Source organism: Catenulispora sp. EB89 (assembly GCF_041261445.1).
In the GTDB taxonomy this organism is placed as follows: domain Bacteria; phylum Actinomycetota; class Actinomycetes; order Streptomycetales; family Catenulisporaceae; genus Catenulispora.
This window is the reverse complement of record NZ_JBGCCU010000008.1, coordinates 173,014-230,684: the sequence shown is the minus strand read 5'-3', so window position 1 is coordinate 230,684 and position 57,671 is coordinate 173,014. Positions and strand designations below refer to the sequence as shown.

Below are 57,671 nucleotides of genomic sequence, written 5' to 3'. Positions count from 1 at the left end.
CTCCCCGCCGCTGCGGGCCGGATCCGGATCCGGGTCCTCGGCCGGCTCACCATCCTGCGCGGCGACGTGGCCGTCGAGATGAGTTCGCCCCTGCAGCAGGCGGTGCTGGGCCTGCTCGCGGTACGGCACGGGCGCGTCGTCACGGTGCAGGATCTCGTGGACGCGTTGTGGTACGAGGATCCTCCCCGCACCTGCCGGGAGCTGGTCCACACCTACATCGGCCAGGTGCGCCGGGCCCTGGAGCCCGAATCGCGGGCCGGCGAACGCGGCCGGCTGCTGCGCAGCACCGGCGGCGGATACCTGCTCACGGTGGATCCGGAACAGCTCGACCTGGCGGCCTTCGACCGCTTGGCCGAGCAGGGCCGGCGCGCCTGGGAACGCGGCGCGGCGGCCTCGGCGTGCCAGTTGTTCGGCGAGTCGTGGGCGTGTTGGCAGGGATCACAGGTCCTGGAGGGCGACACCCGGCTCGGCGGGCATCCGGCCGTCGCCGGGGTGCAGGCGCGCCGGACGTCGCTGCTGCTCGACTGGTCCGACGCGGCGTTCTCGGTGGGCCGCTACGCGCAGGTCGCCGAACCGCTGCGGGACGTCCACGGCTCCGAGCCGCTGCACGAGGATGTGGCCGCGCGGCTGATGCTGGCCCTGGCGGGCACCGGACGGCAGGCCGCGGCCCTGGCGCTGTTCGAGGAGGTCCGTGCCCTGCTGGACGCCGAACTCGGAGTGTCGCCGGGCGCCGGGCTGCGGGCCGCGCATCTCAGGATCCTGCGCGACCGGCTCCCGGCCCCGGTCGAACGTCCGGCCCCCGCGATACCGACTCCAGCCCAGCTGCCCGCCGAACCGGTCGGGTTCGTCGGCCGCCGCGAGCACCTGGACCGGCTCGACGCGATCATGGCCGAGCACCGGTCCGGACCGGCGGCGACCGGACTGATCGTGCTGACCGGGATGGGCGGACTCGGCAAGACGATGCTGGCGCTGCGCTGGGCGCACCGCGTGCTCGACCGGTTCCCCGACGGGCAGCTCCATGTCGATCTGCGCGGCCACAGCGGCTCCGAACCGGTCCGGCCGCACGCCGCCCTGACCGGCTTCCTGACCGCTCTCGGCATCCCGCCGGCCCAGGTGCCCGAAGGCGTGGAACAGGCCGCGGCGCTGTATCGCAGCCTCCTGGCGGGAAAGCGCGTCCTGGTCCTGCTGGACAACGCCGGGCGGGCCGATCAGATCCGGCCGCTGGTGCCCGCGGGCGGATCGCTCGTGCTCGTCACGTCGCGACATCGCATGACCGGCCTGGTCGCGCGGGACGGCGCGCGGATGATCTCGCTCGACGCACTCGCGCCCCGGGAAGCCCTGGCTCTGCTGGACGGCATGATCGGCACGCCGCGTATCGCGCGGGAGCCCCAGGCCGCCGCGGAACTGGTCCAGCTGTGCGCCAGACTGCCGCTGGCCCTGAGCATCGCCGCGGCGAACCTGGCCGCCAGGCCGCATCTGGGTCTGGCCGATTACGCCAAGACGTTGCAGACGGACAACCGGCTCGACGCCCTGGAGACGGCCGGCGACCCGGACGCCGCCGTGCGAGCCGCGTTCGCACTGTCCGTGGACACCCTGCCGCCCGAGGAGGGCCGCATGTTCCGCCTGCTCGGCGCCGTCCCGGGATTCGACGTGGCGACCGGGACGGCGGCGGCGGTCGCGGGCGTCAGCCACCGCTCGGCGGCCCGGTCGCTCATCGGGCTGGCCGACCGGCACTTGGTGCAGGAGCGCGGTGCCGACCGCTTCGGCATGCACGACCTCGTCCGGCTGTTCGCCTCGGAACTGGCCGACGGCGACGCCGAGAGCGGCGAGGCCGTCGCGCGGCTGGCGCGGCATCACCTGGCCCGCCTGGAATCGGTCGCGGACATCGTCTACCCGCATCTGCTTCATCTGCCCGGCCGCGGCGGCTCGACGGGACGGAAAGGACAGACCGGCCCGGGCGGGCAGGGCAGCCCGGGCAGCGCGAACGGCCTGGGCGACCCGTGCGACGCGGGCGGCCCGAGCAGCGCGGACGGCGCGGACGGCCCGAACGGCCAGGGCGGCCCGGACGGCCCGGACGGCGCGGGCAGCGCGGGCAGCGCGGGCAGCGCGGGCAGCGCGGACGGCCCGAGCGGGCAGGGAAGCGCGGGCGGCCCGAGCGGGCAGGGAAGCGCGGGCGGCCCGGGCGACGCGACCGACGCGACCGACGCGACCGACGCGACCGACCCGAGCATCCCAGCCGCCGACAACGTGCCCGCCTTCCCCGATCCGGCCGCGGCGCTGGCCTGGATCGACACCGAGCGGGCCAATCTCGTCGCGCTGATCCCGCACCTGGTCGGCCAGGGCGGCGCCGCGTCCGCGTCGGCCATGGCCGACCTGATGACCGGCTACTTCATGATGCGTTCGGGGACGGCCGACTGGGCCGCGGTGGCCCAGGCCGCGCGCGCCGCGGCGCCTCTGGGCGACGACCCCCGGGCCGTGGCCGCGGCGGAGTTGTCCACCGCGATGGTGGACGTGGCCCAGGGACGCCACGCTTCGGCGGCGAGGCGCTTCGGCCGGACCGCGGCGCTGGCCGAACGAGCCGGCTGGACGGAATGCCAAGCGGTCGCGCTGAACAACCTCGGCAGCGCGTTGTGGACGGCCGGGCGCATCGAGGAAGCGCTGGCCGCCCTCGAACAGGCTCTGCACCTGCACCGCGCCTGCGGCAGAGCGGCCGGCGAGGCCGTGAGCCTGGCGAACCTCGGCGCGGCCCACCTGGACCGCGGCGCCCTGCTCGACGCGGCCGAGCCCGATGAGCCCGATGACGCCCGAGCGGCGCGGCTGGCCACCGCCGAGTCCCTGCTCACCGCGGCCCTGACGATGCACCGGCAGATCGGCGACCACCGCAACGAAGCAGACACACTGACGAGGCTCGCCCAAGCCCGCCGCGAGCACGGCGATCTCTCCACGGCACTGGAGCTGGCCCAAGCGGCGATCGACACGGCCCGCTCCGCAGGCGATCTGCGTTTCGAGGCAGCGGCCGAAGGCACCGCGGCCACCGTGTCATCCCGCTTGGGAGACGCCCGATCCGCCCTGGAGCACATCGCACGCGCGACCGCGCTGGTGGACTCGATCGACCACCCCCCGCTGGCCGCGCGGATCCATCTCCTCGGCGCCGACGCCTGCCTCGCGCTCGGCCGGTGGGAGGACGCCGCTTTGTACGTCGAGGACGCGCAGCGCGTGGCCCGCCTGGTCGCCTCGCCGATGCTGGAGCGGCAGTGCCTGATATGGACGAGCCGCATCCAGCGCCACCAAGGATGAGGTGCCTGGTGATCCACGCTCACGAGGCCTACGTGAACTGGGGAGTGTCCAACGACGGGTTCTCGTAGTCGTAGATCGCGGCTGCCTTGGAGTAGTGCCATTCGATGTCGAGGAACTTGGTCTTGAGCTGCTCGGCCGCCGCGGCGTCCTCGATGATGAAGCCGTGGTCCTGGGTCGTGTCCGGGTAGAGGTTCCTGGAGCCGATGTAGAACGCCTTGTCGTCGACGAGAACCACCTTGCTGTGGAGGCGGTACTTGACCCGATTCAGCCAGAGCGGCTCGTCCGATACCCGCAGTGGCGCCAGCTGCAGGTTCTCCCTCATCGCCCGGTTCGCATCTGTGGCGAAGCCGGTCTGGAGCTTGACGCGGTCGAAGAGCGGCTGAACGACTTCCGTGCGGACATCGCCGATGTTGGAGTAGTCCGGATAGCCGGGGTTGCTGATGACGATCCTGACCTTGATTCCGAGGAGCATCTTGGCGGCGAGGATGTCGAACAGCCTGACGTCGAACAGGGCGTGGTAGAGGGGGAAGCGGGCGAAACCGTTGATGTCCTGCTGCGAGAGCACGACGTTCGTGTCGGCGCAGGCGATCAGCGTCCGCAAGGCGTTCGCATCGGGGTTGACCGTCATGTAGTCACGGTCAATGTTCGTCTCGTTGTTCGACTTCAGTGGCGGCATCCAGCTCTCGCTGGTCGACAGGTAGGTGCAGGCGGCGTCCTCCACGCGATCCACGTCCGGCAGCCTGTATTCCGATGTGGAGTCGTTCTTCAGGATGCCGAATCCGAGGCTGCCGACGGCGATGACGTCCAGCTGCCCGTCGGGCTCGGCCTTGAACTCAGCGCCCTGATAGAGCTTGCTGATGCCCTCATCGAGGCGATCGTTGGTGGTCGCGAGCCGGACCATGGTCCCTTCCCCGTCGGGGATCGCCGCGTTCGCGCAGGTCCAGGTCCACAGCTCGTCCACGAATTGGCCGGCTGACAGGGCAGCCGGGCCGCGCAGCGCCAGGTCCAGGTCGGTGACCGGAGCCCAGTCGCCCCAGCCGTATCCAGGGAAGCCGACGCGGACTCCGGAGCGCGACGGGTACGCGTCCTGGTAGTAGAAGTTGGCCATCCAGTTGATGCCGCCGTGAATGACGTGCCGGCCGTCCACGATGATGAACTTCGTGTGGTTGTAGGAGGTCACGCCGCGCGTGACCATCAAGGCCACGTTGATGTCGACGGCCGAGTAGAAGTCGCCGATCATCTCCTTCAGCTGGTCGCGGAAGGCCTTCGGATCAGCCGACGTTCCCCGGCCGAGTACGCCGGACAGGACTCGCACCTGCAGCCTGCGCTTCTTCTCGGACGCCTTCCTGGCCGCCTCCCTGAGACCGGCACCCATGGCCTTGGCGAACTCGCCGTCGGGAAAAGGTCCCGCCGGCGAGAACACGCCTTCCAGCACCCCGACGCCGGTGATGTCCACGCCGAATCCCGTGATGTCCACACAGCGTTCCGCGCGCGAGATGGTGGAGCTGATCCTTTCCAGCAGGTTCTTGACGCCGCGCTTGGCCGCCCCTTGCGGCATGAGGCCGCCCGATCGACCCGACCACCCCCAGGCGTCGGGAACCTGCAGGATCCACGAGGCCGGATCGCCGTCCGCCGTGTCGAGCGCGTTTCCAGAGGTGCGTTTCCACACCTTCCCTTCAAGGCCCGGCGAGACATCCAACAGTTCCCTCTGGACTGCGTCCAGGTACGGGGTTTCGCCGGGCCGCCGCGAACGTTCCTCCGCGATCTCCCAGATATGCCCGCCCGGGTCAGCGAAACGGGCCCTGCGCGTGCCCAGCCGGCCGAGCGGCTCTTTGATCGCCGTCACGCCCTGGCCGGCGAGTTCCCTGCACGCCTTGTCCGCGTCGTCGACCCAGATCGTGAACACGACACGCGATCCGGCGTCCTGCGCGGCCGAATCCTTTTCCAGGTTGATGACGGTATTGGCGAATTGGAACTTGGCCGAATCCGCATCGACGGAGTCCGGAGGCTTGCCGAACACCTTCGCGTAGAACTCCACGGCTCGCTCGAGGTCCCCCTGGGACAGGGTTATCACCCCGACATTGGGGCGGATCTCACCCATATGCCAATCCCTTCATTCGCCTCAGTGACATCTTTCATTTCTGGTCAGAATTACCATTGTGTCAGCGAGCCCTGACATATGCAACAGTGTCACACGAATTACCCCGATCAGGGCATGAGTGTGCAGGTGGGGCATCGCGCGGTGGAAACCGGTTGCGATAAGACGGTCGAAGAATTCCCCGTCAAGCCGGGCTGGTTCCGCGGCTGCTGAGGATCGCTGACGTTTCAGGGTGGTTCGAGGCCGGGGCCGGGGCCGGTCTCGACGTCGGCGCCGTGCGAGGCGAGGCCGGCGCCCTTGACGCGACGTCCGCCGTTTCCTACGCTGTGCCAGAATCCTGATACTGAAACGATTCAATTCTCATCAGAGGTAACGGCCATGCCGAATTGTCGCCGCAGCACGGCCCGGGTTCTCATCTCGCGCATGGTGTGGCTGCTCGCGGCCTTCGCGCTGGCGGTCGGAACCGCGCTGATACCCGCGGCCGCCTCGGCAAGCCCGAGCCTGGGCGATGTATCGGTTTCCGGCATGCGGGTCGACGACACCACGAATCCGCTGGGCATCGATGATCCGCACCCGAGCCTCAGCTGGCAGCTGACCTCACAAATCAATGGCGAATATCAGAGTCATTACCGGATTTTGGTCGCCACCAGCGCGAGTGATGTGAGTGCGGGGATCGGGAACATCTGGGATACCGGAGAAGTCGCCTCAGGCAATTCCGTGGGCATCCTGTACGGCGGCCCGGCGTTGGCGTCGGGACAGATCTATTACTGGGCGGTCCAAGCGTGGGACGAGCACGGCACGGCCTCGGCCTGGAGTTCCCCAGCCCAGTGGGAGATGGGGCTCCTGAATTCGGCCGACTGGCAGAGTGCGCAATGGATCAGCCCGAACTCCACTAGCGCGGACGCGCCGCTGTTGCGCAAAGACTTCACACTGGCCAAGCCGATCGCGAAGGCGCGCGCCTACGTGAGCGGCCTCGGCTTCTACGAGCTGCACCTGAACGGCGGAAAAGTAGGTGATCAGGTACTGGCCGGGCCCAGCACCCCCTACGCTCAGCGCGACCTCTACTCCACCTACGACGTGACCGCCGAACTACAGCAGGGTACGAACACGGTGGGTCTGTGGCTCGGCAACGGCTACGACGCGGCCTTCAGCCCGTACGGCTTCCGCTGGCTCGGCCCGAAGCAGGCCGTCGTGCTCATCGAGGTCACCTTCACCGACGGGACCCGGCAGGCGGTCACCAGCGACAACAGCTGGAAGTGGACGACAAGCCCGATCACCGGCAACGACATCTACAACGGCGAGTCCTACGACGCCCGGCTCAACCAGCCCGGCTGGGACACGTCCGGCCTCAACGACTCGGCCTGGCAACCCGTTCAGAGCGTCGCGGCCCCTGGCGGATCGCTGGAGGCGGAGACGATGCCGCCGATCACGGTGGCGCAGACCCTCAACGCGGTGAAACTCACCGAGCCGCAGCCGGGCACCTACGTCTACGACTTCGGACAGAACATCGCCGGCTGGGAGGTCCTGAGCACCCAGGGCCCGACCGGCTCCACCGTGAAGATGCAGACCGCCGAGGAACTGCTCGGCAACGGAACGATCGACACGACCACGAACCGGAACGCCCAGTCCACCGACACCTACACCCTCGCGGGAACCGGCTCGCCGGAGACCTACGAGCCGCGCTTCACGTACCACGGCTTCCGCTATGTGCAGGTCACCGGCGACCCGCAGACCCCGACCCCGGGCAGCCTCCAGGCCCGCGTCGTGCACGCGGATCTGACCGCCACCAGCACGTTCAGCTCCTCCGACGCGCTGCTCGACCAGATCTGGCAGAACAACCAGCAGACGATGATCAACAACCAGATGAGCACGCCGACCGACAATCCGGTCCGTGACGAGCGCACCCCGCCGGGCATGGACGTGCAGGCCTATCACGACGCCTCAACCGTCGAGTTCGACATGGACACCTACTACGCCAACTACCTCCGGGACATGCCGCCCGGCACCGCGCTGCCCAACGACTCCGGCAACGCCCAGCAGCCCGACATGGGCGGCGACCAGGTCACACTCGCCTGGACCCTGTACCAGCAGTACGGAGACCTCGCCACGCTCGCGGCGAACTATCCGCTGATGAAGAAGTTCGTCGACACCAACGCGGCCAACGTACCCGGATACGTCTGGTCCACCGGCTTCGGCGACTGGTGCCCGCCGGATCACAGCGCGAACGCCAACGGCGGCCTGGGGAATCCGAACGCCGGCAACTGCACCAGCGAGGTACCGATCGTCAACACCGCGTTGTCCTACATCCAGGCGCTGGACGTGGCCAGAGCCGCCACAGCCCTGGGCCAGAGCGCCGACTCGGCGCACTACGGGCAACTGGCCGGCGCCATCAAGCAGGCGTTCAACGCGGCCTTCATCAACGCCGACAACGCCAGCTACGGCGACGGCCGCGAGACCACCAGCATCCTGCCCCTCGCCTTCGGCATGGTGCCGGCCGCCGACGTCCCGGCTGTCGGCGCGCGCCTCGTCGACACCGTCCTCACCGGCAACGGCGGCCACCTCGACACCGGGATCTTCGGCACGCGCTATCTCCTGGACGCCCTGGCCGCCGTCGGCCGCACCGATCTGGCGATGACGGCGCTGGACCAGACCTCGTATCCGAGCTTCGGATACGAGATCGGCAAGGGCGCGACCACGGACTGGGAGCAGTGGACGTACGCGTCGAACATGGAGTCCCACGATCACGCGATGTTCGCCGGCGTCAACGCCTCCTTGTACACCCAGCTCGCCGGCATCCAACCCACCGGTCCCGGCTACAGCACCGTGAACGTCGCACCGCAGATCCCCGCCGGCCTGCAGCACGTCGCCGCCGCCATCGACACCGTCCGCGGCACGATCGCCTCGTCCTGGACCGTGACCGGGAACCAGGTCGTCATGAGTGTCACCGTGCCAGTCGGTACGAACGCAAGCGTCCGGGTGCCGAACTTCGGGCAGGGCAACACGACCACCGCCACCCCGGCGAGCGGCGCGAGCCAACAGTCCGTCACCGGCACCGGGACGACCTACAGCGTCGGTTCCGGCACCTGGCAGTTCACCGGCACGCTCGTGCCCGCCTCCAGCACGTCGCTGTCGGGCACCTGGACCCCATGCGCCACCGAGACGAACACTTGCTCGTTCACCGGCACGCAGACCGTCGCTTTCGGTGCCCAGGGCAAGTATCACTACGCCACCGAGACCGGCGGCGTCGCCTGCAGCAACAGCGTCTTCGGCGACCCGGACAGCGGAGTATCCAAAGCCTGCTACATCGAGCCCGCCCCGACGACGAGCGGCGCATGGCAGCAGTGCGCGGCCGAGACGGGCACGTGCTCGTTCGCCGGCACCGAGACAGTGGCCTTCGGCGCTCAAAGCGACTACAACTACGCCACCGCGACCGGCGGAGCGGCCTGCAACGACGCGACCTTCGGCGACCCGGACCAAGGCGTATCAAAAGCCTGCTCCTTGCAGGCCCCGCCACCGGTGGCGACAACCTGGACCCCGTGCTCGGCCGAAACCATCGCCTGCACATTCACCGGAACCCACGACGTCGCCTTCGGCGCCGACGGCCACTACGCCTACGGCACCTTCACCGGCGCGACCCCTTGCGATGACGCGGTGTTCGGGGATCCCGCACCCGGGCAGGTCAAGGCCTGCTACGTGCAATAGCGAGCCCTGACTTCGGCCCGCGACGACTTCGTGTGCATACTTCGCCGCCGCGGGCCACGGCCCGGTCGTCGGTGCCGCAGTGGTCAGTCGCTCCAGTTGCGCCTGACGAACGCAGCGGCCGCGTTCAGGGCGTCATCGGCGTCGTCGAGGATTGCCGCGAAGGACTGGAAGACGTGCGGCACCTCGGGCCAGACCTGCAGTTCGACGGGGACGTCGGCGGAGGCGGCGCGGGCGGCGAGGCGGATGGCGTCGTCGAGCAGGATCTCGTGGGAGCCGGCTTGGATGAGCAGCGGGGGCAGGCCGGTGAGGTCGGCGTTGATCGGGCTGGCCAGCGGGGCGGCCGGGTCCTGGGCGCCGAGGTAGTCCCGTGCTCTGGTGCGCAGGGCTTCGGGGGTGAGGGCCGGGTCGAGCTTCTCCTTGCCGGTGATGCTGTCGCCGGACACGGTCAGATCGGCCCACGGGGAGAAGACCGCCGCCGAGGCGGGCTGCGGCAGGGCACCGTCCTTGAGGGCGACGAGCGTCGCCGCGACCAGGCCGCCGCCGGCGGATTCACCGACGAAGGCGACGCGCGAAGCGGGAACGCCCTGATCGAGCAGCGCACGGTAAGCGGCGACGGCGTCGTCGACGGCTGCGGGGAAGGGGTGCTCGGGGGCGAGGCGGTAGTCGACGGATATCGCTCGTGCGCCGGCACGACGGGCCACGTCGGCAGCCAGGCCGACGGAGTCCGGCGCGGAGCCGAGAGCGTAGGCGCCACCGTGGAAGTAGAGGATCGCTCTCGACGGGTCGAGGCCGGGCGTCTCGACGACCACGACAGGTACGCCGCCGAGTTCGTCCTGCCGGGCCGAGACGTCCTCAGGCAGAGGCGTGGCGGCGATCATCTCGTGGAAGATCGCCCGCTGTTCGGTGACGTCGCCGCCGACGTCGAGCGGGCCGTGCCGCAGGAGTTCGTCGAGCTCCTGGCGTTGTTGCCGGGTCATACAAGGGCCTTTCCAAGGTTGCGGTTCACGGAAGGGAGATCGAACACAAGGACGCGGCTCAGCGCGGCGGCCCGATGATGACGTTCCCGTACTTGTCGGCGATCGCCGGGTTGGGCGTGATCTGGAAGCCGTCCGGGCGCGGCGTCGACTTGTCGCGGCCGGTCTCCCGGAACATCCCCTCGATGCCGGCGGGGGTGTTGATCATCAGCAGGTCCGCCTTCGCGGAGGTGATGCGGTAGCCGTGCGGGATGTTCCGGGGCAGGTAGACGACGCCGCCCTCGGCGAGTTCGTACTCCTGGTCGTCGCACCACACCAGCGCGGTGCCCTTGATCAGCAGGAAGACCTCGTCCTCGCGGGTGTGCTGGTGATACGGCGGCGCTTCGCCCCGGGCGACGTCGAAGCGTCCCATCATCAGCTGTCCGTCCGTGGCTTTGCCGTCGAGCAGCATCGCCAGCGTGCCGCCGTCGAGCCATTCGAGGTGTTGTTGCTGGTCGGGCTGTGCGAGATAGGCCATGCTCATGGAGATCTCTTCCGTTCAGTCGTTGGAGCGGGGACGCTCGTGCAGGCGGAGCATCGAGGGATGCGCGCGGTCGTGGTGGTAGGTGTCGGTACCGACCTTGGTCCCGTAGAAGTGGGTCATCGGCGCGTCGGCGATCAGCGAGTCCTGATTCGTGATCTCCAGCCGGATCCGGTCCCCGGCGCGGGCGAGGAAGGACATCGGCAGCAGTTCCACCCGCAGTTCGTAGACCTCGCCCGGAGTGAGCGGCTCGATCTGCGAGTGCCGGTGGAACGGGCGCATGTCGGAGGTCAGCTCGGGATCCTCGGCGCGGTGCGAGGCCCGCAGCCAGCCCTGGGTGACCTTGATCGGCCGGCCCGCCTCGGCGCCCGCCTCGGTGTCGGCGGGGATCAGTGAGACTTTGACAAACAGGTCGAGGTCCGTCTGGTCGGTCGAGGCGTACAGCGTCAGTACCCCGTGGCCGGTGAACTCGCGGTCCCGGTTCATCGGCGGGGTGGTGAAGGTGTTGACGCGGGCGACGTGGTCCGGCACCCCGCGTTCGTCGAAGACGGTGACTCCGGCCGCCCACAGCGGGTCCGGGTAGGACCACGAGGTCTGGTCCTGATCGGCGTGGGGCGCGGCTTCGCTGAGCGAGCCGTCGTTGAGCGAGGTGACCGCGCCGCTGTGCCGTCCGGCGAGGAAGAACGCCGTCGGGCTCGCGTCCGGCGGCGGCCAGGCTTCGGCCGAGCGGTAGGCGTCTTCCCCGTTGACGTAGAAGCGCGCCGCGGGCTGCTTCATGACGTCGTTCTCAAGGCCCTTGAGATGGTGGTCGTACCACGGCAGGAGCTCGTCGCGGTGGAACTGTTCGTCGAAGTAGTACTCCTGGGCCGCCGCGAATCCAGACGGATGCGCGACCAAGAGCTTCTTCGGTCCTCTGACGCGTTCGTACCCGTAGAAGTTGCCGCGCAGGTGCAGCGCGGCCTTGCCCCACACACCGATGGAGAACACCGGGATCTCGACGGAATCGAGTTCCCAGAACGGTGACCGGCGGCGCTGCCACTCGTCGTCGAGCGGGTGCGAGAGCACATCGTAGATGTACTCGTGCTTGTCGCCGACGTGGAAGTCGATCCCGTTGAGTTCGTGCTGGTAGAGAACCGAGCCGAACAGCCAGGTGCTGAGGAAGCCCTGGATCGGGATGCCGCCGTGGTACATCCAGTCGCGGTACATGTCGGTCGCGCCGTCGTAGGCGACGATCGTCTTCAGGTGCGGCGGACGGGTGCGAGCGGCGTTCCACTGGCTCCAGCAGTAGTGCGACATGCCGATCATGCCGACCGCGCCGGTCGACCACGGCTGCACCGCGACGTGCTCGATCATGTCGTGGATGGCCTCGCCCTCGCCGCGCGACACCGGGTCCCAGGTTCCCTCGGAGCGGCCGGTGCCTGGCAGGTCCATCGCCACGTAGGCGTAGCCGTTGTCGAGGTAGAGCTGGATCGGCCCGTATTCGGTGAAGGGGAACACCCCGTTGGGCGGAAGGTAGCGAAGCGCCTTCTGATACGGCGAGGCCCCCAGCACGATCGGGTACGGGCCTTCGCTGTCCGAGGGCAGGTACACGTCCGCACGCAGCAGGTCTCCCGTGCGCCCCAGTACCTCGACCTCGAATGGCGACACGTTGACATCGACCATGGAACCCGCTCCTGTCTGTCGTGGGCCGGACGAGGAAAAGCGTGTCGCGTCACCAGGTGAGCTGTCGTCACGCGTTCTTGGTGATCCGTTCGGATGCAGTGGGTGATCCGCCGGCGGTACATTTGAGGCCATGAGCGCCGACCGGATCGTCTTCCGCGGCGCGCTGTTCGATCAGCTGAGCCGTGCGGGCCGGGTCACCGAGGTGTCGGCGCCCGCCGGCAGCGGCAAAACGACCCTGCTGCGGTCCTGGGTTCAGGCTTCGGGCCTGGTCGACCGCACGGCGTCCGTGTCCGTACCCGGACCAGGCCACGATCCTCAGCGGTTCTGGTTGACGGTGGTCGACGCCCTGCGCGCCACCAAGGCCGGATCGGCGCTGGTCCGGCCGCTGCACCCGGCGCCCGATCTGGACGGCTGGGCCGTCGTCGAGCAGGTGCTCGCCGACCTCGGCCCGTTGCGCGAGCGCGTCTGGCTGATCGTCGACGACCTGCACGAGCTGGCCGGAACCGAGACGCTGCGCCAGCTCCAACTGCTGATCCTGCGGGCTCCCGCCGAGCTGCGGTTCGTGCTGGCCACCCGGCACGATCTCCGGCTCGGACTGCACCGGCTGCGGCTGGACGGCGAACTGACCGAGGTCCGCTCCTCGAACCTGCATTTCACGCTCGAAGACACCGCGGCGCTGTTCGAGGCGGCAGGCGTGCGGCTGTCCGAGAAAGCCGTCGGTCTGCTGCACCGGCGGACCGAGGGCTGGGCAGCCGGGCTGCGAATGGCCGCGCTGTCGCTGGCCGGCCGTCCGGACCCGGACGAGTTCGCCTCCGAGTTCTCCGGCAGCGAACGCACTGTGGCGGACTACCTGCTGGCGGAGGTGCTGGAGCGGCAGCCGGAGCAAGTCAGAACACTGTTGCTGCGGACCTCGATCCTGGACCGGGTGAACGGCGAGCTCGCCGATCTGCTGACCGCGAGCTCGGACGGGGAGCGGATCCTGCTGGACCTGGAGCAGGCCGGGGCGTTCGTGCTCGCCGTGGATCCGCGACGGTCGTGGTTCCGGTACCACCGCATGTTCGCTGATCTGCTCCAGCACGAGCTGCGGCGGACCCAGTCGGCGCAGCTGCCCGCCCTGCACGCCGACGCCGGCCGCTGGTTCGCCGCGAACGGATACACCGTCGAGGCGGTACGGCACAACCAGGCGGCACAGCGATGGGACGACGCCGCGCACCTGCTCTCAGACCACTGGACGGAGCTCTCCCTCGACGGCCGGGCCGCCCCGATCCAGGACCTCCTGGCCGGCTTCCCCGCACACGCCGCGGCCGCCGACCCCGAACTCGCCGCCCTGATGGCCGCCGCCGACCTCGAGCACGGTTCGCTGCAGAAGGCGGGACGGTGGCTCGCCCTGGCCGACCTGAGATCCGGAACAGTCTCCCCGGAGCGACGCGGGCACGTCGAGATCATGTGCATCATCCTGCGCCTGCGGCTCGCCCGGCGGCACGGAGATCTCCCGACGGTGGCCGAGGAAGTCGAGCGGCTGCTCGCGGCGGTCGAGAACACGGAGGCGGTACGGCCGGACGTCGACGACGGGCTGCGCGCGCTGGCCCTGATCAACCTGGGCGGCGCGCAGGTCTCGGCACTCGGCTTCGAAGGTGCGAACCGGCATCTGGAGCAGGGGATCGCCTTGGCGCGGCAGATCGGCAGGCCGTATCTCGAACTCGCCGGCCTCGCCTACGACGCCCAACTCGCGGTGACCCGGTCGTACACGGCCGGCGCCGAACGCAGCCGGCAGGCGATCGAGCTGGCGCGAGAGCACGGCTGGAGCGACAAGCCGCTCACCGCCGTCGCCTGGACGGTGCACGCCGACGCGCTCCTCCACCAGGGCCGCTGGGCGGAGGCGGAGTCCTCGCTCGATCAGGCCCAGCGCTGCCTGCGGCCCGAGGTCAACCCGGTCGCCGCGGTGAACCTCCGCTACGTGCGCGCCAGCCTGGACCTCGCACGCGGCGACCATGCCGCCGCACTCGCCGTGTTCCAGGAAGTCCGGCAGCTTTCGAGCACGCTCGTCACGCCGCACATCCTCCACCCGATGATGCGTGCCTGCATGCTTCACGCGCTGCTCCGGTCGGGCGATACCGAGAGCGTCGAGCAGGCGCTCGCCGAGATGGCGCCCGCCGAACGTGCGAGCGCCGCGATCCGGACCGCCGAGGCCGCGATCCGACTCGCCCAAGGCGATCCCCGCGGCGCGAGGGACCTGCTGGCCTCCCGTGCTGCCGACGCACCTCCGGAGTCTCGTCCGATCTGGACGGTCGCCGGGTTCGTCCTTCAAGCAGTGGCCTGCGACGCCCTCGATCTCCCCGACGAGGCCCACCGCGCGCTTGAGCAAGCCCTCGACGCGGCGGCCCCCGACCGGATCCTGTTCCCGATCCTCCTGCACCCCGTGTCGGGCCTGCTCAAGCGGCACGCCGGGAAGGCCACCGCGCACAGGGCTCTGATTCGCGAGATCCTCCGACTCGCGGAGGACAACGAGGCGACGCCGACGGCGAAGATCTCCATCGGCCCGGCACGCATCCGTGAGCCGCTCAGCGACAGCGAGATGCGAGTACTGCGTTACCTGCCGACCAACCTGTCCGCGCCGGAGATCGCCACAGAACTGTTGCTGTCGGTCAACACCGTCCGCACCCACACCCGGCACGTCTACGAAAAGCTCGGCGCCCACAGCCGATCCGAGGCCGTCGACCTCGCCCGATCCCACGGCTTGGTCGCTCCCGCCGCCGGCGCGGTCTGATCGATGTGCGCGGCGTCCTACTTCACTTCGTTGAGACGTCCGGTGGCGACGTCGAAGACGAATCCGCGCACCGAGTCCGGGTACGGAACGAAGGGGCTGGCCTGGATGCGCCTGACAGACTGGCGCACGTCCTCCTCCAGGTCGGGGAACGCCTCCGCGGACCACGCGGGCTTGATGCCGGTCTCCTCCTGGATCTGCTGCTTGAAGGCGTCGTCGGTGAACGTCAGCATGCCGCAGTCGGTGTGGTGGATCAGGATGATCTCGCGGGTTCCCAGCAACCGCTGGCTGATCGCCAGCGAGCGGATCTCGTCGTCGGTGACCACGCCGCCGGCGTTGCGGATGACGTGCGCCTCGCCGTCGGCCAGGCCCAGGATCGCGTAGACGTTGAGCCGGGCGTCCATGCAGGCCAGGACGGCCACGTGCCGGGACGGCGGCAGCGGGAGCGGACCGGTGAAGCCGGCCGCGTAGGTCTCGTTGTTCAGCAGGTACTGATCGGTGACGGACATGCGTGCTTCCTTGGGTGAGAGAGGGGTAGCCGGCGGATGAGCCGCGCTGAGCGCGGCCGGCTACACATCTCGTCGAAGCACCACATGCGCCGACTGGGCCAGAATTCGTCCAGCAGCTCGCGTTCCATACCAGTCCTCGCCGAACGGATGATGCGACGTCGAGTCCGGGATTCGTTTTTTCAGTATAAGAGCTCATAGTTCGTCGGCCTGGTATGGCGAGAAGGTGGCGTAAGCGCTGGGGGGTCGACGCGCCACGGCATCGGAGTGACGCACGCATCCGACACGCCGGATGACCGGCTATGTCGTGATCGACGGGTGTAGCCTGGTTTGTAGTTCTCGAGCGTCCCAGCCCCCGGCGCATTCAAACGGCGCCGCTACGTCTCCGCTGAGGCCGCTCCCCTCCCCCGGCCTCGCTGCTGATGCGCGGTCACGCGAGGGAGATCGCGATGTCCTTGCTCACGAGCCGCGCAGCACCGCCGGCCACGACCTCGCGGGGAAAGGAAGAGGGCCGGCTCGCAGAATTGCTCCAGAAGGTCGCGGCAGGCGATACCAAAGCCTTCGCCACGGTCTACGGCGTCCTCGCTCCGCGAATCTGGGCGATGGCCGCAGCGGTGACCTGCGATCGCGACCGTGCCGAAGCCGCAGCGGTGCAGGCGTTCGAAGCCGTGTGGCGCGCCGCTCCGAGGTGCCCGTCGGATCCGGAGGCGGCGACAGCATGGGCGATGCGCATCGCGGTCGACCGAACCATTCGCGCCGCTACGGACCCGCGGCCACCGACCCTGAAGCCGCCGCCCCTGAAGCCGCCGGTGGCCTCCGAGCGCCAGAGCGAGCGTCTACACCCGACGTTGCTGGCCCTGCCCGAACGGCAGCGCGACGCGATCCTGCTGAGTTGCTACGGCCGACTGCCCCTCAGAACGTTGGCATGCGCGCTGGAGGTGCCCAAGCAGGACGCGGCGGCTCTGCTGTGCGACGCGCTCATCGGCGTCAGGGAGGGCCTGCGCAGCGGCAGGCTCCCGTCTTGCGCGAAAACTCTGTGAGCACGATATCCGGGAATGTATCCGATGCCGAAAACCGCGTGCGGCCGGCCTGGCGCCAGGATTACGCACCGGCGTTTTGTGTACAATTCTGCGTACGAGACAGCAGGGAATTAGCAGTATTGCGGATAGGTGGAATATTATCCCGTCGTGCAACGCTCCTGGAATGGTGCACGCCAAAATCTAGGAGGAACTATGGCCACGGACTATGACGCCCCGCGCAAGACCGACGAGGACCTCGCCGAGGACAGCATCGAGGAGCTGAAAGCCACCCGCACCAAAGCCGCCGTACGCGGGGCCGAGCTGGAGGAAAGCGACAACGAGTCGCTGGAGCTGCCCGGAGCCGACCTTTCGGACGAGCAGCTGGTCGTTCAGGTCGTGCCGCTCCAAAGCAACGAGTTCACCTGCAGCAGGTGTTTCCTGGTTCAAAACCGGAGCCTGCTGGCGCGGCATACCCGTCGCGAATGGATTTGCAAAAACTGCGCTTGAGCGACTTCCGTGCTCTATCCGGTCTGCGCGCCGACCCGCAGCCACGCGCTACCCGTGGAGCGGATCCAGAAGGCAGCCAGCCGGGCGAACGTGAACACCCCGACGGCGACCCACAGCCAGGTCAGCCCCCATCCCGCGGCGACCACGAGCGCGAGGGCGCCGAGGAAGACGAGCGTGCAGGCGAACGAGGCCCAGGCCAGGAAGGTGGCGTCGCCCGCGCCGATCAGGATGCCGTCGAGTACGAACACGACCCCGGCGACCGGCTGCAGGGCCGCGGCGATCAGCAGCACCGGCACCAGCGCGTGCGCGACGGCGTGGTCGGAGGTGAAGACCCCGGCGAGCACGGGGCTGAGCGCGGCCAGGCCGACGCCGGTGACCACGCCGAAGCCGAGCCCCCACCAGTTCATCCGCGTCACCATCCGCCGGGTCGCCTCGATGCGTCCGGCGCCCAGCTCGTGGCCGACCAGCGCCTGCGCGGCAATGGCCAGGGCGTCGAGGGCGAGGGCGAGGCCGGACCAGAGGTTGGCGGCGATGGTGTGCGCGGCGAGCGCCGTCGTGCCGAGCCGTCCGGCGCCCCACACCGCCGCGACGACGTACACGCGCAGCCACACGGTGCGGGTGAGCAGCGCGACGTTCGCCGAGAGCGAGGCGCGCACCGCACGCGCGTTGAACCGTGCCACGACACCGTGCGCCCGACACGCCTTGACCACCAGGCAGACGTACACGACGCCCATCGCGGTCTGCACGGAGGCGGTCCCGGCCGCCGAACCCGCGATCCCGAGCCCGCACGGGTAGACCAGGATCCAGTTGACCAGCGTGTTCGCCGCGGCCGCGACGCCGGCGACCACGAGCGGCGTGCGCATGTCGTGCAGGCCGCGCAGCAGCCCGGTCGCGGCGAGCACCACCAGCATCCCGGGCAGTCCCAGGCAGCTGAAGCGCAGGTAGGTCGCCGCGTACGGGGCAGCCCGGGCCCCGGCCCCCAGCCAGCGCACGACCGGATCCGCGCAGCTCGCGCCGATGATCGCGAGCAGCACCCCGAGCCCGGCCGCCAGGAACATCGCGTCGACCCCGCGCGCCATCCCCTCGGCGCGCCGGCCCGCCCCGATCAGCCGGGAGACCTGCGCGGTGGTGCTGTAGGCGAGGAAGATGCACACGCCCACAAGCGTGTTGAGGGCGGAGCCCGCGGTGCCCAGACCGGCGAGCTGCGCGGACCCGAGGTGGCCGACGATCGCGCTGTCGGCGAGCACGAACAGCGGCTCGGCGACCAGCGCGCCGAGCGCGGGTATCGCCAGAGCGAGGATCTGGCGGCCCGTGACGTGCGCGGCGTTGCGTTCCTCGGGCTGTTCGGGGTGTTCTGCGCTCTCGGTGTCGCGCGCGGGGTGAGCGGCCTCCATGTTCACACCAAGGACTATGTCAGGTGTGACAGGGCATAGGAACCCTTACCTCTCCTGGTGGAGGTGATTCGGATCGTGCGATCATTCCCGATGACCGGCTACCGCGGAGTCCATCCGCCGTGGCTCTCGGCGGGATTCTCCGGGACGAGGCAAGCATATGGCTCTGTGGCGAATTCGCGCGGCGTTGGAAGACGAGCCGGGCCGCCTGGCCGCGATCACCGCGGCGATCGCGGCCTGCGGCGGCAACGTGTTCGGCTTCAGCGTCCAGACCCACCAGGGCGGACCGGTCGACGAGTTCTTCGTCAGCACGCCCGAGGACACCGGCCGCTTCCGCCTCGTCGAGGCGGTCACCGACGCCGGCGGCGCCCAGGTCACCGCGGTCCCGGCCGACCCGCACGATCTCGTCGACGTCCCGACCAAGGCCCTGCAGCTGGCCGCCGCCCTGCTGGACGCGCCGGAAACCCTCCCCGACATCCTGTCCGACCTCCTCGACGCCGACGACGCCTGGTGGGACCAGGGCACCGAAGGCGTCGCGGACGCGACGGTGCTCATCGTCCCGGTCGCCGGCGGCCGCAGGGTCGCGGTGGTGCGGGAGGGCCTGCCGTTCACCATGACCGAGGCCGCCCGGGCCGGGGCCTTGGCGGCACTCGCCCGCTGACGGCGACCGGCTGAATCAAGAGCCTTAGACGCACTGGGAACAGCCGCCACGGCCAGCACCTGGCACGCTGGGGCGGGGCGCACGGAGCCGGTCAGTACTGCGCCACTCTGTGACCTACGAGAACAGCTGGCTGTAGACCGGACTGTAGATCACCGGCGGCAGCAAGCACGGCGTCCGCCTCGTCGAGGAGCGCGGCGAAGGATTGGAAGACGTGCGGAACCTTCGGAGGCCGCCGCCGGGAACCGGTGCTCGGGAGCGAGCCGGTAGTCGACGGAGATCGCGCGGGCGCCGACGCGCCGGGCCACGTCCGAGGCGAGGCCGACCGAGTCCGGCGCGGAGCCGATCGCGTAGGCGCCGCCGTGCAGGTAGAACAGGACGGCCGACGGATCGCTCGTTGACGGATCACTCGCCGACGTCCCGACGGTCACCACCGGCACGCCACCGAGTTCGCCGGCGGCGGCGGTCACGTCGTCCGGGAGCTGTTCGCTGGTCATGGAAGGAGGTCCTTTCGAGGAGAAGACGGTCTGTCTCAGGCCTCGTCGGGCTTGACCACCGTGTCGACGAAGTCCCCGATGGCGCCGAGCGTCGCGCCGATCTGCTCGATCTGCGGGAAGTGTCCGGCGTCGGCGATCGGTGCGAAGTGGCCGTTGCCGAAGGCGGTGGCGAAGTCGCGGCCGTAGCCCAGCGGCGCGATGCCGTCCTGCTCGCCCCAGACGACCAGCGCCGGGATAGTGATGCGGTGCAGGCGGCGGCGCAGCTTGGGGTCGTGCGTGAACTCCTTGCCGCAATAGACCGCCATGGTCTGCTGGTTGGCGGCGCCGATCGCCTTCTGCTCGTCGGTGAAGGAGGCGAAGTCGGGGCGCAGGGCCGGGTTGACGAACGACAGCTCACTGATCTGCGGCGGGGCGAGGGTGCGGACGTCGGTGACCTGCTCGTCGCCGAACGCCTTGATACCGACCGCGTTGAGCAGCACCAGCGCGCCTATCCGCCCGCGGTTGTCGCGCAGCGCCATCTCCGAGGCGATCCAGCCGCCGATGGAGGAGCCGATGACCATGACGCCGGTCAGGTCGAGCTCGTCGAGCAGGTCCAGGTAGGCGTCGGCGAGGTCGGCGATGGTGTCGAAGCGGTCCGGGCGCGGCGTGCCGTCGAAGCCGGGGTGGGTCGGCACGATGCCGTAGACGTGCTCGGCCAGCGCGCCGGCCAGGCCCAGCATGGTGCGCGGGCCGGCGCCGCCGTGCAGGTACAGCACCGCGCTGCCCTCGGTGTTGGTGCCGAACTCGCTGATCGTGATGCCCATGCCGGTCGCGATGGTGACGGTGCGGGACGCGGGGCCGGTCGCGGTGGCAGCCGTCGAAGTCGTGGAGGTCGTTGAAGTCGTGGTCGAGGCAGTCATGTGCGCGTTCCCCTTTGGGTGTTCAGGTGGCGGTTTTGCTTCGTGAGAGCTAACTCCCATGAATATAGAGTGCTCTTATCCTTTGTGCAAGTCAACTCTCACGAAGCCGCCGGACCGAGCTCGACCGAGACGGAACAGCAGGTCAGGCGATCGCGGTCAATGTCACCTCGACGTTGCCGCGGGTGGAGTTGGAGTACGGACACACCTGGTGCGTGTCGTGCATCAGCTGGTCGGCGGTCGCCTGGTCCAGGCCGGGAAGGTGCGCCGTGAGCCCGACCGCGAGGCTGAAGCGTCCGCCGTCGAGCGCCAGCAGGCTGACCTCGGCGGTCACGGTCGAGCCGGTCACCGGCGTCTTCTGGCCGGCCGCGATCAGGCGCAGGCCGTTGTGGAAGCAGGCCGCGTAGCCGGCGGCGAACAGCTGCTCCGGGTTGGTCTTGTCGCCGCCGGGGCCGCCCATCTCCTTCGGGACGGCCAGATCGGCTTCGAAGACGTCGTCGGCGGTGCGGACCCGGCCGTTGCGGCCGTCGCCGGTCGAGAGGGCTTCGGTGGTGTAGAGCGTGGAGGTGGACATGAGCGGAGTTCTCCTTGTTTTTGAAGGTTTTCGGGCGTGTTTGATCGCGGCGCGGCGCACAGTGCGCCGAGCCTGGGCTGTAACCGGGCCGTGGTTGGGCCGTGATTGGGGCCTAGCTGGTCAGTGCTCGATACCGGCTGTGGCGCCTTCCGGGACTGCGACATCGGAGTGAGCGAAGTGCGTGAGAAGTTGCAGCGCGGCCTGTGAGGACGACTCGGGGGGCGCCGTGACCACGACGAGCCGCACACCTGTCATCGCTGGGACCGTCATCGAGTGCTGAAGCACCCGCATGGTCCCGACCAGCGGGTGGTTCATCGCGTACTCGGCGAGGTCCCAGGCGCGGACCCGGTGCTCGGCCCACAGGCCGGCGAACTCCGGGCTGCCCATGGTCAGCTCGCCGATCAGGGACGCCAGGTGCGGATCGTCGGGGTACTCGCCGACCGCGGCCCTGAGCTTGCCGACGGCGTCCCTGGCCTTCCTCGGCCAGTCCGTGCCGTAGAGCTCGCGGGTATGGGGGTCGAGGAAGACCAGCCTCGCGGTGTTGGGTCGCGTGGCGGAGCGGCTCGGGCTCGCCGGATCCAAGTGCCCTGCGAACAGCGCGTGCCCGCACCGGTTCCAGGCCAGGACGTCCGAGCGGCGGCCGAGCAGGATCGCCGGGGCTTCGCCGAACGCGTCCATCAGCTGCCGCGCCGCCGCGGTGACGCTCTCGGCCGGGAGCCGGCGTCGGCGGGCCCGCTGCCGTCCCTCGCCGGACAGGGTGTGCAGGTGGCGGCGTTCGGTCTCGTCGAGGCTGAGGGCCTGGGCCAGCGCGTCGAGCACCTGCGGCGAGGCGTTGAGCGACGCGCCTTGCTCCAGCCGGATGTAGTAGGCGACGCTCACTCCGGCCAGCTGCGCCACTTCTTCGCGCCGGAGTCCGGGGACGCGCCGCCGGTCCCCGTAGTCCGGGAGTCCGGCGGCGGCCGGCGTCAGCATGGACCGCCTCGTCGTGAGGAACTCCCCCAGCGGCGATCCGGTGCCTGGATTGGCGTTCATGGAGCCAAGTATCGGCCGGGGCGTCCTCGGTCAGCGTGTCCCTGGCAGTAGTAGCCAGGCCGGGGCCGGACTTGCCGACTGCGCCCGGCCCAGTCGTCGGGCCCGGTCGCCCGGCCCGGTCGTCGGGCGGAAACCAGCCGCGGCTATCGCTATCATGCAAGCTAGCTCTTATAATGGGAGCCGACTCGCCGATCTCGGCACGGAAGGACACCGATGGCCATCCCGCAGGGCGCGCAAGCCGTACCGTCGTCGCAGACCACCGGTCGCGTCAACCAGAAGCGGCGCACGCACGCCGCGATCGTCGCCGCCGCCGCGAAGCTGATGGACTCCGGCGGCGAGGTGACGATGCCGGAGGTCGCCAAGGCCGCGCTCGTCTCGGAGGCCACCGCCTACCGCTACTTCCCCGACCTGGCCAGCCTGCTGGCCGAGGCGATGGCCGACACCCTCCCCGAACCGGCCGACGCCCTGGCCCCCGTCGCGGACTCCACCGACCCCGTCGAGCGCATCGCAGCCGCCGCCGAGTACCTGGCCCGGCACGTCCTAGCGCGCCAGGGCGCGGTCCGCGCGATGATCGCCGCGACCATCGTCAAGCCGGACACCACCTCACAGCGGCCAGGCCTGCGCTTCGGGCTCATCACCGAGGCACTTCAGCCTCTCGCCGACTCCGCCGCCGTCGACGAGGCGGCATTGGCCCAGCTCAAAGCCGACCTGTCGGTCGTGATGGGAGCCGAGGCACTGTTCTCGTTGATGGATCTCAGCGGTTTGAGTCCGGAGGACGCCGTCGCCAGCATCGTGCGCACGGCGACGACGCTCACGCGAGTCGCGATCGCCGGCGCGTAGGCGGCCGCGGCCGGACCAGGAAGGTATGAGTACGAGCATGCGATGGACCGTGCACGGCAGCCGTGCCGTCTACGAAAGCCCCTGGGTCAATGTGCGGGTGGACGACGTGGAACTGCCTTCCGGCACCCGGGTCGCGCATCACGTCATCGAGTTCCCGAAGCCCTCGGTCGGAGCAATCGTCACCGACGCGGACCAGCGTCTGCTGCTGCTGTGGCGGCACCGCCACATCACCGACGCGTCCGGCTGGGAGATCCCCGCCGGCTGGGCCGAGCCCGGCGAAGATCTCGCCGAGGCTGTGGGCCGGGAGATCACCGAGGAGACCGGCTACATCGCCCGGGAACTGACGCCGATCACGGAATACCATCCGCTCAGCGGCATCAGCACCATGACCTACACCGTGTTCCATGGCACCGACATCGTGCGCGGCGGCAACGAACCCGACGCGGACGAGGCTGAGAAGGTGGCCTGGTTCACGCCTGGCGAGGTGCGGGAACTGCTGCGCGGCGGCCAGATCGTCGACGGGCCGAGCCTCACCGCCGTCGGGTTCTTCTTGGCGACGCTTGCTTAACGGCCATCGTCTTGTGCAGCCGTACCCGGATGTGACCCAGATCGCATTCCACTCCTCCGTCGCGGATGTCACTGGCGGCCCCGCCATCTCGACTCCGGTGGGGAGAGAGGGTCGAGACCAGGAGGGTCACATCATGCGAGTGTTCGTGGCGGGCGGTACCGGGGTGCTGGGTCAGCGGCTGCTGCCGCGGTTGGTGGCCGGTGGTCATCAGGTGACGGCGACCACGACCAGTGCGGCGAAGCTGGAGTTGCTGACGCGGCTGGGCGTGGAGGGGGTCGTGATGGACGGTTTGGACGCGGCGTCGGTCGGCCAGGCGGTGGCCACGGCGCGGCCGGACGTGATCGTGAACCAGATGACCGGGCTGTCCCAGGCGCACGCCGGAAAGCTCAATCCGCGCAAGGCCGATCGGTTCTTCGCTGTCACCAACCGGCTGCGGACCGAGGGGATGGACCATCTGCTCGCTGCGGCCGAGGCGGTGGGGGTGGGTCACGTCGTGGCGCAGAGCCACGGCAGTTTCAACGGGATCCGGCAGGGTGGGTGGGTCAAGACCGAGGACGATCCGCTGGAGGTGACCGAGGGGACGAAAGCGCTGGTCCACTTGGAGGAAGTGGTCGTCGAGGCCGGCGGCGCCGTCCTGCGCTACGGCGGGTTCTACGGGCCGGGAGCCAACGACGAGCAGGTCGCGTTGGTCCGTAAGCGGCTGCTCCCGATCATCGGCGGCGGGACCGGATACTCGTCGTGGGTGCATCTGGACGACGCCGCCGCCGCGACCGTGCTGGCGGTGGAGCAGCGGGCGACCGGCGTGTTCAACATCGTCGACGACGAGCCGGCCCCCATGCGCGAGTGGCTGCCGTACCTCGCGCAGTGCGTGGGGGCCAAGCCGCCGCGGCGGCTGCCGGCGTGGCTGGCCCGGCTGGTGGCCGGGGAGATGGCAGTGGGGATGATGGTCGAGGGGCGCGGCTTCTCCAACGCCAAGGCGAAGCGGGAACTGGGCTGGCAGCTGCGGTATCCGTCGTGGCGACTGGGATTCCAGAAGGAGTTGGCATGAGCACGTCCGCCACGACGCGGGCCGAGGAGTTCCAGGAGCTTCGGCCGCTGCTGTTCTCCATCGCCTACCGGATCCTGGGCAGTGTGACCGAGGCCGAGGACACGGTCCAGGACACCTGGCTGCGCTACATGGCCTCGGCGACGGTGCCCACCTCGACGAAGGCGTTCCTGTCCGCTCTGGTCACGCGGGCCTCGATCGACGTGCTGCGTTCGGCCCGGGTGCGGCGGGAGACCTACGTGGGGCCCTGGTTCCCCGAGCCGCTGCTGTCCGACCCGTATCAGGACCCGGAGCGTTCGGCGGAGCTGGCGGACTCGGTGTCGATGGCGGCCTTGCTGCTACTGGAGCGGCTGTCCCCGCTGGAGCGGGCGGTGTTCGTGCTGCGGGAGGTGTTCGGGTTCGGCTTCCCCGAGATCGCGAACTCCGTCGGGCGCTCGGAGGCGGCGTGCCGTCAGCTCGCGGTGCGGGCCCGCCGGCACATGGACCTGGGCCGCCCCCGCTTCGAAGCGGACCAGAAGGAGCGTGCGGAACTGTCCGCACGGTTCTTCGACGCCCTGCGGGACGGCGACGTCGGCGGGCTCCGGGAACTGCTGGCCGCGGACGTCCAGATGGTCGGCGACGCCGGCGGCAAGGCGCCCGCACTGGCCCGCAGCGTGATCGGCGCCGACAACGTGGCCCGGCTGCTCGCCGGCGTCTTCCCGACGATCTCCCGCATCGCCCACGTGGAACCGCACCAGGTGAACGGCCAGCCGGGCGCGATCCTGCGCGACCGGGACGGCAACGTGGCCGGCACGCTGGTCCTCGACGTGCTCGACGGCCGGATCCAGATGATCCGCTCGGTGCTCAACCCCGACAAGCTCGGCCACCTGGGCCCGCTCGCGGACCCGTGGAACCTGGCCCGCGAGGTCAAGCAGGCTCGTCTTGAGAACGGCGCGAAGAACGACGCGAGCGAATACGGGAGCGAATAGTCGCCGCCGGCCGCCTCACACCGTCAGAAACACATTGATCGCCACGCCCACGACGACCACCACGAGGACGATCCAGGGCCACATCGGCTTTTCCTTCGCGGGCTTCCAACCCGTCTGCTCCGGCATGATCGCTCCTGACGTGAGGCTGCTTTGACTCCTCCATCGTGGGTCGGGGCGCAGGAGCTTTCATCGGTGCTGACTCCCGTTCAGCGGTGCAGTTTTCTGCACCACCGCACGGGAGCCGGGCGCGTTCGCCGAAGCTCAGGACCGAAGGTAGGTCAGGACGGCGAGCACCCGCCGGTTGCCGCTCTCGGGCGTCGGCATGCCCAGCTTGGCGAAGATGCTTCCGATGTGCTTGTTCACCGAGCTCTCGGCGAGGAACAGCAGCTGAGCGATGGTGCTGTTGTTGCGGCCCTCGGCCATCAGCGCCAGGACCTCGCGCTCCCGCGGGGTCAGCGCGGCCAGCGGATCGTCGCCGGCCCGCCGGATCATCAGCTGGGTGATGACCTGCGGGTCCATCGCCGTGCCGCCGCCGGCCACCCGCTCCAGCGCCTCCAGGAACTCGTCGGCGCGCCCGACCCGGTCCTTCAGCAGGTAGCCGACGCCGGAAGCGTTCTGGGCGAGGAGCTCGGTCGCGTAGGTGCGTTCGACGTACTGCGAGAGCACCAGGACCGGGAGGTCGGGCAGCCGCCGGCGGGCCTCCACCACGGCCCGCAGCCCCTCGTCGCGGAACGTCGGCGGCAGGCGGACGTCGACGACCGCGACGTCCGGCCGGTGTTCGAGCAGGGCCGGCAGCAGTTCGTCGCCGTGGCCGACGGCCGCGACGACGTGGTGTCCCTCGCTGCCGAGCAGCGCAGCCAGTCCCTCGCGGAGCAGGGCGTTGTCTTCGGCGATCAGGATCCGCATGGAATCTCCGCTCTCAGTACGGTCGGCCCCCCGGGCGGGCTGGACAGCTCGGTGGTCCCGTCAAGCGCGGCGACCCGCCGCCGGAGTCCGAGGATCCCGCTTCCCGCGCCCTCGGCGGCGCCGCCCTTCCCGTCGTCCTCGACCCGGATCCGGATCATGGTGTCGGTGATCCGGAGCCGGACCAGCGCGACGGTGGCGCCGCTGTGTTTGGCGACGTTGGTGAGCGCCTCGGAGATCACGAAGTAGGCGGCGGTCTCGGCCGCGGCCGGCGCGCGGGGCGGCGGGTCGGCCGCCTCGTCGACGTCGATCGTGGTGGGGACGGCGCTGAGGGCGGCGAGCGCCCGGACCGCTTCGGTCAGCCCGCGGTCGGCGAGGACCGGTGGGTAGATGCCGCGCACCAGGTTCCGCAGGGACTCCAGGGCTTGTTCGGCGAGGTGCTGGGCGGTGTCGACCAGTTCAGGGACCTGCTCCGGCCGCCGGCTGAGGGCCCGTTTGATCATGCCCAGGCGCAGGAAGACGGCCACGATGTCGGCCTGGGCGCCGTCGTGCAGGTCCCGCTCGATGCGGCGCAGCTCGGCGCCGTGCGCGTCGAGTGCCTCGGCCCGGCTCACGGTCAGTTCGTGGACGCGTTGGGCGAGCGCCACTCGGGGGCGGGCGACCAGCAGCCGGCGCGACGCGCGCGCGTGCACGTCGGCGAGCAACCGCATGACCGCCATGGCCACCACGGCGTAGCCGATGCCGACGGCCGCCGCGAAGGCGGCTTTGGGCCACGAGTCGACGTTCACCAGGATGACGGCGTCGCGCTCGCTCGGCGCGAGTTTCCACCACACCGGCGCGGAGAGCCAGTTGACCGCATGGCCGCACACGCTCAGGGCCACGACACACACCGCCGTGCCGGCGAGGCTGTGGGCCAGCAACCACACCAGGTCCTTGCGGACCGCCGCGTCGCGCAGCGAGGGCTTGCCGGGCGTGGCCCAGCCGGGGGCCAGGTCGCGGTACGGGGTGTGGACCTCGGCGCCCAACCGACGGCCCACCAGGCCCCGGTGGTACTCCGCGAACCGCCGCAGGACCCGCAGGCTTCCGGGCAACAGCAGGAAGCCCGTGCCGACCAGACAGAGCACGAAGACCGCGATGAGCAGGTAGCACAGCGCCAGCCCGACCAGCCCGGTCCCCAAACAGATCAGGATGTAGGCGGCGGCCGGAGGGAAGCGGATCGCGATCCGGCGGATCTGCCCGATCCACTCTTCGGGCCGGAGCCGCTGCAACGCCGCAGCTCTGGGCGTTCGCACAGCTCCTCAAATCCTCTGCGTCGACATCGCGATCACCTTACCAACCGGCGGTGCCGGGGGCCGTGGGCGCGCTGCGAGCGGCAGTTTTCTGCACCATCGATTCTCCAGTCCACGCCGTGTTGTCGCGCCTGGTCATGAACCTACGTTCGGGGTGTGCCGGTGATGAGCGCGAGCAGTGGAGGCCGAAAGTGAACAACTCGCCCTGGGTGGTGCGCCTGGACGGCGTCCGCAAGACGTACGGGAAGGGCGCCGGGGCCGTCCACGCGCTGCGCGACCTGTCCCTCGCCTTCGCCCGGGGCTCGTTCACCGCGGTGATGGGTCCCTCGGGGGCGGGCAAGAGCACCTTCCTGCACTGCGCCGCCGGGCTGGACCGGCCGGACGCCGGCTCGGTGGTGCTCAGCGGCACCGACCTGTCGACGCTCGACGAGGTCGGGCTGACCATCCTGCGCCGGGAGCGGGTCGGCTTCGTCTTCCAGGCGTACAACCTGCTGTCGGCGCTGTCCGTCGCCGACAACGTCACGGTGCCGCTGATGCTGGCCGGACGCCGGATCGACCCCGCGCGGCTGCACGAGGTGCTGGGGCAGGTGGGGCTGGCCGAGCAGATGAACCGCCGGCCCGCCGAGCTCTCCGGCGGCCAGCAGCAGCGGGTGGCCATCGCCCGCGCGCTGGTGGCGCGGCCGGAGGTGGTGTTCGCCGACGAGCCGACCGGGGCGCTGGACACCCGGACCGCGAGGCAGGTGCTCGGTCTGCTGCGCGAGGTCGTGGACCGCCTCGGCCAGACGGTGGTGATGGTGACCCACGACCCGGTCGCCGCCTCTTACGCGCACCGTGTGGTGTTCCTCGCGGACGGCCGCCACGCGGAGGAGATGACGCATCCCACACCGGAGCGCGTCGCCGAACAGATGACCAAGCTCGGGGAATGGTGAGCCGTGTTCCAGCTGATCGTCAAGACCCTCAGAGAACGCAAGGCCGGGTTCGTCGGGGCGTTCGTCGCCCTGTTCGGTGCCTCGGTGCTCATCACCGCTTTCGGCATCATCCTGCAGTCCGGCATCGGCAACGGAGTCCCGGTGCAGCGCTACGCCGCCGCGCCGATCGTCGTCGGCGGGGACCGGTCGTTCTCGGTGCACGACGGGAAGAAGACCAAGAGCAAGCCGATCACCGATGTGGCGGGCGTCCCGGCCGACCTGGTCGGCCGGGTGGCGGGCATCCCGGGGGTCGGCCGGGCCGTCGGCGTGCTCACCTTCCCGGCGCAGGTCGTCGACAAGGACGGGAAGCTGGTGCAGGGGGCCGACGGCCGAACCTCGGACGGGACGAACTGGAGCGCGGCCGGGCTCGGTCCGTTCCAGCGCGACGGCCGGGAGCCGCAGCAGGCCGACGAGGTGGTGCTGGAGCGTTCGGTCGCCGACCGGGTGCAGGCGAAGGTCGGCGACTCGGTCGAGATCGCCTCCACCCGCGCCGCGACGCCGTACCGGGTCGTCGGCATCGTGACGTTCACCGGCGGCGGTGCCCTGCGCACGCCGCCGGTCTTCTTCGCCGACGACGAGGCCCGCACGCTGTTCGGCCGCCCGGATCAGGTTTCTGCGATCGGCGTGCTGGCGGATCAGGGCACGAACGGCACTGACATCGGCACGCTGAAGGGCCGGATCGGCGCGGCGCTGAAGGGCACCGGGACCGAGCTCTACACCGGTGCCGGGCGCAGCAGCGTGGAGAATCCGGACGTGGCGTCGGCCCGGGGGACGCTGAAGGAACTGGCCGGCGCCCTGGGCGGCACCGTCGTGATTATCACCATGATGGTGGTGGGCAGCACCCTGGCGCTGAACGTCCACCAGCGGCGCCGTGAACTGGCGCTGCTGCGCGCGGTCGGCGCGACGCCCAAGCAGATCCACAAGATGATCGCCGGCGAGGTCCTGCTCATCTCGGTGGTGGCCTCGGTGCTGGGCTGCTTCCCGGGTACGGCGGTCGCCGGCCTGCTCCGCGCCGCGTTCTCGGCCGTCGGCATGCTGCCCGAGGATTTCGAGTTCTCCTACGGTCCGATCCCCATGGTCGCGGCGGTCGGCATCGGAGTGCTCGCGGCACAGGTGGCGGGGTTCACGGTAGCCCGCAAAGTGGTGGCGATCCGTCCGGTGGAGGCGCTGAGCGGGTCCCAGACCGAGCAACCGGGCCTGGGCCGGGCCCGGGTCGTCTTCGGGGCGCTGCTCCTGCTCATCGGTTTCGCCGCCTCAACGCTCCCGTTGTTCTTCGGCAGCGTCTTCGCGGTGGCCGGCGCGGCGACCGGCGGCCTGCTCATGGTGATCGCCTGCCTGATGCTGGCCCCGCCGGTGGTGGCCCGCGCGACCCGGCTCCTGGCCGCGCCCTTCCGCCGCCGCTTCGGCGACCTGGGCTACCTCGCCGTCGCCAACACCCAGGCCAACGCCCGCCGTCTGGCCGCCGGAATCGGCCCCCTGATCCTCGCCATCGGCTTCGCCTCCGTCCAGCTGTTCATCCCCACCACCATGAGCGCCGCCGCCGGCGACCAGGCCCGAGCCGGCGTCCTGGCCGACTACACCCTCACCGGCGAAGCCGGCGGCCTCCCGGTGGACGCCCCGCAGCAGATCCGGGGCCTCCCCGGCGTGGAAACCGCCGTGGGCACGATCCGTATCGACCTCTATGCCTCGACGCCCCTGCTCGGTTCCCCGGAGATCTTCAAGTACTCCGCCGAGGGCCTGGCCCCGGGCGACCTGGACCGGGTCGTCGACTTGGACGTGACCTCCGGCAGCCTGGACAAGCTCGCCCCGGACACGGTGGCGCTCAGCAAGGGGGCGGCCGCGACCCTGGGCGTCGGCATCGGGGACAAGGCCCGCATCCACCTCCCCGACGGGCAGACCGTGCACCCTCAGGTGATCGCCATCTACCAGCGCGGCCTCGGATTCGGCGACGTCACCCTGACTGCCGAGACCCTCCTCCAGCACAGCTCCCGCCGGCTCTACGACTCAGTCCTCGTCCGGGTCGCAGGCACAGCCGACCCCAAGAAGACCGAAGCCGAACTCACCGCCCTCACCACCCGATACCCCGGCCTTCAAGTGCGGGACAAGGGCGGCCTGTCCGCGGCCCAACAACGCACAGCCACAGCCGGCCTCCTGGGCAACGCCCTCCCCCTGGTCCTGGTCTTCGGCTACATAGCCGTGGCCGTGGCCAACACCCTGGTGATGACGACCCTCTCCCGAACCCGGGAGTTCGCCCTCCTCCGGCTGGTAGGCGCCACGCCCGACCAGGTCCTGCGCATGATGCGCATGGAAACGCTCATGCTGATCCTCATCGCGGTGGCAGTTGGCACCCTGGTCCCCCTCCCCCCGCTCATGATGGTGAGCCTGGGCCTCACCGGCTCCCCGCTCCCCTACATTCCCCCGCTCCTCTACCTGGCGATAATCACTGCGACCTCAGCCCTGGCCGCCGCCGCCGTTCTGATCCCCACCAGACTCGCTCTGCGGGCACGGCCGGTCGAGGCCGGCTGACACCCGGCGGCCTGACAGCCACCGGCCATCCACCTCGCGTTCTGCATCGAGCGGGCCGCGCACAGAGACGTGCGCGGCCCGCTCTGGGTTCGTCGTCAGTGCCCGGTGTCGCTCATGAACTGCTTGGTGTACTGCAGCGCTGTCGTGCTGGGGATGGAGTTGCAGGTGGGGGACGCGTAGGTGTCCGAGCAGGGCGTGTCCCGGTCCAGTGACCAGAAGTGCAGCCCGGCCAGGCCGTTGCTGGTTGCGTAGGACGACAGGGTGTTGACGTCGGCGACTGTGAAGATCTCGCTGGTGGCGTCGTTCATACCGATCATCGGCGTGACGGCGATCTTGCTGGCCGGGATCCCGTAGGTGTGCTCGAGGTTCTTCACCGCCTGGATCGCCGACTGCGCCATCTGGCAACTGCTGCCGGAGACGACGCACACGCTGCTGGATCCGCTGCCGTAGTCCATGGTCATCAGGTTGATGACGTAGTGGTTCAGGCTGGAGCCGCGCACCGCCCGGACGACTTCGTCGCCGAGCGAGTTCACGCCGCCGTAGCTGCCGTCGGAGGCGCCCAGTGTGGCGAGCGTGAAGGAGAACTGCAGATTCGGGTACTGCGCCTGTGCTCCGACCGCGGAGGCGACGAGGTTCTGGATGTCGGACTGGCTCTGGCCGCCTTCGATGTCGAAGTCGACGCCGACCATGTTGGGGCTGGCGTAGCGGGCGATGAACGAGTCCATGCCGGACGTCGAGGCACAGGTGAAGGTCCCGGCCGCACCTCCGGTCGACACGACGTAGTTCAGGTTGGCGGCGTGCAGTTGGGCCACGTTCTCCGAGGCGAAGCCGGCGGCCGGAACACCGCCCCAGGTCTCGCTGCCGCAGGAGCCGGTGGCGAACGCGAGGGTGATCGCGGGCAGTTTCGGAATGTACTGCGACACCAGGCTCCCGGAACCCACGACCGGCAGGGCGGACCCGGTCACGGCCGACTGCATCTGGTAGGTGTTCCAGTTCATGTTGACGGTGACGTCCTTGTACGGGCTGAGCAGCAGGCCGCTCACCCCACCGGTGCCGCCGCCGGTTCCGCCGGTACCGCCACCGGTTCCGCCACCGGTGGTGCCGCCGCCGGTACACGCCCCGTTGGACGTCCACGGCTGTCCGGTGCCGGATCCGCCGTTGTTGGTCGCCGGGTCATTGCCCTGGGTCCACCAGTTGGCGGTGTAGTTGGTCCCGTTCTCGCTGGCCTGCTGGCCGGCGGTGTAGACGGCGGTGGAACTCCACGCCGCGGCGCACGTGGTGGCCTGCGCCGCGGGGGCCGTGGCCACCGCGACAGCTGTCGCGCCGACCGCCAGCCCGAACGCCGAGCCGGCTGTCAGTGCTGCGCGAAGATTCCGTCTTCCGATCCGCATGAGCCCTCCAAGGGTGGGGAGAGGTGCTGGTGGATTGCGCAACTCGCCGAGCCCGTGGGGTGGCCCGGTGTCCACTTTGTACGTGCGGGGAACAGATTGGTCAAGACCATTTACAAGATTGGTTCAGACCAATAGTTCTGGGCGACGAACGGAACCGCCGAAACCCTTACGAGGGACGCGAAATCAGGCCCAGTGCTCCCGGTGGGATTCGAACCCACACTGACGGCGCTCTGAACGCCGTGCCTCTCCCAATTGGGCTACGGAAGCTTGCGGTACGAGAAAGGGCCGCCCGCCGGAGGTTTCCCCTTCCGGCGGGCGGCCCTTGGACCGTCACCTGGTGACGGTCAGGCCGAGATCTCCTCCGGAAGGCGTGCAAGGCACAGGGACCGGAGGACGCACAGTCGGGTCGCTACGACGGTCATGTCCCTGCCCCTTCCTGTCCGATCTCGGCTTCGGAACCGCTTGATGGGTACATCCTGCCGGGCCCGCAGAGCACGGACAACTGATTTATCCGGCCGGTGGACCGGACCGAATGAGTTCATTGACGTGCCCCGTCTCCCGCGCGACACTGAGGCCGCGGAATTCATGGCTCTGTCATCGCTTCACGTATGTGAATCACCTCTACCAGGCGGAACGGGAGACCTTCGTTGAAACGCAGCCGCACGACGCCCCGAATACTCGCAGCCCTCGCACTCGTCACCAGTCTGTTCGCGCCATCGGCAGCCACAGCCTCGGCAGCGGGCTCCGCGCAGCAGAGCTCGCCGGCGCACCGGTTCCAGGTCCCGGCGACCGTCGTCCTGGACGGCTACCGCCTGGCCCTGACCCGCGAGCTCGTGCGCGTCGGGCTGCCGTCGCTGCAAGCCCCGCTCGCCGACCTGCGCAAGCAGGCCGACGCCGCGCTCACCGCCGGGCCCTGGTCCGTGACGGACAAGCCGCAGCTGCCGCCGAGCGGCGACAAGCACGACTACCTGAGTCAGGCCCCTTACTGGTGGCCGACGCAGCCCGCCACCGCCGCCAACCCCTGGGGCTGCCCGTACGTGCAGCGCGACGGCGTGCGCAATCCTGCGATCGACGACATCACCGACCACGCCGAGCGTGGCGAGATGTTCAATGCCGTCTACGACCTCACGCTGGCCTGGTACTACACCGGCGACGCGGCGTACGCGCAGCGGGCGGCGCTGGATCTGCGCACCTGGTTCGTCGACCCGGCCACGCGCATGAACCCGAGCCTGGACTACACGCAGTTCATCCCCTGCGCGGTCAGCGGCCGCGGCATCGGGATCATCGACTTCTCGCAGCAGTTCACTGACATCCTGGACGCCGTCGCGCTGCTCAACACCGGCGCGCCCGGCTGGTCGGCCGCGGACCAGGCCGGCATGACCACCTGGAACAAGCAGTTCCTCGGCTGGCTGCAGACCAGCAAGAACGCCTCCGACGAGGCCGCGTCGACCAACAACCACGGCTCGTTCTTCGACATGCAGGAGGCCGCGCTCGCGCTGGCCACCGGGCAGCCGGCGCTGGCCCGCTCGATCGTCGTGACCGCGCAGACCAAGCGGCTGAACGTGCAGATCGCCGCGAACGGCGGCCTGCCGCTGGAGCTGGCCCGGACCCGCAGCTTCCACTACTCGACCTTCGACCTGGTGGCCCTGACCCGGCTGGCGATGATCGGCAAGCACGTCGGCGTCGACCTGTGGCACTACGCCACCCCGACCGGCGGCACGCTGTTCAAGGCCGTCGACTTCGTGGTCCCGGCCGCCACCGGCCAGGCCGCGTGGACGTACCCGGAGCTCCAGTTCCAGGCGTTCGCCGCGGACGACGTCGTCCACGCGGCCGCTGACGCCGGAGACCGCACGGCGCGCGCCGCCGTGTCGCACCTCCCGACGCCGCCCGGCGGGGACATCTGGCTGCTGCGTCCGGCACCGGAACAGTTGGACCCGATCAGCGGTTCGTGATCAGGAAATCGTTCAGCGCGGCCAGCAAAGCCTCGGGACGATCCAGCGGGATGATGTGTCCGCATTCTGCGATGTCGTGCCGAGTGACATCGTCCGCGACCTCGCGCAACTGCTGGTAAAGCGTCGGCCCCACTGGCTGCGCGCCGACCGCCAGCACCGGCACGCTCAGCCGGTGCTCGGCGGTCGCCGCAGCGATCTGGCGCGCGGTCTCGGGCATCGCGCGGTAGTGCTCGAAGGCGCAGCGCAGGGACTCGGTACCGGTGTACGCGGCGACGAAAGCGTCGCGTACACCGGCGGGAATGCCGCGTCCCTCCGTCCCGGCGGCCAGGAACCAGTCCACGTATTCGGCCTCGTGTCCCGCCAGGACCGTTTCGGCCAGGCCCGGCACGGCATGGAAGCCGAACCACCACGGCGCACCGGCTGCCAGGAAGTCTTCAGCCCCAGGCAGGCGCCCGAGCATCGCCTCCATGAGCACCAGCTGCCGCACCACATCCGGCCGGCGCATGGCGAGCAGGAACGCCGGGGCGGCACCGGCGTCGATACCGACGACCGCGGCCGAGTCCACGTCCAGTGCGGCCAGCAGTTGTTCGGCGTCGGTAGCGAGGGTTTCGCCGTCGTAGCCCGCCGCGGCACGTGAGCTGTCTCCGAGGCCGCGCAGATCCGGGGCGATGACCCGGAACCGCTCGGAAAGCGGTCCGATAACGGCGCTCCAGAGTCGCCAGGTGTGCGGGAAGCCGTGCAGCAACAACAGCGCCGGGCCGCTGCCGGCGACGGCGACGTTCACCTCGATCCCGTTGGCGGGCACTCGGAGCAGTTCGATCGGCGTGGACACATGTCCTCCCATGTGAGAAGCGGTTACCATTGGATATCTCGTAACCGTAAGAGAGCGACGGAGCGCCGCCAAGACGGCACTTCTCCGTCAGGTGGTGAGGTGGAAGTGACCGCCCTGGCCGACGGCGCACGCGGCGACCTGTTCGATCCGGCGTGCCCGACCCGCGAACTGCTGGACCGGCTCGGCTCCAAGTGGACGTCGATGGCGGTGAAGGTGCTCGCCGAGGCCGCGCCGCAGGAGGTCCGCTTCGCCGAGCTGCGGCGCCGGATGCCCGGCGTGTCCCAGAAGATGCTCTCGACCACATTGCAGGGCCTGGTCAAGGACGGTCTCGCGCGGCGCCGCGTGGAGCCGACGGTCCCGCCGCGCGTGCACTACAGCCTGACGGCGCTCGGCCTGTCGCTGGAGGAGCCGCTGGCCGCGCTTCGGGCGTGGGCCGAGGAGCATATGGCGGAAATCGATCGCGCCAACGAGCGTGCGGCGACCGAACGAGGGACGGCCGAGCTGTAGCGGGCTCCGGCCGCCGGCAATAGCCTGAGCGTGTGGAGTCCCCAGCGGTCCCGGTCCCGCAACCGGGGGCCCCGGCCCCGGCCGGCGTCAGCAGTGACAGCGATACCCGTGATGGCGGCGGCGGCAGTGGAGCCGGCGAGGCCGGCAGCGTCATCAGCACCCGGGAGCTGACCAAGGTCTACCGCGGCACGGATTTCGCCGCCGTCGACAAGCTGGACCTGGACGTGCGGCCCGGCGAGATCTTCGGCCTGCTCGGCCCGAACGGCGCGGGCAAGACGACCACCGTCGGCATGCTCACCACGCGGGTGGTGCCCACGTCCGGGCAGGCGTTCGTCGGCGATGTCGACGTGGTGGCGCGGCCGGCCCTGGCCAAGCAGCTGATCGGCGTGGTCTCGCAGCAGAACACGCTGGACCGGCAGCTGACCGTCTGGGAGAACCTGTACGTCCACGGCCTGCTGTTCGGCGTCCCCCGGGCCGAGTCGCGGCGCACCGCCGACCGGCTGCTGGAGCAGTTCCAGCTGGCGAAGTGGGCCAAGGCCTCGGTCTTCGCGCTGTCCGGCGGCATGGCGCAGCGCCTCATGGTCGCGCGCGCCATCTTCCACCGGCCCGCCGTCCTGTTCCTGGACGAGCCGACCGCCGGGCTCGATCCGCAGAGCCGGCTGGCGCTGTGGGACATCCTCGGCGAGCTCAACGCCGACGGCCAGACGATTCTGCTGACCACGCATTACATGGAGGAGGCGGACCGGCTGTGCGGCCGGGTGGCGATCATGGACCACGGCCGCATCCTGGCGCTGGACACCCCGGCCCGGCTGAAGCACGGGGTCGACGCGGACACGGTGGTCTCGATCAAGGCCCGCGGCGACCTCGACGCGCTCGGAGCCGCGCTGCGCGAGTCGGTCTCGGGCATCACCCGGCTGCGGGCGTCCGGCGACAGCCTCGAACTGCACCTGCGCGGCGCCGACGGCTCGCTGGCACGGATCATCGGCGCCGCGGAGAGCGCCGGGTATGTCGTGGCCGACCTGTCCGTGGCCGCGCCGAGCCTGGAGGACGTGTTCATCGGCCTGACCGGTAAGGAGCTGAGGGACTGATGACCGTTCAGGAGCTGAGGGACTGATGACCGCGCGAACCGAGGCCGTGCGCGGCACCGGACAGCAGATCCGCTCCCGGCCGGCGCGTTCGGCCGCCGCGGCGTCCCGTACCGCGCTCGGCGCGTTGATCCTGCGCGACCTGATGGTGCTGAAGAAGCACTTCGGCGAGTTCGTGGCGCGCACGCTGGTCCAGCCGTTCCTGCTGGTCTTCGTGTTCTTGTACGTGTTCCCCACGATCGGCCAGGGCATCGGCGGCGGGGGCGGCGCGCGCAGCGAGTCGGCGTTCGCCACGGTGCTGGTGCCGGGAGTGGTCGGGATCGCGATCATGTTCCAGGGCATCCAGGCGGTGGCACTCCAGCTGGCCTCGGAGTTCGGCTACACGCGCGAGATCGAGGACCGGGTGCAGGCGCCGTGCCCGATCTGGCTGGTGGCGATGGCGAAGGTGTTCTCCGGCGCGGTCCAGGGGATGATCTCGGCGCTGTTGGTTTTCCCGATCGCCGCGGTGGTGCATGCCAAGGGCGTGCACGCGGACCTGTCGTACCACTGGTGGATCCTGCTGACGCTGATCCCACTGGCCTGCGTGGCGATGACGTCGCTGGGCCTGCTGCTGGGCACCACGTTCGAGGCACGCAACATCGGCCTGATGTTCGGCTTCGTGGTCCTGCCGCTCACGTTCCTCGGCGGGACCTACTACGAGTGGACGCGGCTGGCGCCGGTGAAGGTCGGCGGGTTCCCGTGGCTGCAGACGCTGGTGCTCGTCAATCCCCTGATCTACATCAACGAGGGGATGCGCGCGGCGTTGACCGACGCGCCGCACATGCATCTGTACATCGTGTATCCCGTGCTGATCGGGTTCCTGGCGCTGTTCTTGGGGTTGGGGCTGCGGAACTTCGGGCGACGCGTCCTCTCCTAGACGGCGGCTGGAGTCAGCCCCACTCGGCCAACAACGCATCGGCCTCCGCGACCTCCGGTGCGGCATCGACCTCGACGAACCGTTCACGCGCCGCGCGCAGCAGCGTCGCAGCTTCCTTACGTCGATCGGTGCGGTCGAGCAGGAGGGCGAACCCACGCTCGACCTTCGCCTGCTGATACGGCGTCCCGGCTGCATCGGCACTGGTCAGGGCCAGGCGGTAGGCGTCCTCGGCGGCGGGGTCGGCGTCAGTGCCGGTCTGTTCGTAGGCGCGCGCCAGGTACCAGGCGCTGAGCAGAAGTGCTACGTCGGCGATGAGTTGGAGGCCGGGTCCGTCCTGCGGGACGCGTGCCAGTTCCACGGCCTCGCGAAGCTTCTCAATACCCTCATCCGCGTGGCCCAGCATGAGCGAGATCATGCCGACCGTTTGCAGGGCGTTGAGTTGGCCCTCGTAGTCCTCGCTCTGGGCAAACAAACGGTCTGCGTCCTGCGCGTGCCGCAGCGCTTTGGACAGATCCAGCTGAGCCTCGGCGTTCGCTGCGAACAGGAACGCCCAGGCCTGCGGGCCCACCGCTCCAGCCGCTTCCGCGATGCCCGCCGCACGCAGAGCGGTCTGGGCGGCCGTCGCGTGCTCGTGGCGCTGCGCCTGGGCCCACGACAGGTAGTTCAGCTGCTTGGCCTGCGCCACCGTGTCGCCGAGCCGGTCGGCGGCCTCGACGCCCAGCACGAAGAGCTCGTGCCAGTGCGTCCACAGGAACCAGCGGTCGGAGTACCAGCGCACGGCTTCAGCCGTATCAATGACCTGACGATCGTGGCCTTCCGACGCGGCGATGCGGACGGCGCCGAACCAGTTGTCCGCCTCGTCCTGCAGCCATGCCGAGGCAGCGTCGGCGCTCGACAGGTCCACCGGGAGGTCCCACTCCGCCGGGGCGGCGCCGTATGCGGGCTCGAACCACCGGCCGGCGGCGACGGCCACGGTCAGCAGCCAGTCGGTCATCGCGGCGGCCAGCGGTTCGCGCCGCCCGGGCTCCTCGGCGTCGAGGCGGTCGCCGGCGAACAGGCGGATCAGGTCGTGGAAGCCGTAGCGGCCGCCGGCGGTCTGGGACAGCAGGCCGAGTTCGTGCAGCTCGTCCAGCAACTCCTCGGTGTCCGGGACCGAGGCGCCGATCAGCATCGAGGCCAGCGGCGCGGCGAAGTCGGGGCCGGGCACGAGCGCCGCGCGGCGGCACAGGCGTTGGGCGGCCGGGGTCAGGTGGTCGTAGGACATGGCGAACGCGGCCGTGATCTGCAGGTCCCCGGCGTGGATCCGCTCCAGGCGGCGCTCGGAGTCGCCGAGCCGGTCCGCGAGCTGGCGGGCGGTCCAGCGAGGGCGCGTGGCCAGGCGGTTGCCGATGATGCGCAGCGCGAGCGGCAGTCCGCCGCACAACGCGGCCAGATCCTCCAGACCGTCGCCCCGGGGACCCTCGGTGTCGCCGACGATCGAGGTCAGCAGACGCTGGGCCGCTGCGTCGTCGAGGATCGGGACCGCCAGGCGCTCGACGCCCTCCAGTCCTGTCAGGAGTCTGCGACTGGTGACGAGCACCGACCCGACGCCCGCGCCGGGTAACAGGGGACGAACTTGCTCCTCGTCGCGCGCGTTGTCCAGGACGACGATCGCCGGCCGCTGCTCCACCAGCGTGCGGAACTGCCCGGACCTGCTGTCGAGGTCATCGGGCATGTCGCGGTTGCCAACGCCGAGCGCTTTCAGCAACCGGAACAGGGCCACCGCCGGTTCCAGCGGCTCGGGGTCCATGCCGCGCAGGTCCAGGTAGAACAGCGGAAGGCCGGCGGAGGCGGCCGCGCGACGACCGGCTTCGACCGCGAGCGTCGTCTTGCCGACCCCGCCGGGACCGGAGAGCACGGCGACGGCAGCGGCGGCGTGCGCGTCAGCGCCGGACTCCGCAGCCAGCGCGACGAGCCGGTCCACCTCCGCGTCACGTCCGGTGAAGTCGGGAACCGGCCGCGGCGGCACGCACCAGCCGCCGGGCGCGGTGACCGGCCGGGGACGACCCACGTCAGCCAGCTGCTCTAAGGCTTGGCGTTCCGCATCGTCGAGACCGAGGCCGTCGGCCAGGGCGAGCACGGTCCGGCGCTGAGGGCCCAGGCTCTGGCCGCGCTCCAGCGCACCGATCGTCCGGACGCTCACACCCGAGGCCTCGGCGAGCGCCTCCAAAGTCAGCTGGGCCCGCAGCCGCAGGCGGCGCAGCTCCGCCGCGAAGGTCGTTTCCAGCTGCGGCATGGCGGCCCTCCCGGTCGTGGCGTGACCGTTGATCTTAGTGGGCCGAACGGATGTGCACAGCTCAGGAGCAGTCGACCCAGGTGACGACGTCTTAAGTGTCGGCGGCGGCCGGATCCGTTACATGGAGGATGCCGGACCTCGTTCTGGTACTCCTGGTTGTCGCGATCGACCACGAACGCGTCGCCACGGCCTCCGACGATGGTGGCCGTGCCGAGGAACACCGTCGGAGCCGCAACGCGTGTCCGCAGTGTGCAGCTGATCCAGCTGCGGTGTGCCGTGCGCCCGGCGCCGTGGCGGGCTTCCGCACCACAGCGCCGGGCCTATCTCAGCTCCCATATACCTCGAAAGACCACAGCGAGTAGCCGTACCCGCTCCCCCGCGCCGTGCCGTACATGCGGATGTAGCGCCCCGAGCCCGACAGGCCGGTCAGGTCCTGCGTGCCGCCGCTGCCGGTGGTGGTGCTGTAGATGGTCGTCCAGGTCGAGCCGTCGGTGGAGGTCTGGAGCTGGAAGGCCTGTGCGTAGGCCGCCTCCCAGGCCAGCTTCACCTCGGTGATCGAGTGGGTGGCGCCGAGGTCGACCTGGAGCCACTGCGGGTCGGAGAAGGTGCTAGACCACCTGGTGTTCGGGTTGCCGTCGGTGGCCAGGTTCGCCGCGTAGTTTCCGCCGGACTGCGCCGATGATGCCGTCGTCGGTTTGCCGAGCGCGAGGTCGGTGCCGACCACGGTCCAGGTGAAGGTGGCGTTGCCGGTGGCGCCGGTGGCGTCGGTCGCGGTGATCATGGCCGTGGTGGCGCCGTTGCCGGTCGGGGTGCCGGTGATCCGGCCGGTGGCGGCGTTGATCGCCAGTCCTGCGGGCAGGCCGGTGGCGGCGTACGTGAGGTGCTGGCCGGCGGCCGAGTCCGATGCGGTGATCTGCAGCGGGCTGATCGGGGTGCCGACGGTGGAGGTCTGGTTGCCGGGGCTGGTCACGGTGATCGCGTTGCCGGGGCTGCCGGACACCGCCGTGAAGGCCAGCGCCTGCGCGCTCGCCGGGCGGGTGTCGCCGGCGGTGCCGGGGTTGTCCCATCCGCGTTGCGGCGCGGTGGCGACCGGAAGCGAGCCGGAGCCGGTCAGGCTCAGAGCCAAGCCGCTATAGCGGTTGACCAGGCGATACACACCGGTGGCCGTCGAACGGCCCCGAGCCGCCGGCGACTGCACGATCGTCTGGATCGACCACTGCTGCCCGGTCGTCGCAGTAGCGCCGAGCGAGCCGAGCGTCACGGACGCATCCCAAGCCCGGCCGGCGTTCGACGTCGAAGGCACCCCGAGCACGCGCCCCGAACCAGCGTTGGCCATGGTGAAGAACCCATCGCCAGTCGGTGTGAACTTCCACATCTGCGACGCAGATGTGCCCGAGCCAGCGACCGTCGTCAACGAAGAGCCCTGCTGTGCCAAGTAACGGCCGTCAGTTGCGCCGATCTCATACGTGACACCGCTGCTGACCGGCCCCGCCGGCAACGCGCTAGAGGACTGCGGCGCGATCGTCACCGGCGAGTACTCGCTGGTGTACGTCGAGCAGTAGTACGCGCAGTACGACCGGAACGTCTTCCCCACGACCGTGGAGCTGGTCAGCGTCGAGGAGTCCAGGAACCACCGGTACCACGCCGCGTTCGGCAAGCTGGAGACCAGCCCCATGTCCGTCCACTTCTGCGTCGCCAGATCATCGGTCGTGTAGAAGTGCAGCGGCGTCAGGGTGTTCGTAGCCTGCGCCACGTTGTTCTGCGGCGTGCCGATGTACTTGCCCAAGTACGCGTCCCACGCCACGTTCATCACCGCCAGCTGCGAGTTGTCCGGCAGGGTGCCGGCCGCGACCTGGCTGCTCACCGCGCCCGACGCGGACGGCTGGTAGTCGTCGCCGGAGGCGACGTACCCGCTCCCGACGCCCTCGGCCGGGATGATGTCGCTCTCCGCACCGCCGACACCAGGGCTCTGCCACGCGCCGTCGTACCACTTGCGCCACGACGAGGTCGCCATCTTCTGCGAGATCGGGGCGCGCGCCACGTGTTGCAGCCACACGGTTCCGCCGCCGCTCTTGTCCAGGACGCGCGTGGCGTAGAAGGCGTAGAAGTAGCCGGAGGCGTAGTCGACGAACAGGCGCTGGTCGCCGTCGCCGTAGTAGTACGTCTGGTTCGGGAACTGGGTGGTGTCGTCCCGGGCGGTGCTGTACGGCGAGGTGACTGCGTGCCCTGCGATGCTCCAGGTGGCGCCGTGGTCCTTGGAGACCGCGTAGTCGATGGCGTCGTAGTGCAGACCGTCGCCGAAGGGCTGCGGCGTGAACTCGTTGTGCACCAGGCCGTACCACCAGCCGGTGTCCGGGTCGACCCACGTGCCGGACAGGTCGCAGTAGTTGCGTTCGGCGTATCCGGACCCTGACGGCGCGTACGTCGAGGTGACGCCGGTCGGGCTGTTGTTGCAGCGCCAGGTGGTGTCGCCGTTGCTGTCCTGCTTGTTCGCCGGATTCACCGAGGTGCTGATCGGCGCCAGGGCCGCGGTGTCGAAGTTGCTGCCGGAGTAGAAGCTCCACTGGCGGCTGTCGGTCGCCCCGTAAAGGGAATGTGACTGCTGATAATAGAACTGGCCGTTCGCGTCGGTGTAGACCGACGCCGGGGTGTCGTCGGGGTTGGCGTAGGAGACCGGCGTGCCGGCGGACAGGGTGTACTTCGGCGGCGGGGCCGTCGTGGCGTTCCAGACTTCGAGCGGCTGCGAGGGGTCGCACGGCGCCAGGCCGATGCGGGCGGCGTCGGCGGCGGATCCGCCTTGCACCGCCAGGCATTTGCCGGACTTGCTGCTGTAGACGGTGCCGTCGGGGAGCCACGTGAACTTCTGCTGCGCGGCGCTCGCGGTGCACGCGTAGAGCTGGAGCAGAGCACCGTTCGCATCGGAGCCGCCGGTGATGTCCAGGCACTTGCCGTAGTCCGTCACGGTGCCGTCGGCGCTCCAGGTCCAGTTCTGCGCCGAGGATCCGTTGCAGTCATAGAGCTGGACGGCGTTGCCGTTCGCAGTGCCCTGGTTCGCGTCGTCCAGGCACTTGCCGCCCAGCGTCACCACGCCTGCGGCCGAAGCGTGCACGGCTCCGGCTGTGGGTGCCGCGGAGGCTGGGGCGGCCAGGCCGACCGCCGCCAGGGCGACGGCTCCGAGGGCGACGGACGTTCTGGTCCGGATCGCCGGTCTCGTTCTCACAGGTGGGCCCTCCCGGTCTGTAGTTAGTTAAAGTAGGATCCAAACTATTGCGGCAGCCGTCAATACCCGGGCGGCGCCGCATGCCACGATGGGCGCCAGCGAAAGGGGTGGAGGATGAAGTCGGATCTGCGGCCGAGCGACCGCGCGTCGATCCGCCGGGACAACCTCGGCGTGGTCCTGCGGTTGCTGAGGGACGCCGGACCCCGTTCGCGCGTCCGCATCGCCGCCGACACCGGCCTGCCGAAGCCGACCATCACCGGTCTGGTCGGGGAGCTCGTGGCACTCGGGCTGGCCTCGGAGGGGACGGTCGAGCGCGACGGGTCGATCGGGCGGCCGGGGCTGTCGGTGCATCTGGACGGCCGCGACGTGTGCGGCGTCGGAGCGGAGATCAGCGCCGACTACGTGGGCGTCCTGGCGATGACGCTGCGCGGCGAGACAGTGTTCGAACAGCGGCTGCCGGTCGGCGTCGCGGCGGCCGGCGTCGGATCGGTGCTCGACCTGCTCGCCGGGCTGATCACGCGCTGCCTGACGGAGATCGCGGGCACCGGTGTCCGACCGGCCGGGATCACGCTGGCGGTGCCCGGCGTCGTCGACATCGCGGCGGGGCGCGTGGACTACGCGGCCAACCTGGGATGGCGGGACGTCGAGGTCCTCGCCGAGCTCGGCGCGCGCCTCGGCCCCGGCACGCCGGAGCTGCGGCTGGAGAACGACGCGAAGCTCGGCGCGGTCGCGGAGTACCTGGCGATCAAGGACGCCGACCTGCACGACCTGCTCTACATCACCGGCGAGACCGGCATCGGCGGCGGCATCGTCAGCGACGGCCGGCTGCTGCGCGGCGCCGCCGGGTTCGCCGGCGAGATCGGGCACATGCCGCTGGACCCGGAGCGGCGGGAGTGCGCGTGCGGGCGGCGCGGGTGCTGGGAGACGATGGTCGGTCTCAGTGCCCTGCTACGGCTGGCCGCCGCGCCCGGCGATCCGGTGCACGACCCGACCGTGGACGTCGAGCAGCGGCTGGCCGAGCTGCGGGAGCGCGCGCTGGCCGGGGACGAGCGGACGGTGGCGGCGTTCGACCGGGTGGCGGCCGATCTGGGACTGGGCATCGGGTTGCTGGCCGACGTGCTGAACCCGGGCGCGGTGGTGCTCGGGGGGTACTTCACGCATGTCGGGGAGCTGATGCTGGAGCGGGTGCGCTCGGTGGTGCGCGAGCGGGTGATGGCGCCGGACGCCGGCGGGTGCCAGGTCGAGGTGTCGCGGCTCGGGTTCTCGGCGCCGGCGCTCGGGGGTGCGCATTCGGCACTGGAGCGGGTTTATCAGGACCCTGCGGGGCGGCCTTAGAACCCTGAAGCCGCAGGGATTCGCGGGTGAGGCCCCTGTACGAACACTGAACTCCGAACCGAAATGCAGAACGGCGCGCCGAAGCCGCCCGGTCCTGACCCCCGAATCAGGACCGGACAGGACCGGCGCCGCGCCGCGGGCCCGTCAGGCCCCGGCGTGGCTCATCTCCTCGCGCACCGCGGCGGCGAACGCGTCGATGTCCGCCTCCGTGGTGTCGAACGAGCACATCCACCGAACCTCGCCGGTGTGCTCGTTCCAGGTGTAGAAGCGGAAACGCTTCTGCAGGCGCTCGGTGACGTCCCGCGGCAGCTCCGCGAACACCGCGTTCGCCTGCACCTGCTGCGTGATCGTCACGCCCGGCACCTCGCGCACCGCCGCCGCGAGCCGCTGCGCCATCGCGTTGGCGTGCGAGGCGTTGCGCAGCCACAGGTCGCCGGACAGCAGCGCCTCGAACTGCGCGGACAGGAAGCGCATCTTCGAGGCCAGCTGCATCGACATCTTGCGCAGGTACATCACGCCGTGCGCGGCGTCGGGGTTGAGCACGACCACGCACTCCCCCAGCATCAGGCCGTTCTTGGTGCCGCCGAAGGTCAGCACGTCCACGCCGGCGTCGGTGGTGAACTCCTTGAAGGGGCGGCCCAGGGTCGCCGCGGCGTTGGCCAGGCGCGAGCCGTCCAGGAAGACCTTCATGCCGTGCTGGTGCGCGTGGTCGCAGATCGCCTTGATCTCCTCGGGGGTGTAGCAGGTCCCGAGTTCGGTGGACTGCGTGATCGCGACCACCAGCGGCTGCGCGCGGTGCTGGTCGCCCCAGCCCCAGGCGTGGGTGTCGATGAGCTCCGGGGTCAGCTTGCCGTCGGGGGTGGCCACGGTCAGCAGCTTCAGGCCGCCGATCTTCTCCGGCGCCCCGCACTCGTCGACGTTGATGTGCGCGGTGGCGGCGGCGATCACCGAGCCCCAGCGCTCGATCATCGCGTCCATCGCCACGACGTTGGCGCCGGTGCCGTTGAACACCGGGAACGCCTCGGCGCGCGGGCCGAAGTGGCCCTGGAAGATCTCCTGCAGGTGCTCGGTGTAGACGTCCTCGCCGTAGGAGATCTGGTGGCCGCCGTTGGCGACGGCGATCGCCTCCAGGATCTCGGGGTGGATCCCGGCGTAGTTGTCGCTGGCGAAGCCACGGTAGTCGAGGTCGTGGCGACGGGTGATAGTCACGGTGTTCCTTAGCGGGTCAGACTGGTTCAGGGGGCGAGGCGGACGCGGGTGCCGTTGACCTCGGCGGCCGGCTGCCCGAACAGCTTCACGATCTCCGAGGCCAGCTCGTCGACGTGGGTGTAGCCGGGGAACTTGCCCTCCGGCTTGGCTTCCTTCATGGCATCGGTCAGCAGCGCCTTGACGACCAGCACCACCGCCGCGGCGTGGTCGCCGCTCTTCTTGAAGTTGTCGGCCAGCGCCAGCGTCCAGGCCTCGGCGGCGGCCTTGGCGGCGCCGTAGGCGGCGTTGCCGGCGGTCGGCGCGGAGGCGGCGGTCGCCGAGATGAGCACGAAGCGGCCGTCGCCGGCGGCGTCGAGGGCGTCGTGGAAGGCCAGCGAGGTGTGTTGCAGGGTCTGGACCAGCAGCTTGTGCAGCAGCTCCCAGTCCTCCAGCTTGGTCTCGCCGAAGGTCTTCGAGCCGCGCCAGCCGCCGACCAGGTGGATCACGCCGTCGACGCGGCCGTGCTCCTTGAGCACGCTTTCGGCGAAGGCCTTGGTGGCGTCCAGGTCGAGCAGATCCACTGCGGCCGGGACGGCGCGGCCGGGCCCGACGGCGACCGCGGCGGCCCGCTCGGCGTTCTCGGTGGTGGTGTCGATGCCGATGACGGTCGCGCCGGCCGCGGTCAGGGCCCGCACCACGGCACCCCCGGCGCCGCCGCCGGCGCCGGCCACCACAACCACTGAGTCGGTGTTCAAGCTCATGCTGGAAGTCTCCGATCGAAACAGTGTCCGGATATACAAAGCGTTCGAGGCATACGAGGCAGGGCCACCGCGGCGCCGCGACTCCGCAGCGCCGACAGCGACCCTAGCCCCTGGCGCCGCCTCAGCCGGTGACGCCCCGAGTCGCCTCGATGACCGGCTTCAGCTTCTTGTTCAGGGCCTCGTAGAACATCGACAGGGGGAACTCGTCCGGCAGCACGGCGTCGACCAGGCCCTTCGGCGGACCGTCCAGCGGCAGCGCGGAGGCGCCCCGGGCCCAGACCGAGTTCGGGTTCGGCGCCACGTAGCTCGCGACCAGCTGGTAGGCGGCCATCCAGTGCGCCGGCTTGGGCCGGTCGATGCCGTCCCGGTACAGCGTCTCCACCTCGGTGGCCAGCGCGATCACCGCGTCGGCGATCCGCGACCAGTCCACGGCCAGCCGGTTGTCGGTCCAGTGGATCAGGCCGTGCCGGTGCAGGTAGGCGAACAGCAGCTGGCCGCCGAGGCCGTCGTAGTTGCGCACCCGGCCGCCGGTGATCGGGAAGCGGAACAGGCGGTCGAACAGGATCGTGTACTGGACCAGGCGCGCGTGCGAGGCGCCGGCGCCGCCGTCGCGCTCCAGGTTCACCGCGGCGCGGAACGTCGTCAGGTCGCAGCGCAGCTCCTCCAGCGAGTACAGGAAGTACGGCATCCGCTGCTTGATCATGAACGGGTCGAACGGCAGGTCGCCGTGGCTGTGCGTGCGGTCGTGGACCAGGTCCCAGAGCACGAACACCTCCTGCGTCAGCCGCTGGTCCTCCAGCAGCCGCGCGGCGTCCGGCGGCAGCGACATCTTCAGCGTCGCGGCGGCGGCCGAGGTGACCATCCGGAACCGCGCGGCCTCGCGGTCCTGCATGATGGCGCCCCAGGTGAACACCGGGGTCTCGCGCACGGCCACGGTCTCGGGGAACAGTACTGCGCTGTTGGTGTCGTAGCCGGCGGTGAAGGCGTCGGCGGCGACGAACTCGATCGGCACGAACTGCGGGTTCGGGTACTTGTCGCGCTCCAGCTCGGCGATCCAGTCCGGCCAGACGGTGCGGATGATCAGCGCCTCGAAGTTGCGGTCCAGGTTGCCGTTCTGCGTGTACATCGGGAACACCACGAGGTGCTCGCGGCCGTCCTCGCGCTGCGCGGCCGGGTGGAAGGCGCCGAGGGAGTCCAGGAAGTCCGGCACGCCGAAGCCGTCCTCGGCCCAGCGGCGCAGGTCCTTCAGGACGGCGCCGAGGTAGTCCGCGTCGTGGGGGAACTCCGGCGCCAGCGCCTCCACGGCCGCGCCGATGCGCTTGGCCAGGGACTCGGCCCGTGCGCGGTCGTTGCCTTCGGCCTCGAAGTCGATCGAGCCGTCCTTGGACTGCAGCGGCCGCAGCTCCTCGATCGCCGCCTTCAGGTCGCCGAACGCCTCCGAGGAAGCGACCGGGTGCGGCACGGCGTCAGCCGCGTTCGCCTGCTTCGGGCGGCGCGAGGCCCAGGTGACCGCGTTGATCCAGAGCGCGCGGTGGTCGTAGTCGGCGATCGAGTCGTCGCCGAACATGTCGGAGTCGGCGAACACCGCGACCCGGCCCTTGCCGAAGCGCACGCCCACGGCCAGCGGCCGGTCGGCGGGGTCGGCGGTCGGCGAGGAGTTCAGCAGCGGCAGGATGTCGGCGTCCTGGGCGGTGAACAGGGTGCCGGAGCGGTAGAAGCAGGCCTCGGCGACGCCGGCCAGCACGTCCTCGGCCTCGATCCGGTTCTCCGGCAGCGCGGCGCGCTCGGCCAGCACCCAGCGGGCGTTGCCGTTGTGCCGCCGCGCGGCGTCCTGCACCGTGAAGTGGTCGATGCCGACGCCGAAGCGGCCGAGCAGCGCGGCCAGGTTGGAGCCGGTGTCCTGCTCGCTGTCGGCGAGCAGCACCAGACCGCCGCCGGCAGCGACGTAGGACTGGAGGATGTCCAGCTCAGCCGGGGTGAACACCGGGGTCCCGATCCCGGTGGTGCGCTCGCGCGCCGGGTCGGCCGGGTGCGCGATGACCAGGACGTCGGCGCTGGAGAGCGAGTCAGGGGTGAAGGCGCCCTCGCGGTGCGCGGTGACCGAGTAGCCCCGCCCGCGCAGGAGATCGGCGGCATGCGTATAGCCGGCGTCGGCCGGATTCACGGGATTCATCGCCAGGGCGTCGGCCGGATCGATCGTCCAGGCCTCGCTGTGGGCCTCGTCGAACAGGACTCGCAGGATTCCCGTGTGCTGCCGCATGTGTCACCTCGCCTGATCATCGGATGATTGGTGGAAGAAATAGTGTGCGACCAGTCTAGCGACGGAAATCCTTCGGAATCAATCCTTGATCGCCGGATTACCTTGCGGTAGGTGGGGGTAACGGGGCGGCCGGGACTGGTGCGCCCGGACCCGGTGGTCGAGCTGGTGACCGAGCAGGTGACCGAGCACGACGACGCCCCGGACCGGTGGTGCGGTCCGGGGCGCTCGTTAGGTGGGTGTGAGCGGACTAACTGCCTGGCGGTCAGTCCTCGACGACGGTCAGGACGATCTTGCCGGCGGCACGGTTCGTCTCGCCGAGCTCGTGCGCCTTGGCGGCGTCGGCCAGCGGGAGGACCGTGTCGACGACGGGACGCAGCCGGCCGTCGGTCACCAGGGCGCGGATCGCGGTCAGGCCGCCGAGGTCCGGCTCGACCAGCATGAAGTCGGCGGTGACCTCGCGCTCGGCGGCGCGCGCCTTCATCGCGGGGGTGACGTCGTAGCTCAGGGCGACGAAGGTACCGCCGGGGTTCATCGTGCGCAGAGAGCGGTCGAAGTAGTCGCCGCCGATGGCGTCGACGACCACGTCGACGCCGGTCACGGTCTCGGCGAAGTCCACCTCGCGGTAGTCGACCACCTCGTCGGCGCCGAGCTCGCGCAGGAAGTCGTGCTTGGCGGCGCTCGCCGTGCCGACGACGTGCGCGCCGAAGGCCTTGGCGATCTGGACCGCGAGGTGGCCGACGCCGCCGGCCGCGGCGTGGATCAGGACCTTCTGGCCGGGCTGGACGTCGGCGAAGTCCCGCAGGGCCTGGTAGGCGGTGAGCGCGGCGAGCGGGAGGGCGGCGGCCTGGACGTGGGTCAGGTCCGCGGGCTTGAGGACGAACTGGCGGGACGGGGCGGCGACGTACTCGCTGTAACCGCCGGGGAAGCGCGGGAACAGGGGCATGCCGAAGACCTCGTCGCCGGGCTTGAACAAGGTGACGCCGCGGCCGACCGCCTCGACGACGCCGGAGACGTCCCAGCCGAGGATCGGGCCCTGCTCGGTGATGTCGGGGCGGCCGGCCCAGCCGCCGGCGGCGCGGGTCTTCCAGTCCGCCGGGTTGATCGCGGCGGCGTGCACGCGGACCAGGATCTCGGTGCCGCCGGGCCGGGGCTTGGGGACGCGGGTCTCCTGGAGGACGTCGGCGGGGCCGGGCTTGGTGGCGACGATCGCTCGCATGGTCGGCGCCGAGGAAGGCTGTTCGGTCATGGCTCTACGTTCGCGGACCATCCCCGGACGCCGACAGTGGCCCGATGGCCAACATGTGAAAGAATCGGGCCATGACTCATCATCGGCATCGTGTCGTAGTCCTCGCGCTGGACGGCGTGATCCCGTTCGATCTGGGCATCCCGGCACGACTGTTCGGCGCCGCGCCGGGTCCCGGCATGGAGCCCCTGTACGAGGTCGTGACCTGCGGATTGACGGCCGGACCGGTCACCACGACCGAGGACTACTCGCTGTATGTCGAGCACGGCGCCGCGGCGCTGGCCGAGGCGGACACGGTGATCATTCCGCCGGCGTACCCGATCGTGGATGAGCTCGCCGACGGCGCTCCGTTGCCGGTGGAGCTGGCCGAGGCGCTGGGTCGGATCCGTCCGGGGACGCGGAAGGTGGCGTTGTGCACCGGCGCGTATGTCTTCGCTGCCGCCGGGCTGCTCGACGGGCGCAAGGTGACGACGCACTGGCACCAGGCCGACCGGATGGAGGAGCTGTTCCCAACGCTGTCGGTGGATCCGAACGTGCTGTTCATCGACGACGGCGACATCCTCACCTCGGCCGGCGTCGCTGCTGCCATCGACCTGTGCCTGCACATCATCCGCAGCGACCACGGGAGCTCGGTGGCGAACGCGGCGGCGCGCGCGTGCGTGGTGCCGCCGTCGCGGGACGGTGGTCAGGCGCAGTACATCGAGCGGCCGGTGCCGACGCCGGCGGCCACCGGGACCGGGCCGGCGCGTGCCTGGGCTTTGGAGCGGCTGCATGAGCCGTTGACGTTGCAGGACATGGCGGGGCAGGCCCGGATGAGTATCAGGACTTTTACTCGGCAGTTCCGTACGGAGACCGGGCAGAGTCCCGGGCAGTGGCTCACGGTGCAGCGAGTGGACCTGGCGCGGCATCTGTTGGAGGCGACTGATCTGCCGATCGATCGGGTGGCGGAGAAGGCGGGGTTCGGGACGGCTACGTCGATGCGGCAGCATTTGCGGGCTTCGGTGGGGGTGTCGCCGCAGGCTTATCGGCGGACTTTCGCTCGGGCTTGAAAACCGGTCGCGCGGCAGGGATCTTCACGGAAGGCTTCGGAGCATGACCGACCCGGATTTCGTGCCCGGCCTGGAACTGTCGCGGCGTTTCTACCTCGAAGCCGTGCTGCCGATCCTGGACAAGGAGCTGCCGGGGTTGCCGCACGCCACAGCCCGGCTCGGCAGCGGCTCGGAGGTGCTCGGGTTCGATACCGCGCGTTCGACGGACCATGACTGGGGTCCGCAGGTGCAGCTGTTCCTGGCGCCCGACGATGTGGCGCGGCATCGGGAGCGGCTTTTGTCAGTGTTCGCATATCAGCTCCCGGAGACGTTCCTTGGGTACCCGGCTCAGGTCACCGTCGCAGGGGTCGACGACTGGCTGACCGGATGCCTGGGATACACGCCGTCGCGGGGCGTGACGACCGCCGACTGGCTCGCGACGCCGACGCAGCGCCTGCTGGAGGCGACGTCGGGCGCGGTGTTCCACGACGGTCTCGGGCAGCTCACGGCCGATCGCGCGCGGCTGGCGTGGTACCCGCGCGACGTGTGGCTGTACGTGCTGGCGTGCCAGTGGAAGCGCATCTCGCAGGAGGAGGCCTTCGTCGGCCGCTGCGGCGAGGTCGGCGACGAGCTCGGCTCGGCGGTGGTGTGCGCGCGGCTTGTTCGAGACCTGATGCGGCTGGTGCTGCTGATGGAGCGGCGGTATCCGCCGTACAGCAAGTGGCTCGGGTCGGCATTCGCGCGGACGGAGGCGGGGCCGGACCTCGTGCCGCTGATGACCGCCGCACTCGCCGCGACGGGCTGGAAGGCGCGAGAGCGGGAGCTCGGGCGGGTCTACACGCGCGTGGCCGAGCAGCACAACGGGCTCGGGCTCACCGAACCGCTCGACACGAGCACGCGGCTGTACTTCGACCGGCCGTTCCAGGTCATCGGCGCCGAGCGCTTCACCGGCGCCCTGCTGGAGCGTATCGAGGACGCGGAGATCCGGGCGCTTTCGCAGGCCGGCGCGATCGATCAGTTCGCTGACAACACCGACTTCCTGGGGCGGGCTGAGTTCACGCGCAGGGCGATCGGCCTCTGAGATCGGGCTTGGGCTCGGCGGGGGCGGCTGCGGCCCGGCCCGAGCCCGGCCCGCGCGCCTTCCCTACACCTGCTCCGCAGCCGCAGCCCCGCGCCCATGCCACGACTCCCACAGGTCTGCATACGCCCCGCCGGTCGCGACCAGCTCCTCATGGCTCCCGAGCTCGGCGATCACGCCGTCCTCCACCACCGCCACGCGGTCCGCGTCGTGCGCGGTGTGCAGGCGGTGCGCGATCGCGATGACCGTGCGGCCTTCCAGCACCGCCGCCAGTGAGCGCTCCAGGTGGCGGGCGGCGCGGGGGTCAATCAGGGAGGTTGCTTCGTCGAGGACCAGGGTGTGCGGGTCGGCCAGGACCAGGCGGGCGAGTGCCAGTTGCTGGGCCTGGGCCGGGGAGAGGGTGTGGCCGTCGGCGCCGATCGCTGTCTGCAGGCCCTCGGGGAGCGCTTCGGCCCAGGTCAGGGCGTCGACTGCGGAGAGGGCGTCGCGGACCTGGGTGTCGGTGGCGTCCGGGCGTGGGAGGACCACGTTCTCTCGGACGGTGCCGGCGAAGACGTGGTGTTCCTGGTTCACCAGCGCCACTTGGCCTCGGAGGTCGGCCAGGGGGAGTTCGACCAGGGGGACGCCGCCGACCGCGATGGAGCCCGCGGTGGGGCCGTGGATGCCGGCCAGGAGGCGGCCGAGGGTGGACTTGCCCGCGCCGGAGGGGCCGACCATCGCCAGGCGTTCGCCGGCGGTCAGGGACAGGTCGACGCCGTGGAGGACTTCGCGGCCCGGGATGTAGGAGTAGCGCACGTCGCGAGCGCGCAGGTCCTCGCCCTGCGGCTGCTCGCCGGAGGCCTCGCGGTCGGCCGGGACGCCGGCCACGCCGAGCAGGCGCGCCAGCGACGCGCCGCCGACCTGGAGCTGGTCGGCCCAGGCCAGCATGTCGTCGATCGGGCCCATGATCTGCTGCATGTACAGCGTCGCCGCCGTGACCTGGCCGAGGGTGAACCAGCCGTGCACGTACCCCAGCCCGCCGAGCAGCAGCGTCAGCGCCACCGGCAGGATGTAGCAGGACTCTGCCGTCGGCCAGAACACGCACCGCAGCCGCAGCGTGTAGCGCTCGGCGGCGAACTGCCGCCGGATGTCCTCGTCGGTGCGGCCGATGCGATAGCGCTGCAAGCCCAGCGCCTCGACGGTGCGCGCGCCGTCCACGGTCTCGGCCAGGCTGTCGGTCATGTCCGCGTAGCGCGCGCTCTCGGCGAGGTAGCCCTCCGGCGCGCGCTTCAGGTACCAGCGGAACACCACCGCGATCGGCGGCACGATCACCAGCAGCGGCAGCACCGCCCAGGGGCTGACCAGCGCCAGCGCCCCGATGGTGAGCAGGACCGTGACGATCGCGACCAGCGTGGTCGGCACGCCGTACCGCGCGGCCATGCTCAGCATGTCCACGTCCCGCGACGAACGCGAGAGCAGGTCGCCGCTGCCGGCCCGCTCCACCACGGACAGCGGCAGCTCCAGCACCCGCGCCACGAAGTTCTCGCGCAGCTCGGCGAGCACGCCCTCGCCGAACTTGCCGGCGGCCAGCTTCGCGTACCGGGTGACCACGGTCTGCACGATCAGGAACAGCGCGATCAGCCCGACGATGGTGTCGACGTGCCCTGCGGTCGTGCCGTGCTGCACGCCGTCGATCAGCGACCCCAGCAGCCGCGGCCCGAACAGCCCGGCCACCGCGGCCAGCGCGAACAGCCCGACGGTGAGCGCCAGGTCGCGGCCGCGGGCGCGCGCGACCTGCCCCGCGTACTGGCGCACCTCGGGATACGTCGCCACCGGCAACGCTTGGCGACCGGAAGCCTGAGGCCCGGACTCGCTCATCTCAGTTCTCTTCCCTGGTCACGGTCGCCCGGTAGCCGGGCACGGTCGCCAACAGTTCGCGGTGCCGGCCCTCGGCGGCGGCCCGGCCCCCGGCCAGGAACACCACGCGCTCGGCCCGGTCGAGCATCAGCGGACTGGTCGTGAACACCACGGTCGTGCGGCCGGCGCGGGCCGCCGCCAGCCGTTCGGCGATGCAGGCCTCGGTGTGCGCGTCGACCGCGCTGGTCGGCTCGACGAGCAGCAGTACCTCCGGGTTGGCGAGCAGCGCACGCGCCAGGCGCAGCCGTTGCTGCTGACCGCCGGAGAAGGACCGGCCGCGTTCGGAGACCGTGGCGTCCAGGCCTTCGGGCAGGGCCTCGATGATGTCCTCGGCCGCGGCGGTGTGCAGGGCGGCGGTGATGCGACTCACGCTGTCAGCGCGATCGCCGGTGGCGGTGCTGGAACCAGCACCGATATCAACACCGGAACTAGCACTAGCACTAGCACTGGAACCAGCACCAGCACCCACGCCGGCCAGCCCGTCAGCCAACCGCCCCGAGAACAACCGCGCATCGTTGTCCGCCACCAGGACCCGCCGCCGCAGGCTCCCCAGCGGCATCGCCTCAAGCGGCACGCCGTCCAGCGTGACGCCGTCGGCGGCCCGGTAGCGTCCGAGCCGGTCGGCCAGCTCGATCGCCTCGGCCGGGTCCGCGGCGGCCACCGCCGTGAACGACCCCGGCTTCAGGCTCAGCCCGGAGTGCTCGTCGACGAGCGCCCCGGTGCCCTCGGCCCGCTCCTCGGAACCCGCGGTCTCGGCCAGCGGATGGCTCAGTGCCAGGACCCTGACAACCTTCGTGGCCGCCACGTGCGCCCGCAGAAGCCGGCCCCAGGCCTCGGTGATCGTCCGCAACGGCAGCACCAGGAACGCGGCGTAGCCGTAGAACGCCACGAGCTGCCCGGTGGTGATCTCGTGGGACACCGCCAGCCGGGCCGCGAGCCAGGTCACGCCGACCACGAACAGCCCCGGCAGCAGCACCTGCGCCGACTCCAGCACCGACTCCACGCGCGCCACCCGGACCCCGGCGAACCGCAGCTCCTGCGACTGCTCCCGGTAGCGTTCGGCGAACTCCGGCTCGCCGCCGATGCCGCGCAGCACCCGCAGGCCGGCCACGATGTCGTTGGCACGGCCGGTCAGCTTGCCCTGCAGCGCGCGCACCTCGCTCTGCCGCCGGTGCATCGGCTTGAGCAGCGGCCCGACCAGGGCCATGATCAGCGGCACGCCGATCAGCACGGTGAGCCCGATCCGCACCTCGGTGCTGAGCAGCAGCACCGAGACCAGCACCACCGACACCACCGCGCCGGCGAACCGCGCGCTGACGTCCATCGTGCTGCCGATGCTGGAGGTGTCGGCGGTGCCGATCGACACCACGTCGCCGGTGGCGATGCGGCTGGGCAGGGTGGCGCCGAGGTCGGTCGCCTGGCGCGCGGTGAGCTGCACGGTGCGGTAGGCGGAGGTCAGCCAGTTGGTGACGGCGCACCGGTGGCGCAGGATCCCGGCCACACCGGTCAGGCAACCCAGGAGAAGCACCACAGTGGACCAGCGCCAGATCTCGCCGGTGTCCCTCGCGGTGACGCCGGCGTCGATGGTCTTGCCGATCGCGGCCGGCATCAGCGCCTGGCTCACCATCCAGACCATGCCCCAGAACGCGCCGAGCGTCATCGACGTCCACTGCATCCGTACGAGCCAGATCAAGTACCGGGTCGCCGATCGGGTGTCGGGAAGGCCGGGGTCCGGCTCGGGGAGGCGCCGCATGATCGCCACGCTAGTAGCGGCCCCGGGGCGGGGCCACCGAATTTAACGCCGCCACCACCTGCGCGAATAGTCCACGCTATTCGAGGCTTGACTCAGGTCCCCGCCTCCCGGTTGGATGAGGCCACCTTGCCCGGCATCACCTGCACCACACTCGCACCACACACTTCGCAAGCAGTCCGCCCATACCCTGTCAGCCTTGTCGCGAGGGGCCGCCTTGAGGATCACGCGCAGGCTCGGCGTCCTGGTCGCCGTCCCGCTCGCCGCGGTGTCCGGCTTCGGGGCCGTGGCGTTGACCGCCTCCGCCGGCGAGGCCATGCGCAGTGAGCGTCTGTGGTCCCTGATGCACACCTCGGACGCCGCGGGCAAACTGTTGGGCTGCTTACAGGACGAGCGCACCGCGATGGCGTTGCAGCTCACCACCCACCAGAACCAGCTCTCCCCCGACGTCGAGACCCGCATAGCGCAGACCGACGCGGCGCTGGCCGCCTACCGGCACCAGGTCCGCTCCATGCCGCGGATCACGCCGGGGACCAGGGCTCTGCTCTCGCGCATCGACCAGGACCTGACGCAGCTGACGGCGCTGCGCGCGCAGATCAAGGCACAGGCCGCGCCGGCGCTGTCCACGGTGGTGTTCCAGTACCGCATCGCGATCGCCGACCTGGCACAGCTGCGCAGCTCGGTGATCGACGACGGCAGCGCCTCGCAGCCGATCGCGGCCCGGCTGCAGGCCGCGAACCTGCTGTATCAGGCCTCTGAGGCGACCGGGCAGGAGGAGTCCGACGTGCTGCGCTCGGCGGTCGGACTGCCGCTGACGCCGGCCGCGGTCGCCGCGATCGCGCACGACCGGCAGGCCTACGACGACGCGATGGAGGCCTTCGACACCGCGGCCCCGGCCGGCTGGAACGAGCGCCCGGACCAGGCGATGACCACCGCGGACATCCTGAACGCGCAGCAGTTCGAGGACCAGATATCCCACCTGGGCCCCGGGGACCTGCTGTCGCCGGACAAGGACATGTGGGTGCAGACGATGAGCGCCCGGCGGGCCGCGCTGGACACGGTCCGCGAGGAGATGGACATGGCGACCATGTCCGCCGTGGCCCGGCTGCGCGACCGCTCCGAGCACATCGCCGAGGTGGAGGCCGCCGCGATCGCCGGCACCGCGCTGCTGGTGGTGATGATCAGCCTGCGGCTCGGCCGGCCGATGATCAGGGGCCTGCGACAGCTGCGGGACGCGGCGAACACCGTCGCCTTCTCCGGCCTGCCGGCCGCCGTCGAGGAGCTGCGCACCACCGAGTCGCTGACCGGCCGCACCCCCGAGGAGTTCGCCGACCACGCCGGCGACGCGCTGCCGCTGGGCACCGGGCGCGGGGACGCGCTGAACGCGAACGACCCGAAGGACGAGCTGGCCGCGGTCGCGCGGGCCTTCAACTCGGTGCACCGCGAGGCGCTGCGGACCGCCGCGGAGCAGGTGCTGCTGCGCGCCGGAGTGGGCGCCACGTTCGTGGCGCTGGCCCGCCGCGGCGAGCGCCTGACCGGCGCGCTGACCAGCGAGCTGGACCGCGCCGAGCGCCTGGAGCAGGACCCGGACCGGCTGGCGCGGCTGTTCGTGCTGGACCACCTGGCCGCACGCATGGCGCGGAACAACGAGAGCCTGCTGGTGCTCGGCGGCGAGGGCTCGGCGCGGGTGCGGGAGCGTCCGGTGACGCTGCTGGACGTGCTGCGGGCCGCGCTGGGGCGGATCGAGCGG

Annotated in this window: 42 protein-coding genes and 1 tRNA gene (2 of these 43 only partly in view); 20 read left to right on the top strand and 23 right to left on the bottom strand. The window is 70.4% G+C overall.

Features of this window, described 5'->3' with window-relative positions; genetic code table 11:
* On the top strand, window positions 1-3,297 hold the 3' portion of the coding sequence (locus tag ABH920_RS19505; protein ID WP_370350458.1) for a BTAD domain-containing putative transcriptional regulator. Its footprint begins 279 nt before the window's first position; the window shows 3,297 of its 3,576 coding nt (coding positions 280-3,576); its start codon lies off the left edge, out of view; its stop codon occupies window positions 3,295-3,297.
* Between the two features lie 28 nt (window positions 3,298-3,325).
* On the opposite strand, the gene ABH920_RS19500 is transcribed toward ABH920_RS19505, so the two are convergent.
* Complete coding sequence (locus ABH920_RS19500; RefSeq protein ID WP_370350457.1) at window positions 3,326-5,398, bottom strand: phospholipase D-like domain-containing protein; 2,073 nt, start codon at window positions 5,396-5,398, stop codon at window positions 3,326-3,328.
* A gap of 375 nt (window positions 5,399-5,773) precedes the next feature.
* Here ABH920_RS19500 and ABH920_RS19495 point away from each other — a divergent pair, with 375 nt between their 5' ends.
* The gene (locus ABH920_RS19495; protein WP_370350456.1) at window positions 5,774-9,097 is read left to right on the top strand and encodes a family 78 glycoside hydrolase catalytic domain; all 3,324 of its coding nucleotides are present in this window, start codon (window positions 5,774-5,776) and stop codon (window positions 9,095-9,097) included.
* Window positions 9,098-9,180: 83 nt separating this feature from the next.
* Here ABH920_RS19495 and ABH920_RS19490 read toward each other — a convergent pair whose 3' ends face one another.
* The 3 genes from ABH920_RS19490 to ABH920_RS19480 are packed head-to-tail and all read right to left on the bottom strand — an operon-like array spanning window position 9,181 to window position 12,253.
* Window positions 9,181-10,074: an alpha/beta hydrolase gene (locus tag ABH920_RS19490; protein ID WP_370350455.1), complete on the bottom strand. Its 894-nt coding sequence runs from the start codon at window positions 10,072-10,074 to the stop codon at window positions 9,181-9,183.
* Between the two features lie 58 nt (window positions 10,075-10,132).
* On the bottom strand, window positions 10,133-10,594 hold the full coding sequence (locus tag ABH920_RS19485) for a cupin domain-containing protein (protein ID WP_370350454.1): 462 nt from the start codon (window positions 10,592-10,594) through the stop codon (window positions 10,133-10,135).
* 15 nt (window positions 10,595-10,609) lie between these two features.
* On the bottom strand, window positions 10,610-12,253 hold the full coding sequence (locus ABH920_RS19480; RefSeq protein WP_370350453.1) for a CocE/NonD family hydrolase: 1,644 nt from the start codon (window positions 12,251-12,253) through the stop codon (window positions 10,610-10,612).
* Between the two features lie 130 nt (window positions 12,254-12,383).
* Here ABH920_RS19480 and ABH920_RS19475 point away from each other — a divergent pair, with 130 nt between their 5' ends.
* A complete protein-coding gene (locus ABH920_RS19475; protein WP_370350452.1) occupies window positions 12,384-15,020 on the top strand; it encodes a LuxR C-terminal-related transcriptional regulator in 2,637 nt (878 codons plus the stop codon).
* Window positions 15,021-15,037: 17 nt separating this feature from the next.
* On the opposite strand, the gene ABH920_RS19470 is transcribed toward ABH920_RS19475, so the two are convergent.
* The gene (locus ABH920_RS19470; protein WP_370350451.1) at window positions 15,038-15,526 is read right to left on the bottom strand and encodes a beta-class carbonic anhydrase; all 489 of its coding nucleotides are present in this window, start codon (window positions 15,524-15,526) and stop codon (window positions 15,038-15,040) included.
* A gap of 446 nt (window positions 15,527-15,972) precedes the next feature.
* Between ABH920_RS19470 and ABH920_RS19465 the strand changes: the two genes are divergently transcribed.
* The gene (locus tag ABH920_RS19465) at window positions 15,973-16,563 is read left to right on the top strand and encodes an RNA polymerase sigma factor (protein ID WP_370350450.1); all 591 of its coding nucleotides are present in this window, start codon (window positions 15,973-15,975) and stop codon (window positions 16,561-16,563) included.
* Window positions 16,564-16,755: 192 nt separating this feature from the next.
* The gene (locus ABH920_RS19460) at window positions 16,756-17,049 is read left to right on the top strand and encodes a DUF4193 domain-containing protein (protein WP_370350449.1); all 294 of its coding nucleotides are present in this window, start codon (window positions 16,756-16,758) and stop codon (window positions 17,047-17,049) included.
* Between the two features lie 14 nt (window positions 17,050-17,063).
* Here ABH920_RS19460 and ABH920_RS19455 read toward each other — a convergent pair whose 3' ends face one another.
* A complete protein-coding gene (locus tag ABH920_RS19455) occupies window positions 17,064-18,443 on the bottom strand; it encodes an MATE family efflux transporter (protein ID WP_370350647.1) in 1,380 nt (459 codons plus the stop codon).
* A 157-nt stretch (window positions 18,444-18,600) separates the two neighbouring features.
* Between ABH920_RS19455 and ABH920_RS19450 the strand changes: the two genes are divergently transcribed.
* On the top strand, window positions 18,601-19,101 hold the full coding sequence (locus ABH920_RS19450) for a hypothetical protein (protein ID WP_370350448.1): 501 nt from the start codon (window positions 18,601-18,603) through the stop codon (window positions 19,099-19,101).
* Window positions 19,102-19,250: 149 nt separating this feature from the next.
* Here the strand turns inward: ABH920_RS19450 and ABH920_RS19445 are convergent, their stop codons facing one another.
* From ABH920_RS19445 to ABH920_RS19430, 4 genes are all read right to left on the bottom strand, one after another.
* Window positions 19,251-19,595, bottom strand: coding sequence for an alpha/beta hydrolase fold domain-containing protein (locus tag ABH920_RS19445; RefSeq protein WP_370350447.1), 345 nt, complete (start codon window positions 19,593-19,595; stop codon window positions 19,251-19,253).
* Between the two features lie 35 nt (window positions 19,596-19,630).
* Window positions 19,631-20,494, bottom strand: a complete 864-nt coding sequence (locus ABH920_RS19440) for an alpha/beta fold hydrolase (RefSeq protein ID WP_370350446.1) — start codon at window positions 20,492-20,494, stop codon at window positions 19,631-19,633.
* A gap of 142 nt (window positions 20,495-20,636) precedes the next feature.
* On the bottom strand, window positions 20,637-21,065 hold the full coding sequence (locus tag ABH920_RS19435; RefSeq protein ID WP_370350445.1) for an organic hydroperoxide resistance protein: 429 nt from the start codon (window positions 21,063-21,065) through the stop codon (window positions 20,637-20,639).
* Between the two features lie 120 nt (window positions 21,066-21,185).
* Window positions 21,186-22,097, bottom strand: a complete 912-nt coding sequence (locus tag ABH920_RS19430; protein ID WP_370350444.1) for a helix-turn-helix transcriptional regulator — start codon at window positions 22,095-22,097, stop codon at window positions 21,186-21,188.
* A 213-nt stretch (window positions 22,098-22,310) separates the two neighbouring features.
* Between ABH920_RS19430 and ABH920_RS19425 the strand changes: the two genes are divergently transcribed.
* From ABH920_RS19425 to ABH920_RS19410, 4 genes are all read left to right on the top strand, one after another.
* Window positions 22,311-22,937, top strand: a complete 627-nt coding sequence (locus tag ABH920_RS19425; RefSeq protein ID WP_370350443.1) for a TetR/AcrR family transcriptional regulator — start codon at window positions 22,311-22,313, stop codon at window positions 22,935-22,937.
* 25 nt (window positions 22,938-22,962) lie between these two features.
* Window positions 22,963-23,505, top strand: coding sequence for an NUDIX domain-containing protein (locus tag ABH920_RS19420; protein WP_370350442.1), 543 nt, complete (start codon window positions 22,963-22,965; stop codon window positions 23,503-23,505).
* Between the two features lie 133 nt (window positions 23,506-23,638).
* Entirely contained in the window at window positions 23,639-24,553 is a 915-nt protein-coding gene (locus ABH920_RS19415) for an NAD-dependent epimerase/dehydratase family protein (protein WP_370350441.1), read from the top strand.
* Window positions 24,550-25,518, top strand: coding sequence for an RNA polymerase sigma-70 factor (locus ABH920_RS19410; RefSeq protein ID WP_370350440.1), 969 nt, complete (start codon window positions 24,550-24,552; stop codon window positions 25,516-25,518). Before ABH920_RS19415 ends, ABH920_RS19410 begins: the two co-directional genes overlap by 4 nt.
* Before the next feature lie 261 nt (window positions 25,519-25,779).
* On the opposite strand, the gene ABH920_RS19405 is transcribed toward ABH920_RS19410, so the two are convergent.
* Both ABH920_RS19405 and ABH920_RS19400 read right to left on the bottom strand, forming a co-directional pair.
* Window positions 25,780-26,424: a response regulator gene (locus ABH920_RS19405; protein WP_370350439.1), complete on the bottom strand. Its 645-nt coding sequence runs from the start codon at window positions 26,422-26,424 to the stop codon at window positions 25,780-25,782.
* Complete coding sequence (locus ABH920_RS19400) at window positions 26,412-27,713, bottom strand: sensor histidine kinase (protein WP_370350438.1); 1,302 nt, start codon at window positions 27,711-27,713, stop codon at window positions 26,412-26,414. The genes ABH920_RS19405 and ABH920_RS19400 overlap by 13 nt, the downstream gene beginning before the upstream one ends.
* A 134-nt stretch (window positions 27,714-27,847) precedes the next feature.
* On the opposite strand from ABH920_RS19400, the gene ABH920_RS19395 reads away from it, so the two are divergent.
* Window positions 27,848-28,639, top strand: coding sequence for an ABC transporter ATP-binding protein (locus ABH920_RS19395; RefSeq protein ID WP_370350437.1), 792 nt, complete (start codon window positions 27,848-27,850; stop codon window positions 28,637-28,639).
* Between the two features lie 3 nt (window positions 28,640-28,642).
* Complete coding sequence (locus tag ABH920_RS19390) at window positions 28,643-31,204, top strand: FtsX-like permease family protein (RefSeq protein WP_370350436.1); 2,562 nt, start codon at window positions 28,643-28,645, stop codon at window positions 31,202-31,204.
* Window positions 31,205-31,299: 95 nt separating this feature from the next.
* Here the strand turns inward: ABH920_RS19390 and ABH920_RS19385 are convergent, their stop codons facing one another.
* Together ABH920_RS19385 and ABH920_RS19380 are read right to left on the bottom strand one after the other, a co-directional pair.
* Window positions 31,300-32,595, bottom strand: coding sequence for a carbohydrate-binding protein (locus ABH920_RS19385; protein WP_370350435.1), 1,296 nt, complete (start codon window positions 32,593-32,595; stop codon window positions 31,300-31,302).
* Between the two features lie 193 nt (window positions 32,596-32,788).
* Window positions 32,789-32,862, bottom strand: a tRNA-Leu gene (locus ABH920_RS19380).
* 380 nt (window positions 32,863-33,242) lie between these two features.
* Between ABH920_RS19380 and ABH920_RS19375 the strand changes: the two genes are divergently transcribed.
* Complete coding sequence (locus tag ABH920_RS19375) at window positions 33,243-34,547, top strand: alginate lyase family protein (protein WP_370350434.1); 1,305 nt, start codon at window positions 33,243-33,245, stop codon at window positions 34,545-34,547.
* Here ABH920_RS19375 and ABH920_RS19370 read toward each other — a convergent pair.
* Entirely contained in the window at window positions 34,534-35,391 is an 858-nt protein-coding gene (locus ABH920_RS19370) for an alpha/beta fold hydrolase (RefSeq protein ID WP_370350433.1), read from the bottom strand. The genes ABH920_RS19375 and ABH920_RS19370 overlap by 14 nt on opposite strands.
* 87 nt (window positions 35,392-35,478) lie before the next feature.
* Here ABH920_RS19370 and ABH920_RS19365 point away from each other — a divergent pair, with 87 nt between their 5' ends.
* From ABH920_RS19365 to ABH920_RS19355, 3 genes are read left to right on the top strand one after another with little or no spacing between them, the layout of a single operon-like run.
* Window positions 35,479-35,886 (top strand): winged helix-turn-helix transcriptional regulator, encoded by a 408-nt coding sequence (locus ABH920_RS19365; protein ID WP_370350432.1) that lies wholly within the window; start codon window positions 35,479-35,481, stop codon window positions 35,884-35,886.
* Window positions 35,887-35,918: 32 nt separating this feature from the next.
* Window positions 35,919-36,974 carry an ATP-binding cassette domain-containing protein gene (locus ABH920_RS19360; protein ID WP_370350431.1) on the top strand — a complete coding sequence of 352 codons (1,056 nt, stop codon included), beginning with the start codon at window positions 35,919-35,921 and terminating at the stop codon, window positions 36,972-36,974.
* A 25-nt stretch (window positions 36,975-36,999) separates the two neighbouring features.
* The gene (locus tag ABH920_RS19355) at window positions 37,000-37,887 is read left to right on the top strand and encodes an ABC transporter permease (protein ID WP_194910644.1); all 888 of its coding nucleotides are present in this window, start codon (window positions 37,000-37,002) and stop codon (window positions 37,885-37,887) included.
* Window positions 37,888-37,900: 13 nt separating this feature from the next.
* Here the strand turns inward: ABH920_RS19355 and ABH920_RS19350 are convergent, their stop codons facing one another.
* Entirely contained in the window at window positions 37,901-40,162 is a 2,262-nt protein-coding gene (locus ABH920_RS19350; protein ID WP_370350430.1) for a helix-turn-helix domain-containing protein, read from the bottom strand.
* A 325-nt stretch (window positions 40,163-40,487) separates the two neighbouring features.
* Entirely contained in the window at window positions 40,488-43,382 is a 2,895-nt protein-coding gene (locus ABH920_RS19345; protein WP_370350429.1) for a discoidin domain-containing protein, read from the bottom strand.
* Window positions 43,383-43,496: 114 nt separating this feature from the next.
* Here ABH920_RS19345 and ABH920_RS19340 point away from each other — a divergent pair, with 114 nt between their 5' ends.
* Window positions 43,497-44,717, top strand: coding sequence for an ROK family protein (locus ABH920_RS19340; protein ID WP_370350428.1), 1,221 nt, complete (start codon window positions 43,497-43,499; stop codon window positions 44,715-44,717).
* A 144-nt stretch (window positions 44,718-44,861) separates the two neighbouring features.
* On the opposite strand, the gene ABH920_RS19335 is transcribed toward ABH920_RS19340, so the two are convergent.
* From ABH920_RS19335 to ABH920_RS19320, 4 genes are all read right to left on the bottom strand, one after another.
* A complete protein-coding gene (locus ABH920_RS19335; RefSeq protein WP_370350427.1) occupies window positions 44,862-45,926 on the bottom strand; it encodes a low specificity L-threonine aldolase in 1,065 nt (354 codons plus the stop codon).
* A 26-nt stretch (window positions 45,927-45,952) separates the two neighbouring features.
* The gene (locus ABH920_RS19330) at window positions 45,953-46,666 is read right to left on the bottom strand and encodes an SDR family oxidoreductase (protein WP_370350426.1); all 714 of its coding nucleotides are present in this window, start codon (window positions 46,664-46,666) and stop codon (window positions 45,953-45,955) included.
* A gap of 121 nt (window positions 46,667-46,787) precedes the next feature.
* A complete protein-coding gene (locus tag ABH920_RS19325; protein WP_370350425.1) occupies window positions 46,788-48,926 on the bottom strand; it encodes a DUF6421 family protein in 2,139 nt (712 codons plus the stop codon).
* A gap of 262 nt (window positions 48,927-49,188) precedes the next feature.
* Window positions 49,189-50,172 carry an NADP-dependent oxidoreductase gene (locus ABH920_RS19320; protein ID WP_370350424.1) on the bottom strand — a complete coding sequence of 328 codons (984 nt, stop codon included), beginning with the start codon at window positions 50,170-50,172 and terminating at the stop codon, window positions 49,189-49,191.
* A gap of 71 nt (window positions 50,173-50,243) precedes the next feature.
* Here ABH920_RS19320 and ABH920_RS19315 point away from each other — a divergent pair, with 71 nt between their 5' ends.
* Both ABH920_RS19315 and ABH920_RS19310 read left to right on the top strand, forming a co-directional pair.
* Window positions 50,244-51,218 carry a GlxA family transcriptional regulator gene (locus tag ABH920_RS19315; RefSeq protein ID WP_370350423.1) on the top strand — a complete coding sequence of 325 codons (975 nt, stop codon included), beginning with the start codon at window positions 50,244-50,246 and terminating at the stop codon, window positions 51,216-51,218.
* A gap of 43 nt (window positions 51,219-51,261) precedes the next feature.
* The gene (locus ABH920_RS19310) at window positions 51,262-52,278 is read left to right on the top strand and encodes a DUF4037 domain-containing protein (protein WP_370350422.1); all 1,017 of its coding nucleotides are present in this window, start codon (window positions 51,262-51,264) and stop codon (window positions 52,276-52,278) included.
* A 63-nt stretch (window positions 52,279-52,341) separates the two neighbouring features.
* Here the strand turns inward: ABH920_RS19310 and ABH920_RS19305 are convergent, their stop codons facing one another.
* Together ABH920_RS19305 and ABH920_RS19300 are read right to left on the bottom strand one after the other, a co-directional pair.
* On the bottom strand, window positions 52,342-54,132 hold the full coding sequence (locus ABH920_RS19305) for an ABC transporter ATP-binding protein (RefSeq protein ID WP_370350421.1): 1,791 nt from the start codon (window positions 54,130-54,132) through the stop codon (window positions 52,342-52,344).
* A 1-nt stretch (window position 54,133) separates the two neighbouring features.
* Window positions 54,134-55,924, bottom strand: coding sequence for an ABC transporter transmembrane domain-containing protein (locus ABH920_RS19300; RefSeq protein WP_370350420.1), 1,791 nt, complete (start codon window positions 55,922-55,924; stop codon window positions 54,134-54,136).
* A gap of 214 nt (window positions 55,925-56,138) precedes the next feature.
* Here ABH920_RS19300 and ABH920_RS19295 point away from each other — a divergent pair, with 214 nt between their 5' ends.
* A protein-coding gene (locus ABH920_RS19295; protein WP_370350419.1) for a nitrate- and nitrite sensing domain-containing protein crosses the window boundary here: on the top strand, window positions 56,139-57,671 show its 5' portion. Its footprint extends 921 nt past the window's final position; only the first 1,533 of its 2,454 coding nucleotides appear in the window; it begins with the start codon at window positions 56,139-56,141; its stop codon lies beyond the right edge, outside the window.

Excerpts from the sequence above, each read along its gene's own strand:
- ABH920_RS19495 (WP_370350456.1), top strand. The coding sequence starts at position 5,774 with ATGCCGAATTGTCGCCGCAGCACGGCCCGGGTTCTCATCTCGCGCATG.
- ABH920_RS19430 (WP_370350444.1), bottom strand. The coding sequence starts at position 22,097 with ATGAACGCCAATCCAGGCACCGGATCGCCGCTGGGGGAGTTCCTCACG.
- ABH920_RS19370 (WP_370350433.1), bottom strand. The coding sequence starts at position 35,391 with ATGGGAGGACATGTGTCCACGCCGATCGAACTGCTCCGAGTGCCCGCC.
- ABH920_RS19395 (WP_370350437.1), top strand. The coding sequence starts at position 27,848 with ATGAACCTACGTTCGGGGTGTGCCGGTGATGAGCGCGAGCAGTGGAGG.
- ABH920_RS19410 (WP_370350440.1), top strand. The coding sequence starts at position 24,550 with ATGAGCACGTCCGCCACGACGCGGGCCGAGGAGTTCCAGGAGCTTCGG.
- ABH920_RS19425 (WP_370350443.1), top strand. The coding sequence starts at position 22,311 with ATGGCCATCCCGCAGGGCGCGCAAGCCGTACCGTCGTCGCAGACCACC.
- ABH920_RS19450 (WP_370350448.1), top strand. The coding sequence starts at position 18,601 with ATGGCTCTGTGGCGAATTCGCGCGGCGTTGGAAGACGAGCCGGGCCGC.
- ABH920_RS19480 (WP_370350453.1), bottom strand. The coding sequence starts at position 12,253 with ATGGTCGATGTCAACGTGTCGCCATTCGAGGTCGAGGTACTGGGGCGC.
- ABH920_RS19420 (WP_370350442.1), top strand. The coding sequence starts at position 22,963 with ATGAGTACGAGCATGCGATGGACCGTGCACGGCAGCCGTGCCGTCTAC.
- ABH920_RS19455 (WP_370350647.1), bottom strand. The coding sequence starts at position 18,443 with ATGGAGGCCGCTCACCCCGCGCGCGACACCGAGAGCGCAGAACACCCC.
- ABH920_RS19340 (WP_370350428.1), top strand. The coding sequence starts at position 43,497 with ATGAAGTCGGATCTGCGGCCGAGCGACCGCGCGTCGATCCGCCGGGAC.
- ABH920_RS19310 (WP_370350422.1), top strand. The coding sequence starts at position 51,262 with ATGACCGACCCGGATTTCGTGCCCGGCCTGGAACTGTCGCGGCGTTTC.
- ABH920_RS19350 (WP_370350430.1), bottom strand. The coding sequence starts at position 40,162 with ATGCCGCAGCTGGAAACGACCTTCGCGGCGGAGCTGCGCCGCCTGCGG.
- ABH920_RS19320 (WP_370350424.1), bottom strand. The coding sequence starts at position 50,172 with ATGACCGAACAGCCTTCCTCGGCGCCGACCATGCGAGCGATCGTCGCC.
- ABH920_RS19470 (WP_370350451.1), bottom strand. The coding sequence starts at position 15,526 with ATGTCCGTCACCGATCAGTACCTGCTGAACAACGAGACCTACGCGGCC.
- ABH920_RS19435 (WP_370350445.1), bottom strand. The coding sequence starts at position 21,065 with ATGTCCACCTCCACGCTCTACACCACCGAAGCCCTCTCGACCGGCGAC.
- ABH920_RS19325 (WP_370350425.1), bottom strand. The coding sequence starts at position 48,926 with ATGCGGCAGCACACGGGAATCCTGCGAGTCCTGTTCGACGAGGCCCAC.
- ABH920_RS19490 (WP_370350455.1), bottom strand. The coding sequence starts at position 10,074 with ATGACCCGGCAACAACGCCAGGAGCTCGACGAACTCCTGCGGCACGGC.
- ABH920_RS19355 (WP_194910644.1), top strand. The coding sequence starts at position 37,000 with ATGACCGCGCGAACCGAGGCCGTGCGCGGCACCGGACAGCAGATCCGC.
- ABH920_RS19460 (WP_370350449.1), top strand. The coding sequence starts at position 16,756 with ATGGCCACGGACTATGACGCCCCGCGCAAGACCGACGAGGACCTCGCC.
- ABH920_RS19330 (WP_370350426.1), bottom strand. The coding sequence starts at position 46,666 with ATGAGCTTGAACACCGACTCAGTGGTTGTGGTGGCCGGCGCCGGCGGC.
- ABH920_RS19385 (WP_370350435.1), bottom strand. The coding sequence starts at position 32,595 with ATGCGGATCGGAAGACGGAATCTTCGCGCAGCACTGACAGCCGGCTCG.
- ABH920_RS19465 (WP_370350450.1), top strand. The coding sequence starts at position 15,973 with ATGTCCTTGCTCACGAGCCGCGCAGCACCGCCGGCCACGACCTCGCGG.
- ABH920_RS19315 (WP_370350423.1), top strand. The coding sequence starts at position 50,244 with ATGACTCATCATCGGCATCGTGTCGTAGTCCTCGCGCTGGACGGCGTG.
- ABH920_RS19440 (WP_370350446.1), bottom strand. The coding sequence starts at position 20,494 with ATGACTGCCTCGACCACGACTTCAACGACCTCCACGACTTCGACGGCT.
- ABH920_RS19415 (WP_370350441.1), top strand. The coding sequence starts at position 23,639 with ATGCGAGTGTTCGTGGCGGGCGGTACCGGGGTGCTGGGTCAGCGGCTG.
- ABH920_RS19475 (WP_370350452.1), top strand. The coding sequence starts at position 12,384 with ATGAGCGCCGACCGGATCGTCTTCCGCGGCGCGCTGTTCGATCAGCTG.
- ABH920_RS19300 (WP_370350420.1), bottom strand. The coding sequence starts at position 55,924 with ATGCGGCGCCTCCCCGAGCCGGACCCCGGCCTTCCCGACACCCGATCG.
- ABH920_RS19305 (WP_370350421.1), bottom strand. The coding sequence starts at position 54,132 with ATGAGCGAGTCCGGGCCTCAGGCTTCCGGTCGCCAAGCGTTGCCGGTG.
- ABH920_RS19405 (WP_370350439.1), bottom strand. The coding sequence starts at position 26,424 with ATGCGGATCCTGATCGCCGAAGACAACGCCCTGCTCCGCGAGGGACTG.
- ABH920_RS19500 (WP_370350457.1), bottom strand. The coding sequence starts at position 5,398 with ATGGGTGAGATCCGCCCCAATGTCGGGGTGATAACCCTGTCCCAGGGG.
- ABH920_RS19445 (WP_370350447.1), bottom strand. The coding sequence starts at position 19,595 with ATGACCAGCGAACAGCTCCCGGACGACGTGACCGCCGCCGCCGGCGAA.
- ABH920_RS19485 (WP_370350454.1), bottom strand. The coding sequence starts at position 10,594 with ATGAGCATGGCCTATCTCGCACAGCCCGACCAGCAACAACACCTCGAA.